This is a genomic window from Neorhizobium sp. R1-B, from assembly GCF_004368875.1.
In the GTDB taxonomy this organism is placed as follows: Bacteria; Pseudomonadota; Alphaproteobacteria; order Rhizobiales; family Rhizobiaceae; genus Neorhizobium; species Neorhizobium huautlense.
On record NZ_SOEM01000014.1, the window covers coordinates 54,387 to 108,926 of the forward strand.

At 61.2% G+C, this 54,540-nt stretch carries 60 protein-coding genes (2 of these 60 running past the window's edge); 31 read left to right on the forward strand and 29 right to left on the reverse strand.

What is annotated here, in order from left to right:
• The 5 genes from EDE05_RS18460 to deoA all read left to right on the forward strand — a co-directional run.
• On the forward strand, positions 1–560 hold the 3' portion of the coding sequence (locus EDE05_RS18460; RefSeq protein ID WP_105373918.1) for an ABC transporter permease. Its footprint begins 412 nt before the window's first position; the window shows 560 of its 972 coding nt (coding positions 413–972); the start codon falls outside the window, past its left edge; its stop codon occupies positions 558–560.
• A 3-nt stretch (positions 561–563) separates the two neighbouring features.
• Entirely contained in the window at positions 564–956 is a 393-nt protein-coding gene (locus tag EDE05_RS18465; RefSeq protein WP_134102289.1) for a cytidine deaminase, read from the forward strand.
• Positions 953–1,741 carry a purine-nucleoside phosphorylase gene (locus tag EDE05_RS18470; RefSeq protein ID WP_105373916.1) on the forward strand — a complete coding sequence of 263 codons (789 nt, stop codon included), beginning with the start codon at positions 953–955 and terminating at the stop codon, positions 1,739–1,741. The genes EDE05_RS18465 and EDE05_RS18470 overlap by 4 nt, the downstream gene beginning before the upstream one ends.
• A gap of 118 nt (positions 1,742–1,859) precedes the next feature.
• Positions 1,860–2,630 (forward strand): deoxyribose-phosphate aldolase, encoded by a 771-nt coding sequence (gene deoC, locus EDE05_RS18475; protein ID WP_134102291.1) that lies wholly within the window; start codon positions 1,860–1,862, stop codon positions 2,628–2,630.
• Positions 2,631–2,634: 4 nt separating this feature from the next.
• The gene (gene deoA / locus EDE05_RS18480; protein WP_134102294.1) at positions 2,635–3,945 is read left to right on the forward strand and encodes a thymidine phosphorylase; all 1,311 of its coding nucleotides are present in this window, start codon (positions 2,635–2,637) and stop codon (positions 3,943–3,945) included.
• On the opposite strand, the gene EDE05_RS18485 is transcribed toward deoA, so the two are convergent.
• The 7 genes from EDE05_RS18485 to EDE05_RS18515 all read right to left on the reverse strand — a co-directional run bounded on the left by EDE05_RS18485 (position 3,946) and on the right by EDE05_RS18515 (position 9,313).
• Positions 3,946–4,458, reverse strand: coding sequence for a TIGR02281 family clan AA aspartic protease (locus tag EDE05_RS18485; protein WP_134102297.1), 513 nt, complete (start codon positions 4,456–4,458; stop codon positions 3,946–3,948).
• A gap of 120 nt (positions 4,459–4,578) precedes the next feature.
• The gene (gene upp, locus EDE05_RS18490; RefSeq protein ID WP_105373912.1) at positions 4,579–5,208 is read right to left on the reverse strand and encodes a uracil phosphoribosyltransferase; all 630 of its coding nucleotides are present in this window, start codon (positions 5,206–5,208) and stop codon (positions 4,579–4,581) included.
• A gap of 99 nt (positions 5,209–5,307) precedes the next feature.
• Positions 5,308–6,291 carry an adenosine deaminase gene (locus EDE05_RS18495; RefSeq protein ID WP_112796378.1) on the reverse strand — a complete coding sequence of 328 codons (984 nt, stop codon included), beginning with the start codon at positions 6,289–6,291 and terminating at the stop codon, positions 5,308–5,310.
• The gene (locus EDE05_RS18500; RefSeq protein WP_134102300.1) at positions 6,288–7,508 is read right to left on the reverse strand and encodes a phosphopentomutase; all 1,221 of its coding nucleotides are present in this window, start codon (positions 7,506–7,508) and stop codon (positions 6,288–6,290) included. The genes EDE05_RS18495 and EDE05_RS18500 overlap by 4 nt, the downstream gene beginning before the upstream one ends.
• Before the next feature lie 109 nt (positions 7,509–7,617).
• Positions 7,618–8,211 (reverse strand): TadE/TadG family type IV pilus assembly protein, encoded by a 594-nt coding sequence (locus EDE05_RS18505; RefSeq protein ID WP_134102303.1) that lies wholly within the window; start codon positions 8,209–8,211, stop codon positions 7,618–7,620.
• Positions 8,211–8,816, reverse strand: coding sequence for a TadE/TadG family type IV pilus assembly protein (locus EDE05_RS18510; RefSeq protein WP_134102306.1), 606 nt, complete (start codon positions 8,814–8,816; stop codon positions 8,211–8,213). Before EDE05_RS18510 ends, EDE05_RS18505 begins: the two co-directional genes overlap by 1 nt.
• 101 nt (positions 8,817–8,917) lie before the next feature.
• The gene (locus EDE05_RS18515; RefSeq protein WP_134102407.1) at positions 8,918–9,313 is read right to left on the reverse strand and encodes a pilus assembly protein N-terminal domain-containing protein; all 396 of its coding nucleotides are present in this window, start codon (positions 9,311–9,313) and stop codon (positions 8,918–8,920) included.
• Between the two features lie 418 nt (positions 9,314–9,731).
• Here EDE05_RS18515 and EDE05_RS18520 point away from each other — a divergent pair, with 418 nt between their 5' ends.
• From EDE05_RS18520 to EDE05_RS18560, 9 genes are all read left to right on the forward strand, one after another.
• On the forward strand, positions 9,732–9,923 hold the full coding sequence (locus EDE05_RS18520; RefSeq protein WP_134102309.1) for a Flp family type IVb pilin: 192 nt from the start codon (positions 9,732–9,734) through the stop codon (positions 9,921–9,923).
• Positions 9,924–10,036: 113 nt separating this feature from the next.
• A complete protein-coding gene (locus EDE05_RS18525) occupies positions 10,037–10,561 on the forward strand; it encodes a prepilin peptidase (protein WP_245519939.1) in 525 nt (174 codons plus the stop codon).
• Positions 10,562–10,668: 107 nt separating this feature from the next.
• Entirely contained in the window at positions 10,669–11,481 is an 813-nt protein-coding gene (cpaB, locus tag EDE05_RS18530; RefSeq protein WP_134102312.1) for a Flp pilus assembly protein CpaB, read from the forward strand.
• A complete protein-coding gene (locus tag EDE05_RS18535; protein ID WP_134102315.1) occupies positions 11,478–13,049 on the forward strand; it encodes a type II and III secretion system protein family protein in 1,572 nt (523 codons plus the stop codon). Before cpaB ends, EDE05_RS18535 begins: the two co-directional genes overlap by 4 nt.
• 50 nt (positions 13,050–13,099) lie before the next feature.
• Entirely contained in the window at positions 13,100–13,768 is a 669-nt protein-coding gene (locus tag EDE05_RS18540) for a CpaD family pilus assembly protein (protein ID WP_134102413.1), read from the forward strand.
• A gap of 27 nt (positions 13,769–13,795) precedes the next feature.
• Positions 13,796–15,088, forward strand: a complete 1,293-nt coding sequence (locus EDE05_RS18545; protein ID WP_134102317.1) for a CpaE family protein — start codon at positions 13,796–13,798, stop codon at positions 15,086–15,088.
• A 16-nt stretch (positions 15,089–15,104) separates the two neighbouring features.
• On the forward strand, positions 15,105–16,577 hold the full coding sequence (locus EDE05_RS18550; RefSeq protein WP_105373902.1) for a CpaF family protein: 1,473 nt from the start codon (positions 15,105–15,107) through the stop codon (positions 16,575–16,577).
• A gap of 13 nt (positions 16,578–16,590) precedes the next feature.
• A complete protein-coding gene (locus EDE05_RS18555) occupies positions 16,591–17,604 on the forward strand; it encodes a type II secretion system F family protein (RefSeq protein WP_134102320.1) in 1,014 nt (337 codons plus the stop codon).
• Between the two features lie 10 nt (positions 17,605–17,614).
• Positions 17,615–18,592 carry a type II secretion system F family protein gene (locus EDE05_RS18560; protein ID WP_134102323.1) on the forward strand — a complete coding sequence of 326 codons (978 nt, stop codon included), beginning with the start codon at positions 17,615–17,617 and terminating at the stop codon, positions 18,590–18,592.
• 276 nt (positions 18,593–18,868) lie between these two features.
• Here the strand turns inward: EDE05_RS18560 and EDE05_RS18565 are convergent, their stop codons facing one another.
• Positions 18,869–19,504: a VOC family protein gene (locus tag EDE05_RS18565; RefSeq protein WP_208325227.1), complete on the reverse strand. Its 636-nt coding sequence runs from the start codon at positions 19,502–19,504 to the stop codon at positions 18,869–18,871.
• A 148-nt stretch (positions 19,505–19,652) separates the two neighbouring features.
• Positions 19,653–20,489 carry a tetratricopeptide repeat protein gene (locus EDE05_RS18570; protein WP_134102329.1) on the reverse strand — a complete coding sequence of 279 codons (837 nt, stop codon included), beginning with the start codon at positions 20,487–20,489 and terminating at the stop codon, positions 19,653–19,655.
• Positions 20,490–20,624: 135 nt separating this feature from the next.
• Here EDE05_RS18570 and EDE05_RS18575 point away from each other — a divergent pair, with 135 nt between their 5' ends.
• The 9 genes from EDE05_RS18575 (at position 20,625) to EDE05_RS18615 (ending at position 30,306) form a co-directional block, all read left to right on the forward strand.
• Positions 20,625–22,019, forward strand: a complete 1,395-nt coding sequence (locus EDE05_RS18575) for a leucyl aminopeptidase family protein (RefSeq protein WP_134102332.1) — start codon at positions 20,625–20,627, stop codon at positions 22,017–22,019.
• 64 nt (positions 22,020–22,083) lie between these two features.
• Positions 22,084–22,434: a MarR family winged helix-turn-helix transcriptional regulator gene (locus EDE05_RS18580; protein ID WP_105373896.1), complete on the forward strand. Its 351-nt coding sequence runs from the start codon at positions 22,084–22,086 to the stop codon at positions 22,432–22,434.
• A gap of 1 nt (position 22,435) precedes the next feature.
• A complete protein-coding gene (locus EDE05_RS18585) occupies positions 22,436–23,293 on the forward strand; it encodes an NlpC/P60 family protein (protein WP_134102335.1) in 858 nt (285 codons plus the stop codon).
• 95 nt (positions 23,294–23,388) lie between these two features.
• Complete coding sequence (locus EDE05_RS18590) at positions 23,389–23,751, forward strand: hypothetical protein (protein ID WP_112823806.1); 363 nt, start codon at positions 23,389–23,391, stop codon at positions 23,749–23,751.
• 144 nt (positions 23,752–23,895) lie between these two features.
• On the forward strand, positions 23,896–25,044 hold the full coding sequence (locus tag EDE05_RS18595) for an isovaleryl-CoA dehydrogenase (RefSeq protein WP_208325228.1): 1,149 nt from the start codon (positions 23,896–23,898) through the stop codon (positions 25,042–25,044).
• Complete coding sequence (locus EDE05_RS18600; RefSeq protein WP_105373892.1) at positions 25,044–26,651, forward strand: carboxyl transferase domain-containing protein; 1,608 nt, start codon at positions 25,044–25,046, stop codon at positions 26,649–26,651. The genes EDE05_RS18595 and EDE05_RS18600 overlap by 1 nt, the downstream gene beginning before the upstream one ends.
• A gap of 7 nt (positions 26,652–26,658) precedes the next feature.
• On the forward strand, positions 26,659–28,653 hold the full coding sequence (locus tag EDE05_RS18605) for an acetyl/propionyl/methylcrotonyl-CoA carboxylase subunit alpha (RefSeq protein WP_134102342.1): 1,995 nt from the start codon (positions 26,659–26,661) through the stop codon (positions 28,651–28,653).
• Positions 28,646–29,503 (forward strand): hydroxymethylglutaryl-CoA lyase, encoded by an 858-nt coding sequence (locus tag EDE05_RS18610; protein WP_134102345.1) that lies wholly within the window; start codon positions 28,646–28,648, stop codon positions 29,501–29,503. The genes EDE05_RS18605 and EDE05_RS18610 overlap by 8 nt, the downstream gene beginning before the upstream one ends.
• Positions 29,503–30,306: a crotonase/enoyl-CoA hydratase family protein gene (locus EDE05_RS18615; RefSeq protein WP_134102348.1), complete on the forward strand. Its 804-nt coding sequence runs from the start codon at positions 29,503–29,505 to the stop codon at positions 30,304–30,306. Before EDE05_RS18610 ends, EDE05_RS18615 begins: the two co-directional genes overlap by 1 nt.
• A 51-nt stretch (positions 30,307–30,357) precedes the next feature.
• On the opposite strand, the gene EDE05_RS18620 is transcribed toward EDE05_RS18615, so the two are convergent.
• From EDE05_RS18620 to EDE05_RS18635, 4 genes are all read right to left on the reverse strand, one after another.
• Entirely contained in the window at positions 30,358–31,377 is a 1,020-nt protein-coding gene (locus tag EDE05_RS18620; protein WP_245519940.1) for a tripartite tricarboxylate transporter substrate-binding protein, read from the reverse strand.
• A gap of 30 nt (positions 31,378–31,407) precedes the next feature.
• Complete coding sequence (locus EDE05_RS18625) at positions 31,408–32,268, reverse strand: amidohydrolase family protein (protein WP_134102351.1); 861 nt, start codon at positions 32,266–32,268, stop codon at positions 31,408–31,410.
• Positions 32,268–32,939, reverse strand: a complete 672-nt coding sequence (locus EDE05_RS18630; protein ID WP_134102354.1) for a TetR/AcrR family transcriptional regulator — start codon at positions 32,937–32,939, stop codon at positions 32,268–32,270. The genes EDE05_RS18625 and EDE05_RS18630 overlap by 1 nt, the downstream gene beginning before the upstream one ends.
• A gap of 76 nt (positions 32,940–33,015) precedes the next feature.
• Positions 33,016–34,935, reverse strand: coding sequence for an FAD-binding monooxygenase (locus tag EDE05_RS18635; RefSeq protein ID WP_134102357.1), 1,920 nt, complete (start codon positions 34,933–34,935; stop codon positions 33,016–33,018).
• 196 nt (positions 34,936–35,131) lie between these two features.
• Here EDE05_RS18635 and EDE05_RS18640 point away from each other — a divergent pair, with 196 nt between their 5' ends.
• Entirely contained in the window at positions 35,132–35,614 is a 483-nt protein-coding gene (locus EDE05_RS18640; RefSeq protein WP_112796427.1) for a MarR family transcriptional regulator, read from the forward strand.
• A 140-nt stretch (positions 35,615–35,754) separates the two neighbouring features.
• Here EDE05_RS18640 and EDE05_RS18645 read toward each other — a convergent pair whose 3' ends face one another.
• Entirely contained in the window at positions 35,755–36,015 is a 261-nt protein-coding gene (locus tag EDE05_RS18645; RefSeq protein WP_112796429.1) for a hypothetical protein, read from the reverse strand.
• Between the two features lie 393 nt (positions 36,016–36,408).
• Between EDE05_RS18645 and EDE05_RS18650 the strand changes: the two genes are divergently transcribed.
• Positions 36,409–36,735: a GYD domain-containing protein gene (locus EDE05_RS18650; RefSeq protein ID WP_162712201.1), complete on the forward strand. Its 327-nt coding sequence runs from the start codon at positions 36,409–36,411 to the stop codon at positions 36,733–36,735.
• A gap of 89 nt (positions 36,736–36,824) precedes the next feature.
• On the opposite strand, the gene EDE05_RS18655 is transcribed toward EDE05_RS18650, so the two are convergent.
• A complete protein-coding gene (locus EDE05_RS18655; protein WP_134102360.1) occupies positions 36,825–37,223 on the reverse strand; it encodes a nuclear transport factor 2 family protein in 399 nt (132 codons plus the stop codon).
• 475 nt (positions 37,224–37,698) lie between these two features.
• Here EDE05_RS18655 and EDE05_RS18660 point away from each other — a divergent pair, with 475 nt between their 5' ends.
• Positions 37,699–38,205, forward strand: coding sequence for a YidB family protein (locus EDE05_RS18660; protein ID WP_105373882.1), 507 nt, complete (start codon positions 37,699–37,701; stop codon positions 38,203–38,205).
• Positions 38,206–38,233: 28 nt separating this feature from the next.
• Here the strand turns inward: EDE05_RS18660 and lepA are convergent, their stop codons facing one another.
• Together lepA and EDE05_RS18670 are read right to left on the reverse strand one after the other, a co-directional pair.
• Entirely contained in the window at positions 38,234–40,060 is a 1,827-nt protein-coding gene (gene lepA / locus EDE05_RS18665) for a translation elongation factor 4 (RefSeq protein ID WP_105373881.1), read from the reverse strand.
• A gap of 82 nt (positions 40,061–40,142) precedes the next feature.
• Positions 40,143–41,396, reverse strand: coding sequence for an MFS transporter (locus tag EDE05_RS18670; protein WP_105373880.1), 1,254 nt, complete (start codon positions 41,394–41,396; stop codon positions 40,143–40,145).
• 179 nt (positions 41,397–41,575) lie between these two features.
• Here EDE05_RS18670 and EDE05_RS18675 point away from each other — a divergent pair, with 179 nt between their 5' ends.
• Positions 41,576–42,151: an XRE family transcriptional regulator gene (locus EDE05_RS18675; RefSeq protein WP_208325226.1), complete on the forward strand. Its 576-nt coding sequence runs from the start codon at positions 41,576–41,578 to the stop codon at positions 42,149–42,151.
• Positions 42,152–42,175: 24 nt separating this feature from the next.
• On the forward strand, positions 42,176–42,694 hold the full coding sequence (locus EDE05_RS18680) for a GNAT family N-acetyltransferase (RefSeq protein ID WP_134102365.1): 519 nt from the start codon (positions 42,176–42,178) through the stop codon (positions 42,692–42,694).
• A 42-nt stretch (positions 42,695–42,736) separates the two neighbouring features.
• Here the strand turns inward: EDE05_RS18680 and EDE05_RS18685 are convergent, their stop codons facing one another.
• The 4 genes from EDE05_RS18685 to EDE05_RS18700 form a co-directional block, all read right to left on the reverse strand.
• Positions 42,737–43,129 (reverse strand): hypothetical protein, encoded by a 393-nt coding sequence (locus EDE05_RS18685; protein WP_105373877.1) that lies wholly within the window; start codon positions 43,127–43,129, stop codon positions 42,737–42,739.
• Positions 43,130–43,244: 115 nt separating this feature from the next.
• On the reverse strand, positions 43,245–44,318 hold the full coding sequence (locus EDE05_RS18690) for a dienelactone hydrolase (protein WP_134102367.1): 1,074 nt from the start codon (positions 44,316–44,318) through the stop codon (positions 43,245–43,247).
• Between the two features lie 114 nt (positions 44,319–44,432).
• Positions 44,433–45,662: an MFS transporter gene (locus EDE05_RS18695; protein WP_134102370.1), complete on the reverse strand. Its 1,230-nt coding sequence runs from the start codon at positions 45,660–45,662 to the stop codon at positions 44,433–44,435.
• 33 nt (positions 45,663–45,695) lie between these two features.
• A complete protein-coding gene (locus EDE05_RS18700) occupies positions 45,696–46,304 on the reverse strand; it encodes a TetR/AcrR family transcriptional regulator (RefSeq protein ID WP_134102419.1) in 609 nt (202 codons plus the stop codon).
• Between the two features lie 175 nt (positions 46,305–46,479).
• Here EDE05_RS18700 and EDE05_RS26930 point away from each other — a divergent pair, with 175 nt between their 5' ends.
• Both EDE05_RS26930 and EDE05_RS18705 read left to right on the forward strand, forming a co-directional pair.
• Complete coding sequence (locus tag EDE05_RS26930; protein ID WP_165924265.1) at positions 46,480–46,650, forward strand: hypothetical protein; 171 nt, start codon at positions 46,480–46,482, stop codon at positions 46,648–46,650.
• 199 nt (positions 46,651–46,849) lie between these two features.
• Positions 46,850–48,058, forward strand: a complete 1,209-nt coding sequence (locus tag EDE05_RS18705) for an MFS transporter (protein WP_112796441.1) — start codon at positions 46,850–46,852, stop codon at positions 48,056–48,058.
• A 56-nt stretch (positions 48,059–48,114) separates the two neighbouring features.
• On the opposite strand, the gene EDE05_RS18710 is transcribed toward EDE05_RS18705, so the two are convergent.
• The 6 genes from EDE05_RS18710 to EDE05_RS18735 form a co-directional block, all read right to left on the reverse strand.
• Positions 48,115–48,336, reverse strand: coding sequence for a hypothetical protein (locus tag EDE05_RS18710; RefSeq protein WP_105373874.1), 222 nt, complete (start codon positions 48,334–48,336; stop codon positions 48,115–48,117).
• 45 nt (positions 48,337–48,381) lie between these two features.
• Positions 48,382–48,621, reverse strand: coding sequence for a 30S ribosomal protein S21 (gene rpsU, locus EDE05_RS18715; RefSeq protein WP_105373873.1), 240 nt, complete (start codon positions 48,619–48,621; stop codon positions 48,382–48,384).
• 53 nt (positions 48,622–48,674) lie between these two features.
• Positions 48,675–48,962 carry a cold-shock protein gene (locus EDE05_RS18720; protein ID WP_134102373.1) on the reverse strand — a complete coding sequence of 96 codons (288 nt, stop codon included), beginning with the start codon at positions 48,960–48,962 and terminating at the stop codon, positions 48,675–48,677.
• Between the two features lie 127 nt (positions 48,963–49,089).
• Positions 49,090–49,299 (reverse strand): cold-shock protein, encoded by a 210-nt coding sequence (locus EDE05_RS18725; protein WP_007770461.1) that lies wholly within the window; start codon positions 49,297–49,299, stop codon positions 49,090–49,092.
• Between the two features lie 328 nt (positions 49,300–49,627).
• Positions 49,628–50,734: a TRAP transporter substrate-binding protein gene (locus EDE05_RS18730; protein ID WP_134102376.1), complete on the reverse strand. Its 1,107-nt coding sequence runs from the start codon at positions 50,732–50,734 to the stop codon at positions 49,628–49,630.
• Positions 50,735–50,882: 148 nt separating this feature from the next.
• Positions 50,883–51,989, reverse strand: a complete 1,107-nt coding sequence (locus EDE05_RS18735) for a TRAP transporter substrate-binding protein (RefSeq protein ID WP_105373955.1) — start codon at positions 51,987–51,989, stop codon at positions 50,883–50,885.
• A 240-nt stretch (positions 51,990–52,229) separates the two neighbouring features.
• Between EDE05_RS18735 and mbfA the strand changes: the two genes are divergently transcribed.
• Positions 52,230–53,213 (forward strand): iron exporter MbfA, encoded by a 984-nt coding sequence (gene mbfA / locus EDE05_RS18740; RefSeq protein WP_134102378.1) that lies wholly within the window; start codon positions 52,230–52,232, stop codon positions 53,211–53,213.
• 172 nt (positions 53,214–53,385) lie between these two features.
• Here mbfA and EDE05_RS18745 read toward each other — a convergent pair whose 3' ends face one another.
• Together EDE05_RS18745 and EDE05_RS18750 are read right to left on the reverse strand one after the other, a co-directional pair.
• A complete protein-coding gene (locus EDE05_RS18745; protein WP_105373869.1) occupies positions 53,386–54,000 on the reverse strand; it encodes a transglutaminase-like cysteine peptidase in 615 nt (204 codons plus the stop codon).
• Between the two features lie 120 nt (positions 54,001–54,120).
• Positions 54,121–54,540 carry the 3' portion of an alpha/beta hydrolase gene (locus EDE05_RS18750; RefSeq protein ID WP_134102381.1) on the reverse strand. 399 nt of this gene lie beyond the right edge of the window, so the window shows 420 of its 819 coding nt (coding positions 400–819); its start codon lies beyond the right edge, outside the window; its stop codon occupies positions 54,121–54,123.

Consider the following 54,540-nt stretch of genomic DNA (forward strand, 5'->3'; position numbering starts at 1 on the left):
ATGCGATACGCGATGTGCCGATCCTCGGGCCTCTTTATGCCAACGTCATTTCCGGCAACAATATCCTCACTTACATCGCGTTCCTGATGGTGCCGATCTCCTGGTGGGTTTTGTACCGGACACGTTTCGGGCTGCGCCTGCGCGCCGTGGGAGAAAATCCAGGCGCCGTGGATACGGCGGGCATTTCGGTGAGCTGGCTGCGGTATCGTGCGCTGATCGTCACCGGCTTCCTGGCGGGATTCGCTGGGACTTACCTGGCGATCGCCCAATCGGCGGCATTCATCAACAACATGTCGGCCGGCAAGGGATATATAGCGCTTGCGGCGCTGATCTTTGCGAAATGGAAGCCGGTGCCGGTGATGCTCGCCTGCCTGCTCTTTGGCTTTCTTGACGCTTTTGCGAACTTCATGCAGGGCAAATCGCTTCCGCTGATCGGGGAGGTGCCTGTGCAAATCTTCCAGGCACTGCCCTATATCCTGACCTGTGTGCTGCTTGCCGGCTTCATAGGCATTGCACGCCCGCCGAAGGCCGGCGGCGTCCCCTACACGAAGGAGCGCTAGGATATGTCTCACGAGCTGTTCGAAGCCGCCCGCGAGGCAATGAAAAAGTCATACGCGCCCTATTCGAAATTTCCCGTGGGCGTCGCGATCCGCGCGGACGACGGGAACGTCTACCTGGGTGCCAATATCGAGAACCTATCCTTCCCGCAGGGTTGGTGCGCGGAGCCGACGGCGATCGGTGCTATGATCATGGGCGGCGCCAGCAAGATCGTAGAACTCGCCGTCATTGCCGAAAAACTGCCGCTCTGCACGCCATGCGGCGGCTGCCGTCAGAAGATTTCGGAATTCGCGTCCGCCGATACGCGCATCTACCTTTGCGACGATGCCGGCGTCCAGAAGACAGTCAGCATGGCGGAGCTGCTGCCCTACGCCTTTGAAACGGATGTGATCGGATGAAGGAAGTTATCGATCTCCTCGTCGATCGCCTCGACGGTCTCGTGCCGCGCCACGCAATCGTGCTCGGCTCCGGCCTCGGCTCGCTGGTGGGGGAGGTGACGGACCAGGTTCGTGTGCCCTATGGCGCCCTGGAAGGATTTCCAGCAAGCGGCGTTACAGGCCACGCGGGCGAGCTGGTCGCCGGCTATCTCGGCGCAGAGCCGGTCATCATGCTGTCGGGTCGTGCGCACTATTACGAGCATGGCGATGCGAAGGCCATGCGCTTTCCGATCGAGGTCATGAAGGGAATCGGCGTTCAATCGCTAATCCTGACGAACTCCGCAGGCTCGCTGCGTGAGGATATGCCGCCGGGATCGGTGATGCAGATCACCGATCATATCAACTATTCCGGCCTGAACCCGCTGATCGGTGAAGAGGGAGACCGTCGTTTCGTCGGCATGACCAGCGCCTATGACGCGTCCCTTTCGCTCGGCATGCGCAACGCCGCAATCCGCTGCGGTATCCCGTTGTTTTCCGGCGTCTACATGTGGTTTTCAGGCCCGAGCTTTGAAACGCCGGCGGAAATTCGCATGGCACGTATCCTGGGCGCCGATGCGGTCGGCATGTCGACTGTGCCGGAGGTCATTCTGGCGCGCTATTTCGGGATGAAGGTAGCAGCCGCGTCGGTCATTACCAATTTCGGCGCGGGCATGACCGGTGCCGAACTCAGCCACGAGGAAACCAAGGACATGGCGCCGGTCGGCGGCCAGCGTCTGGCTACCATTTTAAAAGAAATGTTAGCTTGATACACGATAGATTTCAATTGGATACTTGGCGTGTGACGTTCCGCGCAACCTCGGCGGGTTGCTTCTAATCGTTTGAACGATAATTATACCGGCTCGATCAAGCCCGGGGAGGCACGAAATGGAACTCCTGAGCCCGCGCGAGGCGGCAGCCTTCGCGCTCTCGCTTCTCGACCTGACGAATTTGCGCGACGATTGCGACAATGCCGCGATCGAGAAACTGTGCCTGCGCGCCCAGACGCCCTATGGCCATACGGCGGCAATCTGCATCTGGCCCCGTTTTGTTGCGCATGCGCGAGCCATTCTGGGGCCGGACCATGCGGTCCGGATAGCGACCGTGGTAAACTTCCCCACCGGGGAATTGCCGGTCGCGGCCGTCATCGACGAAACCCGCAAGGCTATCGAGGATGGTGCCGACGAGATCGACATGGTCATCCCCTATCGCAAGCTGCTGGCGGGCGACGAGGCGGCGGTGACTGAATTGATCGAAGCCGTGCGCGCCGCCTGCCCGCAAGCCTGTCTGAAAGTGATCCTGGAGACGGGTGAATTGAAAGACAGCGCGCTCATCCGCCGTGCGTCCGAACTCGCAATCGCTGCAGGTGCCGATTTCATCAAGACCTCGACGGGTAAGGTCGCGGTCAACGCGACGCTGGAGGCTGCCGACATCATGCTGCAGGCGATCCGCGACTCCCGGAAGCGTGTCGGTTTCAAGCCGGCTGGTGGCATCGGCAGCGTAGCGGACGCGGATCTTTATTTCCGCCTTGCCGAAACCATCATGGGTCCGAACTGGATCATGCCCTCGACATTTCGTTTTGGAGCGTCCGGCCTTCTTGACGACATCTTGGGTGTGTTGAGCGGCGGCACCAGCGCCCGCGTGTCGAGCGGCTATTGACAGAATGATCCCACAGGAAATCATTCGTCGCAAACGCGACGGGAAAACACTTGCCGCCGATGAGATTGCTGGCTTCATCGCAGCACTCACCAGAAACGAAATCACAGAAGGGCAGGCCGCCGCTTTCGCCATGGCTGTGTTCTTTCGGGGCATGTCCCGGGATGAGACGGTGGCGTTGACGCTGGCCATGCGCGATTCCGGGACTGTGCTGAAATGGGGCGGCCTTGGCCGGCCCATCGCAGACAAGCATTCGACCGGCGGTGTTGGAGACAATGTTTCCTTGATGCTGGCGCCGATCGTCGCCAGTTGCGGCCTGGCCGTGCCGATGATTTCCGGCCGCGGCCTGGGCCATACCGGCGGGACTCTCGACAAGCTGCAGTCGATCCCAGGCTACAATGTCATGCCGGACGAAGCGCTGCTCCGGAGGGTCGTCGAGAAAGTCGGTTGTGCCATTATCGGACAGACGACAGCTCTTGCGCCCGCGGACCGCCGCCTCTACGCCATCAGGGACGTGACGGCGACCGTGGAATCGGTGCCGCTGATCACCGCCTCCATTCTGTCCAAGAAGCTTGCGGCCGGTCTCGGGAGCCTGGTGCTCGATGTAAAGGTCGGCAACGGCGCCTTCATGGAAAGCATGGAGGAAGCCGAAGTGTTGGCGCGCTCGCTGGTCGAGGTGGCGAACGGCGCAGGCCTGAAAACGGCCGCGCTGCTGACCGATATGAACCAGCCGCTGGCGGATGCTGCCGGCAACGGGCTGGAAATCGTCAACTGCCTCAAATTCCTGTCTGGCTTGAAGGCCGGTTCGCGACTTGAGGCCGTGGTCATGGCCGAAGCGGCCGAAATGCTGGTGCAGGCCGGTCTCTTTCGCGATTTGCGCCACGCCGAGGAAAATGCGCGTCGGGCGCTTTCCTCCGGCGAGGCGAAAGAGCGTTTCGGGCGCATGGTGCACGCGCTTGGCGGACCTGCCGATTTCTGTGAGCGGCCGGACGCCTATCTGGAGCGTGCTCCCGCGAGCCTGCACGTTCCGGCGCCGCGCGACGGCTATCTCGCCTCATACGATACACGTGGGCTCGGTCTTGCCGTGGTGGAACTCGGCGGAGGCCGCAAACGCGCAGCGGACTCCATCGATCACCGAGTGGGTATCAACGGATTTCTGGCACTCGGCACGCAGGTCTCGAAGGGTGAGCCCATTGCCACCGTGCATGCGAAGAACCAGGAGGACGCGGAGCGTATCGCAAGAGATGTCGCGGTGTTTTGCACCATCGCGGATGCACCGCCCGCGGCTTCACCTGTTGTCCTTAAACGGATCGGCTGATCACTGGGTGAGCTTCAGGTTTCGGCCTTGGACCTGGAAGGATTTCAGCTTTTTCAGGAAGCTCATGCCGACGAGCGTTCCGGAAAGCGCCTTGTCGTGCAGCACGAAGGCATCGACGTCTTTCACGCGGACGCCCCCGATCTCGATGCGGCCGAGCACCACACGCGCCGCATCCGTGCCGCCGTTTGCGGTATTGACGGTGTAGCGGAAGTCGAGGCTGTTTGCGCCGAAACCCAGCTTGCGGGCGGTACTTTCGTTGATTGCGACAAGCGAGGCTCCAGTATCGACCAAGCCATCCACGGATTTGCCGTTGATGCGGAACGTCCCGTTGAAATGCCCGCGGCCATCGGCTTCGAGCACCGCACTGCCGGCTGCCGCGGCGACCGATTGTGGTTGTGCCGGTTCAGCCGCCGCCGTCGTGGCCGGCGGTTGATCGGCCAGTTGGATCATCGACGGGATCTGCGTTGCAAGCAAAGCCGCTATGGCCGCGAAGATGACGGTGCGCAGGAGCATGAATGTCCCTCGATCATGGGAACCCGATAGCCTGCCATTAGCGTAAAAACTATAACAAAAAGACCTGCAAAGGTTTTGCAGGCCCTTCAGTTCGAAATTTGGTAAGGAAATCCTGAAGAATTACTTCGTGCCGTACATGCGATCGCCGGCATCTCCAAGACCTGGAACGATATACCCCTTTTCATTGAGGTGGCTGTCGATCGAGGCCGTGTAGATCTTCACGTCCGGGTGCACCGATTGAAAATTCTTGAGGCCTTCCGGCGCGGCGAGCAGGCAGAGGAAGCGGATGTTGTGGGCGCCGCGTTCCTTGAGCTTGTCCACGGCGGCGATCGAGGAATTGCCGGTTGCAAGCATCGGGTCCACCACGATGACAAGCCGCTCCGCGATATCTTCCGGCGCCTTGAAATAGTATTCCACCGGCTGCAGCGTCTCATGATCGCGGTAAACGCCGATATGCGAGACGCGGGCCGACGGCACGAGGTCCAGCATGCCTTCGAGCAAGCCGTTGCCGGCGCGCAGGATGGAGGCGAAGACGAGCTTCTTGCCCTCGAGGATCGGCGCCTGCATCTCGACGAGCGGCGTCTCGATCGTTTCATAGGTGAGTTCGAGGTCGCGGGTCACCTCGTAGCAGAGCAGTGTTGAGATTTCGCGCAGCAGCCGCCGGAAGCCGGCTGTGGAGGTTTCCTTCTTGCGCATGATCGTCAGCTTGTGCTGCACCAGCGGGTGATCGATGACAGTGACGCCGTTCATGAGCTTCCCTCGTTGTTGTCTGTCTCTTCTTTTGAGGAAAAAGCCGCGTTCTGCAACCCGTCAGGCGCGTTTGACGGCCTCATCCCCAATCGCCTCACGTCAAGCCATCCCGGCGTCGAACTGGGAGAGCAGGCGTGACCGCGTCCCTTCATCAACAAAGGCCGCCTCGAGCGCGGTCCGCGTCATGGCGTCGATCTCTGCATCCGCCATTCCCATTTCCTTCGATGCGATTTCGTATTCGCGGGTGAGCGACGTATGGAAAAAGGGTGGGTCGTCGGAATTGAGGCAAACTCGCACGCCGGCGGCCTTGAGCGGTTTCAAAGGATGGCTCTGGAAGTCGGAAAAGACCTTGAGTGCAATATTCGAGCCGGGGCAGACTTCCAGGACGGTGCCGAGTTCGGCGAGGCGCTCCACCAGGGCGGGGTCCTCGATCGCCCGAACACCGTGTCCGATGCGCGACGGTTTCACCAGATCGAGCGCGTCTGAGACGCTGAAAGGCCCGCACACCTCGCCCGCATGGATAGTGAGCCCGAGCCCGGCGTCGCGGGCGATATCGAAGGCGCGGGCGTAGTCGGCGACCCGGCCCATGCGCTCTTCACCCGCCATGTTGAAGCCGGTCACCAGCGGGTTCTTCGCATTCGCGGCATATTGCGCGGCGGAGACGACCCTGTCGGGGCCAAAATGTCGTTCGCCGGTGACGATGATGCGTGCCTCGATGCCTGTCTTTTCGCGCGCCGCATGGATGCCGTCGCAGATGCCCGAAAGGTAGGCATCGGCTCCAAGGCCGATGCGGTCGCCGTGATCGGGAGATACGATGATCTCGCTGTAGATCGTGTTCGCTGCCGCGAGCTCGAGGAGATAGGATTCCGTCAGCAGCGCATAGTCCGCAGCCGTCCTGAAGAGCGCCGCCACCGCGTCGTAACAGACGAGGAATTCGGAGAAATCGGACCACTTATAGGCGCCGTCTCGCAGGATGTGGCTGGTATCGGCGCCGTATTTTCGGGCCTGGGCTTCAGCAAGCGCAGGCGGCGCGGCGCCCTCGATATGGCAGTGGATCTCGGCTTTTAAAAGATGCGCAGTCACAGGAAGCTCCGTCCATGCGGACCCGGTGGAATGGCCAGGTGCTCGGCAATGGTCTCCGCGATATCGGCATAGGTCGACCGCAATCCGATCGAGCGCGACCGGATTCCCGGTCCGAATGCCATGATCGGCACCCTCTCGCGTGTATGGTCGGTGCCGCGCCATGTGGGATCGCAGCCGTGATCGGCGGTAAGGATGACAAGATCGCCCGGTTTCAGCCGCCGATGAATATCTGGCAATGCGAGGTCGAAGGCTTCGAGCGCGGCTGCATAGCCCGGCACGTCGCGGCGATGTCCGTAGAGCATGTCGAAATCCACGAAATTGGTGAAAACCAGATCGCCGACCGCGGCCTCGTCCATTGCAGCAAGCGTTGCCTCCATCAGGGCGGCGTTGCCGTTGGCCTTGATGACCCGGGAAACGCCCTGGTGAGCAAAGATATCACCGATCTTGCCGATTGCATGCACCGACCGCCCGCCTCGGATCAGCCGGTCGAGGAGCGTCGGTTCCGGCGGAGGGACGGAGAAGTCGCGCCGGTTGCCGGTGCGTTCGAACGTCCCCGCCGTTTCGCCGATGAAGGGTCGCGCGATCACCCGACCGATATTCAACGGATCGAGCAATTCGCGGACGGTCTGGCACAGCGAGATGAGCCGATCGAGACCGAAATGATGTTCATGGGCGGCGATCTGAAACACCGAGTCGCTGGATGTGTAGCAGATCGGCTTGCCGGTCCGGATATGCTCTTCCCCAAGCCGTGCGATGATCTCCGTACCCGATGCATGGCAATTGCCAAGGATGCCCGGGATATCGCCCTCCCGACAGATCGCCTCCACCAGTTCGGGGGAGAAGGCGTCGCCCTCGTTGGGGAAATAGCCCCAGTCAAACATTACCGGCGTGCCGGCGATTTCCCAATGTCCGGAAGGGGTGTCTTTTCCGCGGGAAATCTCGTCCGCCGCTCCGAACAGGCCGAAAATCCGCTCCGGCATCGGCATTCCCGCGGGATAGTCGCCTTCGGCAAGCCTGGCGATTTCGAGAAGGCCGAGCGCCGACATGTTCGGCAGATGCAGCGGACCTTGCCGGAGACCCGCGCGGTCGCCGGCCCCGGCGGCGCAGAATTCCGCGATATGGCCGAGCGTGTTGGAGCCAAGGTCGCCATAGGCATCGGCATCCCGCGCGCCGCCAACGCCAAAGGAGTCAAGAACGAACAGAAAGGCACGAGCCATCGGTCACCAGGGATATAAAACGCAGTTCACCCGGCCTTCGGCCGCGTTGAATCGCGATTCATACAGCCGCGCCTGCCGCTTGGCAAAGGGGGATGATGGATGAGGCGCCTCAGCAATCCGAGCAGGAGATGCTGGTTCCGATCCTCTGACGGTAGAAGTAATCCCGGGCGATGGTGATTGTCTTGAGTTCGGACGGCAGGAGGCCCGACATGAACATCAGAAGGTCGTGGGAAACGGAGACCTCCGAATGTATGAGAAAAGAGTTGGGTATGCGCATCTCGGTCGGAACATCGACGGTTGCACCGACGGCATAGGGGCGGGCATCGGTGTCGTCCCAGGACCAGGCCACCTTGGGATTGCCGGCGGCATCCAGCGCCACCCCCGTGACTCGGATGCTCAACGCATTGGGCGTGTATGGCGCAAAGAGGCTGTCCGTAACGTCCTCCATCGTCGTGAGGAGCGCCTTGTTGACGCTTGTCTCGCGCGTCACGAGGTCCGCGATCGTGCCGGCGCTGCGGGTCACCCTTTTGGACACGCTAAGACCCAGGGTAATTTCGAAGGACGTGATGTAGAGACTGAGCAGAAGTGGGGCAATCAGCGCGAATTCAACGGCGCCTGCACCGCCACGGTCGGTGGCCAGCCGCCTGAGCCGAGCCAGGAAGCTGCCGGAATGCCTTTGCTGATGCTGATCTGGCGCTTCCATCACGGGTAATCCTCGTTTCGGAATGTGGCCGTCTCCACGATCAGGAAATAGTTCGGACGGCCGCCGGAGGGCCGAATGTTGGTGATGTAAGGCCGAAGCAGGTCCGTAATGACATCCCAGCGGTAATAGGCGCGCACCATGTTGATCGTCTTCTGGGCGCCCGGGCTATAGTTGTTCACCGAAGCCGTATCGAGATCCTGCGACGTATTGAGCGGCACGTTTCCCGGTATGTCGGCGAAGCTCGGAAAGCTGCGGACATCCAGCCACAGCTTGTCGGGCGTTGCTATCTCTTCCTCGCTGCACTTGATCATGATCGAGACTTCGTCGCAGAACGTTCGCCGGAATGCGGTTCGATCGGTGTTGGCCGCGGTGATACTGCCGGTCCTGAGCTTGCGCGCCACCGTATCGACCGCATTGGCAACGAGCTGTTCGCCGGTATAAGCAACAAAGGTTTCTAGGATTGCAAAGACGATCATGAAATAGGGAAGTGCCAGCAGCGCGAACTCGATGGCGGCCGCCCCGTCTTGCGACCTGAATATCCGGCCGAGCACAGCTCCGCGTCTCGCCGGCGCGACCTTTTCGGTCTCGTCTTGATTCTCGCCCATCGTTTCCCGCCCACAGCCCGGTTTCGAGCCTCGGAATCGTACCGGTTGATTATTGAGATTCCGTTGCCGCAAAGGGCGCGAATTTACCGGTCTGTCCCTGATCAGGGCGTGGCGTCGGTCTTGAACTCGGCATGCTGCTCGCAGTTGGGCGTGCAGGAGAGGATCTTGCGTTCGGTTTGCCGGAAGACGCGGACGGTATTTCCCTCGTCGATGGAAACAAGGACGCGCTCGTCGGCGATCGCGTTTCCTTCCGCATCCAGAAGCACGAGATTGGTCGTCCCGAAGCTGCGGCCCGTGACCACGATGGTGGTGGAATCCGCGACGGTGGCATCAGCCACATTCGAGTTGCCGACGATGACCTTGCTCACCGGCCGGTCCAGCCGCAATACCCGGGCATGGTTCATGAAGACGCGCAGAAGATCGCCTTCCTCCTGAGCCAGCACATTTCCGGGGGCCGCCGCAAAGACGAGGCCGCAGACGGCGGCGAGTCGGACCATGACGCGACGGAACAGCATTATAGGCAGCCTTTGGATGCGGTTGTATCGCTCAAGAATGGATGCGATTGGTGAATGAACGGTTAAATGGCACAGCGGCTGGCCTTTTTATCCGATGTTAACCTCGTTTTGCGGCCGATATTGTTTGGCGCCGGCGGCTCATTCGGGAGGAGAGAGGCTGTTAAAGCCTTGGGTGACAGGGAATATTAGCGCGCTGCGGCACCACCGAATATTGTTCAAATACTATCTTGTTGCTGTCTTCTTTATTTACCATTCCTTCCGGCAATCTTCCGTTAACGACTTGATAACGCTCTTCCTTAAGCGCTTGGCAATCGTCCCCCGGTAGATTGCTGCCATCCGAACAACGGAAAACAGTTGTCGGGAAGTGCTGAACAACCAGTTGTGGAGTAGGAGAGTTCCCATGTCCAAGATTTTCGCTCGTTTTCTGAAGGATGAGTCCGGCGCAACCGCCATCGAGTATGGCCTGATCGCCGCCCTGATTTCCGTTGCTCTGATCGCCGGTGCAACGACGCTCGGTGATTCGCTGAGCACGACTTTCCAAACCATCTCCGACAGGATGAACGATGCCGAGGGTACTGCCGCTACGCGGTAATTCGGCACATCAAGTTCGATGTCTGCGCATGCGAAGCCGCCCTTTGGGCGGCTTCGCCAGTTGACCCCTTGGCTCTAAGCCTTCTCAATCCAGATCACCGCGAAGGCGAATGAATGGTAAGCTTGATGGTTGCAATTTTTGTTCTGTCGGTCCTGCCGCTTGGACTGGCGTTTGCTGCCATTTCCGATCTCGTGACCATGACGATCCCCAACCAAATATCGGCGATCATACTCGCCTCTTTTCTGATTCTTGCGCCGTTTTCAGGTCTAGTATGGCCGGAGATCGGCATGAGCCTGGTTGCCGGTCTTGTAGTCTTCGGCGTATGTTTCCTGCTATTTGCTCTAAACGTGATGGGCGGCGGCGATGCAAAACTCCTGACCGTATCAGCCGTCTGGTATGGTTGGGACGACTCGCTTCTCACTTTCCTCGTTGCGGTCGGCTTCGTCGGCGGTGCGGTGACCCTTGTGATCCTTCTTCTTCGCTCGCAGGCAAACTCTGTCATGGCAATAGGGATCCCGCTGCCCGCCTCGCTGGTCACGGCCAAGAAAATTCCTTACGGTATCGCCATCGCCATCGCTGGTTTCCTAACATTTCACCAGGCGCCCATCTATTCCATGGCAATAAAAGCGTTCTACTGACGCGCAGCCGGAACATATTGTTAACCTAAAATGTAAGCGTCTTATTAACCATAATTACACCATTCGCGGCCATTCTTTGTGGGAAGTAGAGTTCCCAAGGAATGTCCATGAAGCCCACCCGTATCATCATACTCGCGGTTGCCGTGGTGGCCGCAGGTCTGGCAGGCCTGCTGGCCGTGCGGCTGGCGGGTAACAAGGGCCCCGAACTGGTCGAAACGGTGATCAAGCGCGAGCCCACGGTCAAGGTTCTTGTTTCCTCCGAAAACTTGCCGGTAGGCAGCCGCCTGAACGAAAAGTCGATGGAATGGCTCGCCTGGCCGGAAGGTGGAGTGATCGACGGCTTCATTACCGCCGACAAACGGCCCGATGCCATCACAGAACTTCAGGGCGTGGTGGTTCGCATGCCCATGTTCAAGGGTGAACCGTTTCGCGCCGAGAAGGTGGCAGATTCTTCCAGTCGCATCATGTCTTCGCTGCTGCCGGCCGGCAAGCGGGCCGTGGCGACTGAAATCTCGGTTTCCACCGGGGCAGGCGGCTTCGTGCTGCCGAACGACCGTGTCGACATTATCATGGTGCGTGAAAACAAGGATGACGGCCGTTACATCACGGAAAACATCCTGAACAATATCCGTGTCCTCGCAATCGACCAGCAGATTCAGGAGACCGAGGACGGCAAGAAGGCGGTGGTCGGCACGACGGCGACGCTCGAACTGACGCCGGATCAGGCCCAGGTCATCGCCGTTTCCCAGCAGATGGCGGAGCGGCTCACGCTTGCCTTGCGTTCGGTGGCCGATTCCCAGGAGGCGGATACGGTGGCGGCCGACTACCTGCTGCACGGCCGAGACCGGGCGGATATCCAGGTCATCAAATCGGGCTCGATCGTCAAAAGCACGGCCGCGACGCAGGCGCCAGCGCAATGAACGGAGCGGATCAAGTGAACATTCTGAAGCGGAAGATTCGCAGTTCGGTGGCGGCGGGGATGGCCTTCTACGTCGCTTTTGCCGGTGTTCCGGTCAATATCGCCCCCCTTTATTTGGCCCCTGCCCAGGCTCAGGCGACAGATGCCAGCGTGATTCGCATCACCGAAGGCGGGCCGGGTGTCCGCAAGCGGGTGGCGCTCGGCCTCAACAAGGCACTGGTCGTCGACCTGCCGGCGGATGCCCACGATATCCTTGTGGCCAACCCGGAGATGGCCGATGCCGTAACCCGGACATCCCGGCGTATCTATCTTTTCGGCAAGACCGTCGGCCAGACCAATATCTTCGTCTTCGGCTCGCATGGCGAGGAAATCATCAGCCTGGATCTGGAAATTGAGCGCGACATCGCGGGCCTGCAGCAGAATCTGCGGAGATTCCTGCCCGAATCCAACGTCAAGGTTGAGATCATCTCCGACAACGTCGTGCTGTCGGGAACGGTTCGGACCCCGCAGGACTCCGCGCAGGCGGAAAAGCTGACCAGGGCTTTCCTGAAAGGCGGCGAAGCGACGACGAGAAACTTGACAGCTCAAGGCAATAACGGCGACGCTGACATTTTTGCAGAAGCGCGGCAGCTGTCGCAGATCGTCAATCTGTTGACGATCGAGGGCGAAGATCAGGTGACGTTGAAGGTGACCGTTGCTGAAGTCAGCCGCCAGGTGCTGAAGCAGCTCGGCTTCAACGGGTCCGTCTCGGGGCCTGACGGCTCGATCGGTTTTTCCAATCCCTCCAATCTTGGCAACGCGATCAACACCTTCGGCATGGGAACGCTGACAGGGTCGATCGGCAATGTCGGGCTGGCGACCTACATGAACGCCATGGAGCAGGCTGGCGTCATGCGGACACTCGCTGAGCCCAGCCTGACGGCGATCTCGGGCCAGCAGGCGAAGTTTTATGTCGGCGGCGAGTTCCGGCTACCTGCGGAGCAGGAAGTTGGCGTTGACGAAGATACCGGCGTGCCGACCGTCACCCGGACCGTCAATTCGGTCGATTACGGGATAGAGTTGAACTTCAAGCCGGTCGTCCTGTCTCCCGGACGGATCAGCCTGAATATCGAGACCAATGTCTCCGAACCCACTTATGAAGGGTCCGTCGCCACAGGCAACGGAAGTTCGCCGCGTATTCAGGGCAACACTTACATGTCGATTCGCAAACGTGAGGCGTCCACCACGGTCGAATTGCCTTCCGGCGGCTCCATCGTTATCGCTGGACTGGTCCAGGACAATATCAGGCAGGCCATGTCGGGTCTCCCCGGCATTTCCAAGGTGCCGGTGTTGGGCACTCTCTTCCGCAGCAAGGATTTTGTCCGCAATGAGACCGAACTGGTCATCATCGCGACGCCCTATCTCGTCCGGCCGGTGGCTCGTAGCGAGATCGCGCGTCCGGATGACAATTTCAATCCGGAAAACGACGCCGCCACCTTCTTCCTGAACCGCGTGAACAAGATCTACGGCCGCAAGGAACCGGTCGCGACCGGCCAGTACCACGGCGCGGTCGGCTTCATCTACAAGTGACCCAGGCCATGGAAACGCAAGCAAACACCGCCGCCGAAGGACAGAATGCCATGAAGGGCGCAGTCAAGTTTCCCCGACACAAGATCGCCGCAGCCGTGATGCTTGCGGCATCGGCAGTTCTGTTGGCCGGGTGCGGCAACAGCCAGCTTACCACCGGCTCCATTCCCGACGACTACCGGACCCGCCATCCCATCGTGCTGGCGGAAGGCGAACATGCGCTCGATATCCCGGTCGCCTCTGGCGATGTTCGGCTGTCCATCGGCATGAAGGACACGGTGAAGGGTTTCGCACAGAATTTCGCCTCATCGCCAGCGGGCGTCGTTCAGATCCAGGTCCCCCATGGTTCCTATAATTCCGCCGCCGCCCAGCGCCTGGCGGGAGATATCCGCCGAACCTTGACGACCAGCGGCATCAGGCCGGACCGGATATTGATGAGCAGCTATGGGGCGTCTCCAAGCGGCGATGCTGCGCCAATCCGGCTTTCTTACGTGACGACCAAAGCGATGACGAGCCCGTGCGGAGAATGGCCCGCCGATCTCTCCGACAACACGTTCGGCAATAGGAACTGGTATAATTTCGGTTGCGCAAGCCAGAACAATCTCGCTGCCCAGATCGCCAACCCGACGGATCTTATCGCTCCCCGTGGGACCACGCCGATCGACGCCACGCAGCGGGCAAAGGTCATCAGCGACTACCGCGGCGAGAGAAGCAGTAACTGAGCGGATGGCAGGGAAGCGGAGAAAAAGATGAGCCCGATCAGCTACGAGATTCGCGCCTCCGAGGAAGACGAACATTTCGATGACGCGGAGCGCCCGGCGGATATGGACGCACTGCGTCCGCTACCGCGCATCTCGATTCATGCTTTCTGCGAGAGCGAGGCCATGCAGCGGATGATGGACCGCATGGGGCGTGATCGCCGCATGTCCAAGGTCAATCTTCGCGTGACCGTCGGCAGCACCGGCGCTGCCGCGAACATGTTTGCTTCGGCTCCGACGCCAAACCTGATCATCCTGGAGACGGAGGCGGAACCGAAGAACCTGCTCGAAGAGCTGGCGCCGCTTGCGGAAGTCTGCGATCCCTCCACCAAGGTCATCATCGTCGGTCGCTACAACGATATCTCCCTTTATCGGGAGCTGATCCGCAACGGAATTTCCGAATATCTGGTCGCGCCGGTGCAGATGCCCGATATGCTGGCCTCGGTTTCGACGATCTTCGTCGACCCGGATGCTGAGCCGCTCGGGAAATCCATAGCGTTCATCGGCGCGAAGGGAGGGGTGGGCTCGTCCACCATCGCGCACAACTGTGCCTTCGGCATTTCCAGCCTGTTTTCGACCGAGACTATTCTTGCCGATCTCGACCTTCCCTTCGGCACGGCCAATATCGATTTCGATCAGGATCCCGCTCAAGGTATTGCAGAAGCGGTCTTTGCGCCGGAACGGCTGGACGAGGTATTCCTCGACCGTCTGCTGACCAAGTGCTCGGAGCACCTGTCGCTTCTTGCTGCTCCGTCGCTGCTCGACAGGGCGTATGATTTCGAACGCGGAGCCTTTACGCCCATCATCGAGCTCCTGCAGCGCAGCGCGCCGGTTGCAGTCTTGGACCTTCCGCATGCTTGGACGGAATGGACCCGTGCGGTGCTTTGCGAGGTGGACGAGGTGGTGATCTGCGCCGTTCCCGATCTTGCGAACCTGCGCAACAGCAAGAATATGATCGACGCGCTGAAGAAGCTTCGGCCGAATGACCGCCCGCCGCATATCATCCTCAACCAGGTGGGCATGCCGAAGCGTCCGGAAATCGCACCCGCCGACTTCATCGAGCCGCTGGAGATCGAGCCGATCGCCATCCTGCCCTTCGATGTCCAGCTCTTCGGCAACGCGGCCAACAGCGGCCGTATGATTTCTGAGATCGATGCGAAGTCGCCTGCTGCGGAAACATTCTCGCAGATTGCCCATATCGTCACCGGCCGCGTCGCGGTGAAGAAGGCGAAAAAGGGTGGTCTGGGGAAGGTGCTCGACATGCTTGGGCGCAAAAAGGCTTAGACGTTAGGAAACCGGAATGTTTGGCAAGCGCGGAAACGAGGGATCTGGGAAGAGCGTGGGGCTTGCGCCGCCGCCGGCCGCGTCCGCTGGTTCGCTGGCGGCAAGGCCGCCGGCCCCGGAAATCCTGGCCGAGCCCGCGCGCGAGCGTCAGCCGGTTCCGCCGCCGCAGCTTGCGCCGCAGCCTGTCCGCAAGCGCCAGGCCCGCACCGAACTGTATTACGATACAAAGAGCCAGGTCTTCTCCGCGCTCATCGATACGATCGACCTTTCCCAGCTCGCCAAGCTCGATGCCGAAAGTGCGCGTGAGGAAATCCGCGACATCGTCAACGATATCATCACCATCAAGAATTTCGCGATGTCGATCTCCGAGCAGGAGGAACTGCTCGAGGACATCTGCAACGACGTCTTGGGTTATGGCCCGCTTGAGCCGCTGCTGGCGCGCGACGACATCGCCGACATCATGGTTAATGGCGCCGGCCAGACCTTCATCGAAGTCGGCGGCAAGACGATCGAGTCTGAGATCCGCTTCCGCGACAATGGTCAGTTGCTCTCGATCTGCCAGCGCATCGTCAGCCAGGTCGGACGGCGTGTGGACGAATCTTCGCCCATCTGCGACGCGCGCCTGCCGGACGGCTCGCGCGTCAACGTCATCGCGCCGCCGCTCGCCATCGACGGCCCGGCGCTGACGATCCGCAAGTTCAAAAAGGACAAGCTCAATCTCGACCAGCTGGTGAAATTCGGGGCCATTACCCCGGAGGGCGCAGTTCTCCTGCAGATCATCGGCCGCGTCCGCTGCAACGTCGTCATTTCCGGCGGTACCGGCTCGGGCAAGACGACGCTGCTCAACTGCCTGACGCGTTACATCGACGCCGACGAGCGGGTGATCACCTGCGAAGACACCGCCGAACTGCAACTGCAGCAGCCGCATGTCGTGCGCCTGGAAACGCGTCCGCCGAATATCGAGGGCGAGGGCGAGATCACCATGCGCGATCTCGTCAAGAACTGCCTGCGCATGCGTCCGGAACGCATCATCGTCGGCGAAGTGCGCGGCCCGGAAGTCTTCGACCTGTTGCAGGCGATGAACACCGGCCACGACGGCTCGATGGGCACCATCCATGCCAATACCCCGCGTGAATGCCTGAGCCGTATGGAATCGATGATCGCCATGGGCGGTTATTCGCTGCCGGCCAAGACGGTGCGCGAGATCATCACCGGTTCGATCGACGTCATCGTTCAGGCGGCGCGTCTGCGCGACGGCTCCCGCCGCATCACGCAGATCACCGAAGTGGTCGGCATGGAAGGCGACGTGATCGTCACCCAGGATCTGATGCGCTACGAAATCGACGGCGAGGATGCCAACGGCCGGCTGATCGGTCGGCATATGTCGACCGGCATCGTGAAGCCGCATTTCTGGGATCGCGCCCGATATTATAACGAAGACAAGCGCCTTTCCGCGGCTCTCGATGCCATGGAACGGGTGAAGGACTGAGGAGAATACGTCCATGTTCGGGCTGGATATCACGGTCGTAGCGATCATCGCGCTGGCGGCAGTCGCCGCGGCGGCGGTATGCTACGCACTGCTGTTCTCCCGCATGGAGGTGGAAAAGAAGGCGGACACGCGGCTTAACCGCGTGAAATCCGCCGAAACGGATCTCGTGCGGGCGAAGGCAGCAAGGGACCGGGTGCAGGAACTCTCCAAGCGTCGCAAATCGATGCAGGATTCGCTGAAGGATCTGGAGAAGAAACAGGCAGAGAAAAGCCGGAAGATGGGCGACGGAAGCCTGAAGTCCAGGCTTTCCCAGACTGGTCTTTCGCTGACGATGGGCCGCTTCTACCTGTTCAGCGCGTTGTTCGGCATCTTCATCTTTCTGGCCGCCTTGATCGCCGGACTGCCGTTGCTCGCAGTTGTCGGCGCAGCATTCGTCGGCGGCATCGGCCTGCCGCGCTGGGTGATCGGTTTCCTGGTGAAGCGCCGGCAGAAGAAGTTTCTGGAAGAATTTCCGAATGCGCTCGACGTCATGGTGCGCTCGATCAAGTCCGGCCTGCCTCTCAACGATTCCCTGCGCCTGATCGCCTCGGACGGACAGGAGCCGGTGAAAACGGAGTTTCGCCGCGTCGTGGAATCGCAGCAGGTGGGCCTGAGCGTTCCGGAAGCCTGTGCCCGGATGATGTTGACCATGCCTCTGCCGGAGGTGAATTTCTTTTCGATCGTCATCACCATCCAGGGTCAGGCAGGCGGCAATCTGTCTGAAGCGCTCGGCAACCTCTCGAGGGTATTGCGCGACCGCAAGAAGATGAAGGCGAAAGTGAGCGCGCTGTCCATGGAAGCGAAGGCCTCCGCTGCCATCATCGGAGCCTTGCCTTTTATCGTGACGCTCCTCGTCTATCTCACCTCGCCCGATTACATCGCGATCATCTTCACTGATCCGCGTGGCCACCTGATCCTTTTGGTCTCCGGTGTGTGGATGTCGATCGGCATCTTCGTCATGCGCAACATGATCAATTTCGATATTTGAGGAGGGTGAGGTGAAAGAACTTGCGACGACGTTCACCGACCCAGCCACCCTCCTGGCGCTCCTGGTTGCCGTAGCGGTCTTCGCAACGCTTTACACGTTGGCGGCGCCTTTTCTCGAAAAGGGCGACCTCGACAAGCGTATGAAGGCGGTCTCCACCGAGCGTGATCAGATCAGGGCGCGTGAACGCGCCCGCGTAAGCGCGGTAAATTCCAAGACGTCCCTGCGTGCGCAGAACAACCAGTCCGTCCGCCAGATCGTCGAACGTTTCAACCTCCGCAAGGCGCTAGTCGACGACAACACGGTCAACAAGCTTCGTGCTGCGGGCCTTCGCTCGCAAAACGCCCTCAACATGTTTCTGGTGGCGCGGTTCCTGTTGCCATTCGCGTTTCTGGCGGCCGCTGTCGTGTGGATCTTCGTGCTCGGCAACCTTGCGTCCCGGCCGCTCCCGATCCGCATGCTGGCGGCAATCGTCGTCGCCTATATCGGCTTTTATGCGCCTAATATCTACGTCACCAATCTGGTGAATAAGCGTCAGGCATCGATCAAGCGAGCCTGGCCGGATGCGCTCGACCTGATGCTGATCTGCGTCGAATCGGGGATTTCGATGGAGGCCGCGATGCGCCGCGTCGCAGAGGAAATGGCGCAGCAGTCGCCACCTTTGGCGGAGGAGATGGTGCTGACGACAGCCGAGCTGTCCTTCCTGCAGGACCGCCGCACCGCGCTGGAAAACCTCGGCATTCGCACCCAGCTCGACGGCGTGAAGGCCGTGACCCAGGCGCTGATCCAGGCGGAACGTTACGGGACGCCGATTGCCCAGGCGCTACGGGTGCTTGCCCAGGAAGGCCGTGACGAGCGCATGAACGAAGCGGAAAAAAAAGCGGCCGCCCTGCCGCCGAAGCTTACCGTGCCGATGATCCTGTTCTTCCTGCCGGTCCTCATCGCGGTCATTCTGGGTCCTGCCGGCATTCAGGTCGCCGACAAATTCTGATGCCTTGCGCGGGTCAGCTCGATACCGCCCTCCTGAACGTTTCCTGAACTGAGACTTCAGCACGCATTCAGCGCAGTTGCATTATCCTTTCCATGTAATCGATGCACCCGGCAGTCCGCTTCAAACCGCGCCGGCTGCGATTGGCAAATTGGAGGATATGACAATGCTGGCAAGACTTTGCATCAATCTCGTGCTGATCGGCGGTATAATTACTGTGGTCTCGCGTTTTGTTTAACGCGGCGGCACCCGTGGAAAGAAATGAACTTTGCTTTCGGGTCACGTTAATTCTCTCAATCCACTCGGTGTCTCGATAAGTGCCCGATAGCGGACTTTGGACGCCTGGACGACCATTGGTGAATGCTCGATGGCAAGTTCGCGATAAAGCGTCTCGATGGCGGCAGAATCTGGATGTTCGAGGATAAGCGAACGAAGGCGCGCACCCAGGTCAGGAATTGAGGTCATTGAGGTGGGGTCCCCGCAGTGGTCGATGATCGAGGGGGCCACGCCGTCTAGGGGAAGCGATCCATCCTCCGGGATGGTGAAAGCGAAAGTCGGATTGGTTGTCGGAAGGCGAACCTTGCTGCCGAAGATCGCTCGGTGGGTCAAAACAATGGAATCAATCGCATCCGTGTTCGCCACCCACCCTCGCAGGCGACGACCTTCTTTCCAATCCGATCTGACCCTTTCCTGGTTGTCGAGACCGAACCAGCGCGGCCTACCGGGGTCCACTCCTTCCGGGTCCAGCGCTACGATCTCTAGATAGACAGAATTTCCGAGCTGAAGTCGGTGGTTGTATGTGCCCATATAGTCGTGATGAGTGCCGAAAGGCACGTCGAGTTCAAGGCAATTTCGAACATGCAGTACCCCTTCGATCAGCGTTGGGGCTATCACGGTGAGGTGGTCGAGCTTCATCACGTGCGGAGATCTCCGGGACTGTCCAGAAGCCCATACGATCCAACCTACGGCGAAAAGCAAGCAGCTATGGCTTAGACTTCCGCAAGACTCTTTATCAAAGAGGCTTTTGAGATGACGGGGGTCTCGTTTTCTCTTTAGCGACCGCTCAATTCGTGTTGTTCGGCTTACCTTTGCCGTCCTTGTCGGCAAGCTTGCTCCACGAGTTCTGCTGCGACAGCATCGAGCGCAGGTAGGTGACGTTGGCATCCGCCTGCTGCTGCGAGAGTTCCTTGCGGGCGATCTCTTCCGCTTCCGCAAAGCGGCCTTGCAAACCGACGACGAGTGCCAGGTTCTGCCTCACCCGGCTGTCGGAACTGGGCTGGGCTGCGGCGTTACGCATATAGGTTTCGGCCGTGCGAAGATCCCCTGAAAGGACATAGGACATGCCGAGATTGGAGATAACGCTCGGCTCGTTTGGCTGCGCATCGAGCGCCATGCGATATTTCTTCCGCGCCTCGTCCGAGCGGCCCATCTGGTCCAGGACGGCGCCTTCGGCCGAATAAAGCCGCCAATCGGGATGATCCGGGGTCTGGGCACGGTTGATCGTTGCCAGCGCCTGTTCGAGCTGCCCGGCGGCGGCCTGCGCCTTGCCATAGGCTGCAAGAACCTCGCGGTCGGCAGGGTGGGCAATCGCCACTTGCTGCATCACGGCAAGCGCCTGCGCGGACTTGCCTGTCATGCCGAGTACGGTCGCATATCTCAGGCCGATATCCCTGTTTTTCGGATCGCGTACATAGGCAGCCCCGATCGACCGCTCGGTGGCCGAAAGCGCGGCCGTGTCCATGCCCTGAAGCGAAGCCGTGGAGACCTTGGGGATCGAGCCGGTTGTCTCCGGATCCCTTTTGGTGCCGGCGCAACCGGCGAGGGAGACCGTCAGGAGGGCGATCGCGACCGTCTGGGCGAGGCGGTTCTTGCGAAGCATCAGGGCGGCAGAAGCGATCATAGGTGTCTCGTCAGTCCTTGCCGCGGCGACCTTTTCCTGGGCGGCGGCATGTGGCGCATTTCCTCTCCAGCAATAAACTGTTAACCCTAACAGACCGTTAAGATGAATGATTCCAGCCCTTTGCAAAGGCCCCCCATGACGCCGTTTCAATTTATCGAGCGCCCCGCCGTCTTCACTGCGAAGACCGCGGCTGCCAAACCCGTCTACGCCGTGACTCCGTCCGGCCTAGAAGAAGGAAAGTTCGAGCCGCCGGTGCTCGCCTGGGCAAAAGCCGCGGGCTTCAAGGCCGAAGCCGGTGCTCTTCTGCTCGTCCCGGCTGGCGGGGAGGTGGGAAGCGCCTTCTTCGGCCTCGGCAACGACCCGGCGGAGGCTCCTTTCATCACTGGTCGGCTCTCCAAGCTGTTGCCGGCAGGAGACTGGCACATCGAAACCGCGGCATCCTTGCCACCGGAGCAGCTTGCACTGGGTTACGGCCTCGGCACCTACGCCTTCAGCCGATATAAGGCCGAAAAGCAGAAAGACGTCCGGCTCGCGGTTCCCGAGTCCGTCGATGTTGCTGATATCGAACGCCAGCTTGCCGCCGTTTTCCTAGCGCGCGACCTCGTCAATATTCCGACCAACGAGATGGGGCCAATCGAACTGGAGGGCGCCTTCCGCGCCCTTGGCGAACACTACGGCGCGACCGTTACTTCGATCGTGGACGAAGATTTGCTGAAAGAAAATTTCCCGCTGATCCACACCGTCGGCCGTGCCAGCGCCTCTGCACCGCGTCTGCTTGAATTGCACTGGGGCGAGAAGGGGCATCCGCGCGTGACGCTTGTCGGCAAGGGCGTCTGCTTCGATACCGGTGGTCTCGATATCAAGGGCGCCGCCAACATGGCGCTGATGAAGAAGGACATGGGCGGTGCGGCAAATGTCATGGGCCTTGCCCTGATGATCATGGATGCCGGGTTGAAGGTGGATCTCCAGGTCCTGGTGCCGGCCGTCGAAAACTCCATTTCGGGCAATGCCTTCCGCCCCGGCGATATCTACCGGAGCCGCAAGGGCATCACCGTGCAGATCGACAATACCGATGCCGAAGGCCGTCTCGTCCTCGCCGATGCGCTCGCCTACGCGGATGAAAACCCGCCGGACCTGATGATCGACATGTCGACCCTCACCGGCGCGGCGCGTGTCGCTCTCGGCACGGAACTGGCACCTTATTTTACGGACGACGAGACGCTGTCCGCGAGACTGATGGAAGCCGCAAAGGCTAAGGCCGATCCCTTGTGGCGGCTGCCGCTCTGGATGGGTTATGACAAGGATATCCGCGCCCGCGCCGCCGATATCACCAATTCGCCATCGGGCGGCATGGCGGGTGCCATTACCGCGGCTCTCTTCCTGAAGCGCTTCGTCACGGCCACCAGAAGCTGGGCACATTTCGACATCTACGCCTGGGTGCTGGCCGATAAACCGCATGCGCCGGTCGGCGGCGAGGCCTTTGCAATCCGGGCCCTCTACCGGGTGATCCGCGATATGGCGGCGAAGTGAGTGCCGAAACAAACCGGTAAGACCTTCGGCCTAAAATCTGCAGGATTTTGAGCCGAGGGTCATCATGACGCTGGAACTGACGGCCACGCAGGCATTAGGTTTGTGGCACCGGGTCTCGCTGGAGCAGGTGCGGCATGACGGGCGGGATCTGACATTGCGCCAGATATCGATCCTGCTGCATATTTATCTGGTGCCGCCGCCCCACACGGTAAGGGGCTTGGCGGCAACGCTGGGCGTATCCAAGCCGGTGATTACCCGCGCACTGGACTCGATGGGCGGCATGGGCCTGGTGGATCGCGAACGGGACGAACGCGACCGCCGCAACGTGATCATCAAGCGCACGGTCGCGGGCGCCTTGTTTCTTGAAAAAATGGGCGACCTGATCATCCAGGAAGCCCGCCGGCCGGGAATATGAAATGACGAAGATGCTCGACAGACGCCTGCATGCCTTCCGGCCCGACCTCGCCGACGAATTGCTGAAGGGCAGCGTCGACGCGGAAAATTTCGTGCGTGGCGAACCCGCTCGGGTCGTCGTGCCGATAGCCCAGGTGCGGCCGTCGCCCGACCTTGCTCTCGGCATCGATACGGAACTTCTTTTTGGGGAGACCGTCCGGGTCTTCGATCGCGCCGGTGGCTTCGCCTGGGTCCAGGCGGATCAGGATGGTTATGTCGGTTATCTGCCGGAGACGATGTTGGGCGAACCGGAAGAACCGACACATCGTATCGCGGTTCAACGCACCTTCGTTTACCCGGAGCCAGAGCTTCGCAAGCCTCCGACGACGGCTCTCTCCCTGGGCAGCCGCATCGTGGTGGTCGGCGAAGCGGAAACCCGCGGCACGCGTTATTGTCTCTTGTCCGGCCGCGGTGCGGTGATCGCCAGCCATTGCCTTCCCATTGCCGAGACCATGGGTGACGACTACGTCGCGGTCGCGGAGAAGTTTATCGAGACGCCCTATCTCTGGGGCGGCCGTTCCGGCTTCGGGCTGGATTGCTCCGCATTGGTTCAGCTCGCACTGATGATGGTCGGCAAGGCCGCACCTCGCGATTCCGACATGCAGGCCGCGATCGGCGTCTCCATCTCACGTGAGGAACTTTGTCGCGGCGATCTCGTTTTCTGGAAAGGCCATGTCGGCATCATGGAAAACGAGGAAACGCTTCTCCATGCCAATGGCCACACGATGAGCGTCGCGCGTGAAAACTTTGAAGCGGCAGTCAAGCGCATCGGCTGGCTCTATCAGCAGCCTACGGACTATCGCCGCTTGGAAATCGGTTGATGATCACGCAAATGTGGACCCCGGTCCATGGAACGGGCGCTCTGTCATCCATATCTTGGAAACACCCGCGGGATTTGCGGGTGAGGAGTGGAATGATGTTCAAGGGTGCATGGATCTTGCCCGTCGTAATGCTTGTGGCGCTCATCATCGCCGCGTTTGCGCCCGTTGACGTGTTCGCGGCCGAGCGCAAGAGCTTGGATTTCTCGCCTGGCACCTATTTTCGGGATCTGCCCGGTGTGGTGCCGGAAGAGGAGCGTGTGCAGAAGCAGGCCTATACCTGCACCACGGATATCGAAGAGGTCTACCGGCCGCGCGGCCGTTTCGACATTCTCTATGGCGACCGCATGCCGACCCGCGTCTATCGCTGTGAAACCGAAAGCGGCATCACCTATACCGGCACGCGAATGCCGAATACCCAATGGGTACCGGGATTGAACCCGCATCATCTGCCAAAATAAAGGCAATCTTTTTTCAAAGCCCTTTCCTGAAACGACCGGATATTGCGATCTCCCTCTGGGTCATTGACGATCGTTCGCGGCTGCCCCACAACCTTCTGATAAAATCTTGGCACACCGGGAGGAGACAAGGTGTTCCACTCAAGTATGGATTTCGCTCTCGGCGAGGATGTCGAGGCGGTTCGCGAAACCGTTCATCGTTTCGCGCAGGAAAAGCTTGCGCCCCGCGCCGATGAAATCGATCGAAGCAACGAATTTGCCCGCGATCTGTGGCCTGAATTGGGGACGCTCGGTCTGCTCGGCATCACCGCCGATCCGGATTTTGGCGGTTCAGGACTTGGCTATCTCGCCCATGTCGTCGCCGTCGAGGAACTGGCGCGGGCCTCCGCCTCGACGTCGCTCAGCTATGGGGCCCATTCCAATCTCTGCGTCAACCAGATCAACCGCAACGGCAATGCCGAGCAGAAGGCGCGGTACCTGCCCAAACTCTGCTCAGGGGAGCACGTCGGGGCGCTTGCGATGTCGGAACCAGGGGCTGGCTCCGACGTGGTCTCGATGAAGCTTCGGGCTGAAAAGCGGGGCGACGTCTATGTTCTGAACGGCAGCAAGATGTGGATCACCAACGGTCCGGATGCGAATGTGCTGGTGGTCTATGCGAAGACCGATCCGGCCGCCGGCCCGAAAGGCATTACCGCCTTCCTGATCGAGAAAGGCTTCGCAGGCTTTTCCACCGCTCAAAAGCTCGATAAGCTCGGCATGCGCGGCTCCAACACCTGCGAACTGGTGTTTGAGGATTGCGAAGTGCCGGCTGAAAACGTCATGGGCATCGAGGGCGGCGGCGTGCGCGTGCTGATGTCCGGGCTCGATTACGAGCGTGTCGTTCTCGCCGGCATCGGCATCGGCATCATGCATGCCTGCCTCGACGTTGTGATGCCCTATATTCATGAGCGCAAGCAGTTCGGTCAGCCGATCGGCGAATTCCAGCTGATCCAGGCCAAGGTGGCCGACATGTACACCGCCATGAATTCCGCCCGGGCCTATGTCTACGCGGTCGCAACCGCCTGCGATCGCGGCGCGGTGACGCGGCAGGATGCCGCCGCCTGCTGCCTTTACGCATCCGAACAGGCGACCCAGCAGGCGCTGCAGGCGATCCAGGTGCTCGGCGGCAACGGCTATATCAACGACAACCCGACTGGCCGGTTGCTGCGCGACGCCAAGCTGATGGAGATCGGCGCCGGAACCTCCGAAATCCGCCGCATGCTGATCGGCCGCGAACTCTTCAAGGAAACCGCCTGATGGCTGTCATCCGGTCGCAGGTCAATTTGAGGAGCGAGACGGCCGAGGCTAACCGCGCGGCCATGCAGGCAAAGCTTGCTGAGGTCCAGGCCGCAGCGGCTCATGCGGAAGCCGGCGGCGGTGAGGAGGCGCGGGCGCGGCATGTGAAGCGCGGCAAGCTGCTGCCGCGCGATCGCATCGCCCGATTGCTGGATCACGGCTCACCCTTTCTGGAAATTGGAGCGACGGCCGCGCACGGGCTTTATGGTGGCGCCAGTCCGTCTGCCGGCATCGTCACCGGCATCGGCCGTGTGGAAGGCCGGGAGGTCATGGTGGTCGCCAACGATGCCACCGTAAAGGGCGGCACCTATTACCCAATGACGGTGAAGAAGCATCTCCGCGCCCAGGAGATCGCCGAGGAAAATCGTCTGCCTTGCATCTATCTCGTCGACTCTGGCGGCGCCAACCTGCCGAACCAGGACGAGGTATTCCCTGATCGGGATCATTTCGGCCGCATCTTCTACAATCAGGCCCGCATGTCTGCGAAGGGCATTGCCCAGATCGCAGCCGTCATGGGTTCCTGTACCGCGGGTGGCGCCTATGTGCCGGCGATGTCCGACGAGGCGATCATCGTCAGGGATCAGGGAACCATCTTCCTCGCAGGTCCGCCCCTCGTAAGGGCCGCCACGGGCGAGGAGGTGAGTGCCGAGGATTTGGGAGGCGGCGACGTCCACACAAGGTTGTCCGGTGTGGCTGACCATCTCGCTCGCGACGATACCCACGCATTGGCGCTGGTGCGCCGCGCCGTCGCCGGCCTCAACACCTGCAAGCCCGACACAGTTGTGCTCGAAAAACCGGAAGACCCGCTCTACGATCCGGAAGAAATCGCCGCGATCGTGCCGGCGTCGCTCGCCACGCCGTATGACATCCGCGAGGTGATTGCCCGCCTGGTCGACGGTTCGCGCTTCGACGAGTTCAAGGCGCGGTTCGGCACGACGCTGGTCTGCGGTTTTGCGCATGTCTTCGGCATCCCGGTCGGCATCATCGCAAACAATGGGGTGCTGTTTTCCGAAAGCGCCCAGAAGGGCACGCATTTCATCGAGCTCTGCTCGCAGCGGAAAATCCCGCTCGTCTTCCTGCAGAACATCACCGGCTTCATGGTCGGAAAGCGCTATGAGGCGGAAGGCATCGCCAAGCACGGCGCCAAACTGGTCACAGCGGTCGCCACGACATCGGTGCCCAAGGTGACGATCCTCGTCGGCGGGTCCTTCGGCGCCGGCAATTACGGCATGGCCGGCCGCGCCTATTCTCCCCGTTTCCTCTGGACCTGGCCGAACAGCCGCATTTCCGTCATGGGCGGTCTTCAGGCGGCCGGTGTTCTGGCGTCCGTACGGCGCGAGGCAATCCATCGCAGCGGTAAGGTATGGGAAGCCGAAGAGGAAAAGGCTTTCAGGCGACCGATCCTCGATCAGTTCGAGGAACAGAGCCATCCGCTTTATGCCTCTGCGCGGCTTTGGGACGACGGCATCATCCATCCCCCCAAGACCCGCCAGGTTTTGGCGCTCAGTCTCTCCGCCGCGCTCAACGCGCCGATCGAGGAAACGCGCTTCGGCGTGTTCCGCATGTGAGGGCGTCATGATCAGGAAAGTCCTCATAGCCAATCGCGGCGAGATTGCCTGCCGCATCATCCGCTCCTGTCACAGGCTGGGCATCGCAACTGTTGCCGTCTATTCCAATGCGGATCGCGATGCCTTGCATGTCTCGCTTGCCGGGGAGGCAGTGCACCTCGGTCCGTCTCCGGCGTCAGAGAGCTATCTGCGCGGCGACCTGATCATCGCAGCAGCCCTCCGCACCGGCTCCGATGGCATCCATCCGGGTTATGGGTTCCTGTCGGAGAACCCTGATTTCGCCGATTCGGTGACATCGGCCGGCATTCGTTTTATCGGGCCGTCGCCGGATGCCATCCGTGCCATGGGCCTGAAGGACGCCGCCAAGGGGCTGATGGAAAGAGCCGGTGTGCCGGTCGTGCCGGGTTATCATGGAGCCGAACAGGAACCTGATTTCCTCTTGCGGGAAGCGGAGCGCATCGGCTTCCCGGTTCTCATCAAGGCCCGCGCCGGCGGAGGCGGCAAGGGCATGCGCCGTGTCGAAAACGCCGCCTCCTTCAAAGAAGCGCTTGCATCGGCCCAGCGTGAGGGGCTGGCTGCTTTCGGCGACGCCTCCTGCCTCATCGAAAAATACATTACCCACCCGCGCCATATCGAAATCCAGGTTTTTGGCGACGACCACGGCAATGTCGTGCATCTGTTCGAGCGCGACTGCTCGCTTCAGCGCCGCCACCAGAAGGTCATCGAGGAAGCGCCCGCACCCGGCATGCCGGACGAGATGCGTCGCGCCATGGGCGAGGCGGCGGTGAAGGCGGCTGAGGCGATCGGCTATTCCGGCGCCGGCACCATCGAGTTCATCGCGGACGCTTCCGAAGGGCTGAAGGCCGACCGGTTCTGGTTCATGGAAATGAACACCCGCCTGCAGGTCGAGCATCCGGTGACTGAAGCGATCACCGGCGTCGATCTGGTCGAATGGCAGTTGCGTGTCGCATCGGGCGAAGCGCTGCCGAAACGACAGGACGAGCTTTCCATCAACGGCTGGGCCTTTGAGGCCCGGCTTTATGCCGAGGATGCCGAGCGGGGTTTCCTGCCTGCAACGGGCAACCTAACCCATCTCGATCTGCCCGAGCATCTCGCCCGCGTCGACAGCGGCGTGCGCGCCGGCGACCGTATCTCCCCCTATTACGATCCGATGATTGCCAAGATCGTTACCCATGGGGCTGACAGGGCTGCAGCGCTGTCGGCGCTCTCGACGGCTCTCGCGCAAGTCCGTGCCACAGGCGTCACGACCAATGCCACCTTCCTTCGCCGGCTAACGGCGCAGCCTGATTTCACCGAGGGCCGTCCGGATACGGGCTTGATCGATCGTCATCTTGCCGAGTTGACGATGATGCATCCGGCGCCGCACGATGTTGTCGCGCTGGCGGCCCTCATCCTGGCCGGTGCGCTTGATCAGAAAAAATCGAATGACCCCTGGGATGCTCTTTCAGGGTTTCGGCTGTGGTCGAAAGCCGAGGATTTCGTGTCGCTCGAGCATCGGGGCCATCGCCTGCCGGTTTCCTTTGCCGCAAGGCCGGAGGGCGGATACGAGGTGACGGCCGAGGGCAAGGCCTTCGACCTTCGCGTTTCATACGCCGGCGACGCCTATATCGTCGAGGGCGACGGCCGAAGCCACACGCTCCATGCAATTCGCGGCCTCAGGGATGTGACGATCTTCCGGGATGGCGAAAACTGGCATTTCGTCCTGATGGACGTCCTGGCGGGCGAAGATGAAGCGGTCGCCGGCGGTGACCGCATTGTCGCGCCCATGCCGGGTCAGGTGAAGCTGATGCGGGCGAGACCCGGCGCCACTGTCGTCAAAGGTGAGACGCTGGCGGTGATGGAAGCGATGAAGATGGAGCTGACGCTGCCGGCCTCCCGCGACGGCACCATAGCCGATGTAATGGTGTCGGAAGGCGAGCAGGTTCTGGAAGGGGCCGTGCTTCTGACGCTGGAGCCGCTCGATGAGGCTGAACATGGCTGAGTTCGTGCGCATCCATGAAGTCGGTCCCCGCGATGGCCTGCAGAACGAGAAGCGCATCATTCCGGCCATCGACAAGATCAAACTGGTCGACATGCTCTCCGCCTGCGGTTTTGAGAAGATCGAGGTGACGAGCTTTGTCCGCGCTGATTGGGTGCCCCAGATGGCCGACGGGGCGGAGGTCATGGCCGGCATCACCCGTAAGCCCGGCACTCTCTACACCGTGCTGACGCCGAACCTGCGCGGTTACCAGGCTGCATGCGCGGCAAGGGCGGACGAGGTCGCTGTCTTCGCTTCCGCTTCCGAAGGCTTCAGCCGGCACAATATCAATTGCAGCATCGCCGAAAGTCTGGAGCGGTTCGTCCCGCTGGTTGAACAGGCCCGGCGGGATGGTGTGCCGGTGCGCGGCTACATTTCCTGTGTCGTCGATTGCCCTTATGACGGACCGACATGTCCCGCCGGGGTGGCGGACGTGGCGGAGAAACTCCTGAACCTCGGCTGTTACGAGATCTCGCTCGGAGATACGATCGGTACCGGCACGCCGGAGCGGATCAAGGCCATGCTGGATGCGGTTCTGGAGCGTGTGCCGGTTGCGTCCCTCGCGGGCCATTTCCACGACACCAACGGTCGCGCCGTCGACAACGTCACCGTATCGCTGGAAAAGGGGCTGCGTGTCTTCGACGCGGCGGCAGGCGGACTGGGCGGCTGCCCCTACGCGCCAGGCGCGGAAGGCAATGTCGCAACCGGCAGAACTGTCGACCATCTCCATGCACTCGGTTTCGAAAGCCGCATCGACCGCAGCCTGTTGGCGGAGGCGGAGGCCTTCGCTCGTAGTTTGAGAGGTCCACGCTGATGAGCGGCTACCAGACGCTGACCATCGGGCAGGATGTCCGGGGGATCGCCGAACTGACGCTGAACCGGCCGGAAAAACACAACGCCATGAACGCCATGATGATTGCCGAATTGGCCGATGCGGCGGCGAGGCTTGCATCCGATGACACGGTTCGGGTCGTGGTTCTGGCCGCTTCGGGTCCGACCTTCTGCGCCGGCGGCGATCTTCAGTGGATGCGGGATCAGGCGGGCAAGGACCGCAACGGCAAAATCGAAGGCGCGACCGAACTTGCGATGATGCTGAAGTCGCTGGACGACCTGCCGAAGCCGCTGGTCGGCAAAGTACAGGGCAATTCCTTTGGCGGCGGCATCGGCCTGATGTCCGTCTGCGATATCGTGGTCGCCGCGAAGAAGGCAGAGTTCGCGCTCACCGAAACCCGACTTGGCCTGATCCCGGCGACCATCGGTCCTTATGTCGTCCGACGCATCGGTGAGGGCCATGCCCGCCGCCTGTTTTTGAATGCCCGCCGTTTTGATGCCGAGACGGCGCGAGAAATCGGGCTTGTGTCGGCTGTTTGCTCACAGGACGAGCTCGACGGTGCGGTCGCGGCAGAGGTCACGGCTTTCCTTGATTGTGCCCCGGGAGCGGTGGCCAGCGCCAAGAGCCTTGTTCAGAACCTCGCCCGTGAAGCGACTGATGATCCGATTGCCTACAGCATCGGCCTGCTTGCCGACCGGTGGGAAAGCGATGAAGGACGCGCCGGGATCGATGCCTTTCTCCAGCGGCAGCCCATGCCCTGGATTTCGAAGAAGGAAGAGCCTTGAGCAAACCGGGCCGTTCCTGACGGCCCGGTGGAGAGACGTGCCCGCACCGCGCTACTGTTGCGGTATGCCGGCCTTTTTTATGACCTCACCCCACTTGGCGATATCAGACTTCAGGCGATCGCCGATCTCTTGAGGCGTGCTGGAGCGGGCTTCGACTCCCAGATCAGCAAACCGTTTCTGAATGGCAGGATCGGCCAGAACGTCGACAAGCGCGGCGTTGAGCTTCTTCACCACCTCTTCCGGCGTACCAGTTGGCGCAAAAACGCCGTTCCAGGACGTCACGTCGAAGCCGGCAACACCCTGTTCCTGAGCGGTCGGCACGTCCGGCAGCAGTTTGGAGCGTGTCGGCCCGGAGGAGGCGACTGCAGTGGCCTGCCCCTGTGTCAGGGCGGCCTTCAACGCGGTCTGGCTGTCGACGATCACGTCCAGCTCGTCGCCGAGCAGCGCGACCAGCAGGTCCGGCGTCGCCTTGTAGGGCACGATGGTAAAGTCGATGCCGGAGGTCGATTTGAAAAGCTCGGCGGCAAGGTTCTGGCTGCTGCCGACATTGATGGTTCCGACGTTCAGGCCGCCCGGATCGGCCTTTGCCGCGTCCAGAACATCCTTGAGCGTCTTGAACTTGCCGCCTGCCTTGGTCACGAAGACGAAGTCGAAATAGGCAAGGCTCGATACGGGGGTGAAATCCTTGACCGGATCGAATTGCAGGTTCTTGAAGAGCGGCACGCTGATTGCGGTCCCGTTCGAAAGCAGGGCGAGCGTGTAGCCATCGGCCTCGGCATTGAGGGCCGCCCGCGCGGCGGTGGCGCCGCCTGCACCCGGTTGATTGAGGATGACGATCTGCCGGCCGAGCTTCTTGCCGAGAGCATCCGCTACGACCCGCGAAGTGATGTCGGCAATCCCGCCCGGGCCGAAGGGCAGAACGAGAGTGATGTCACGCGAGGGGTAATCCGCCTGCGCCTGAACGCCGACGGGAGCCGCGACCGCCAGTGCAATTGCCGGTAGCAGCCATGTCATCACCCGAGCAGTCCGCCGGAGGATCCCCTCCGGTTTCCGCACCATATCAAAATGCATCTTCTCCTCCTCCTCTTTTTGAAAGTCCGCTCAGGCGGCAAAACCGTAAAGCCGCGCGGGATTATCGACGAGCAGCCGCTGCTGTTCCTCCGCGGTGATCGCGAACCGGGGAACGAGGTCGACGAGGTCAACCTCGTCGACGGGTTCCTTTAGATTGGGATGCGGAAAATCCGTGCCCCAAAGCGTCCGCTCGGGGCTCGTTTCCACGAGCGCCCGAGCGAACGGCACCGCCGCATCGAACGGAAAACGCGCAATCCGCTCGGAGCCGCTGACCTTGATCCAGCAGTTCTCCCGCCGGGCAAGTTCCAGCAGCGCCCGGAATGCCGGCTGATCAATGCCGAGCGTCGTGTCGACGCGGCCCATGTGGTCGACCACGAAGGGCACCGGCAGGCTGCGGATCATGTCGGAAAGCGGCAGAATATCGGCCGCATCCAGATGCAGGACGACGTGCCAGCCGCGGCCCTTGATCCGGTCGATCACCCCGTTGAACACATCCATGTCGGGCGCGCCACCGAGATGGCGGACGAAATTGAAGCGGACTCCGCGCACGCCGCCATCGTCCAGCAGCTGATAGGCCTTGTCGTCGAAACTGCCGTCGACGATGGCCACGCCGCGATAGCGGTCAGGGCGCCAGGCGATCGCATCAAGCATGGCGCGGTTGTCGGTGCCGTGGCAGCTGGCCTGCACGATCACGGCGCAGTCGATGCCGAGCGTTTCGTGAAGCGCTGCAAGCGCCTCTTTCGGTGCATCGGCGGGTGTATAGCTGCGATCGGGCGCGTAGGGAAAAACATCGCCAGGCCCGAAGACGTGGCAATGAGCATCGCAACTGCCGGCTGGGAGAACGAAAACAGGCTTGTGCCGCGTTTTGCTCGCTTGGGAGGCAGTGGGCATCAATTTCTACCTTTCGTGATCCGTGGCGCAGGCGCGGCGAGTTCCGTGGAGAGGCTGCGGAAGCTGGCATAGCTTGCCTCCACGATCTGGTTGACGGCGGCTTCCCGGTCTTCCCCATCCACGGTCCCTCCGGAAAGGCGCGTCACGCGCTCCGGATTGACGAGGGTGTAATAAAGGGCGCCGAGCAGGAACTGGCTGCGCCAGATGAGCCCTTCCGGCGATGCGCCGGGCACGCATTCGGAAAGAGCATCGATGAAGACGCGGCTCGTCTCGTCGAAAGCGTCGGCGATGATTTTGCGGGCATCGGGATTGCCTTCAGCGGAAAGGACTGCCCGCATCCGCGTAAATTCCGCACCACCGCCGTCGCCTTCTGTCGAAGAGATAAAGGCTGGAACGACATAGGCCCTGAGAACGGCCATCAGCCGTTCGTCGGGATTGCTGATCCGCCGCGCCTCGCCGAGCAGCTCGAGGCGGCGGGCATTCATCGGCCTCGTGTGAAGTTCGTAGATCTCCCGCAGCAGATTGGCCTTCGAGCCGAAGTGATAGGTCAGGCTGCCGACATTGGCGCCGGCCGCCTTGGCGATGTCGCGCAGCGAAACCGCATTGTAGCCGCTCTGCGAAAACAGCGTCACGGCGTGTCGAAGAAGCGTTTCTTTCAAGCTCTGGCGCATCGGATTCTTTGTCGATTGACCTTACAATTTGTACAGTTGTATAAATTGAATCAGATGTCAACGCGCATTCAGACGACTATCCTTCCGAGGCCATAAAACCGTCGATGAAGGCCGCCAGATCGGCATGACCGTCGAGCGGAAGAACATGCGCCACATACTGGTCGGGCCGGACGACCACCAGGCAGCCCCGTTGCCGATCGATGCCGCGCAAGTCGAAGATGTCCTGACCGTGCTTGAGGTCGGGGCAGAAGATCTTTTCGTAGTCGCAAAGCCCGTAGCGGCCTTTCCGGGGAAGCAGGAAGGTCGGCATCCTCTCCACCGCAAGGTCGCGATGTCCCTGTTGAAAGACAGCGCGAACATCGATCACCGAGTCGATGTCCTGGCCCGCGGGAGTGTATTTCCGGATGGGTGATGCGGAGGAGTTGCACAGAAACGCGCATAGGGCCTGAATGCCGGAGGCGGGGTCGGCCGGGTCTTCGGCGCCGGCAAAGGCAAGGATACGCCAGCGGCCGTCCGCCTTGACCACGTGCCCCAGATGAACAGGCTTGGCGTCCGCCAGGCGGATGACCGGCGCGGAATGGAACCGCATGCCGATCGGAAACCCTTCCGCAAGATGTTGGTGGGTCGCATCCCCCGTAAGGATCGAAGGCTGGTAGCGGACCGCCGTGCCGGCGGTATAGCGCCCGTGGCGGACGAAATAGTCCTGGGTCTCAGCCGGATCGACCTGTCTGCCCTCCGTGGAGGATGCGCTGAGCATCTTTGCCCATTCGCGGTCGAAATCGATCAGCTCGCTCGCGATCGCCTGGCGTTCGGCGGAATAGCTGTGCAGCAGATGCGGAAGGCTTTGACCGCGCAGGACCGCAGCGAGCTTCCAGCCCAGATTGAAGGCGTCCTGCATCGAAACGTTCATGCCCTGGCCGGCCTTCGGGCTGTGGGTATGGCAGGCATCGCCGGCGATGAAGACGCGGGGCAGGCGGCCGGCGCCCGCTTCCTCCGGCACGTCGTCGAACCTGTCGCAAAGCCGCTGGCCGATCTCGTAGACCGACCACCAGGCGATCTCCTTCACGTCCAGCGTATAGGGTTTCAGGATCCGCTGGGTTGCGGCAATGAGATAATCGGAGGTGATGCTGCGGTTCGATACCCGCTCGCCGGCATCGAGCTTGTCCAGTTCGACATAGATGCGGACGAGGTAGCCCCCTTCGCGAGGGATGAGCACGATGCTTCCTTCGCCCGGGGACTGGATCAGCGCCTTCAGCCGGATGTCGGGAAAATCGGTGACGGCGAGCACGTCCATGACACCCCAGGCATGGTTGGCGGAATCGCCGGTGAGGACGCGGCCGATGGACTTTCGCACCGTGCTGCGCGCGCCGTCGCAACCGACCGCGTAGCGGGCCTTGATCGTTTCGACCTGCCCTTCATGCTCCGGGTCGAGCCGCTCGAACCTTGCGGTGACCGGGTGGGAGGATGACGCCTCGTCCACCGAAAGATCGATCAGGCGCCGGCCGTAATGCGGCTCGAGCCTGGCAGGTGATTTTCGCATGACGTCGAGGAAGAAATCGTGCACACGCGCCTGGTTGAGGATGACATGCGGGAATTCCGAAAGCCCGTCTTCGGTGTCCTGGATCCGGCCGCTTCGAACGATCCGGCCATCACCATCCTCCGCGGCCTTCCAGAAACTCGTCTCGTTGACCCAATAGGCCTCCTTCAGGACCCGTTCGGCAAAGCCGAAGGCTTCGAACATCTCCATGGTGCGGCAGGCGATGCCATCTGCCTGACCGCGAAGCAGCGGGCCGGTTTTCTGGTCGACGATGCAGGTCCTGATATCCGAGAAGGCGGAAAGCTGGGCTGCCAAGGTGAGGCCGGCCGGGCCGCAGCCGACAATGAGTACGTCGACCTCCTCCGGCAGCGGACCGGAGGCGCCGGACGCCGCGACACGTTCGGCAGGATCGGAAATCTCCGGATCGCCGGGATGGTAGCCGTTCAAATGAAATTGCATCAAGCTTCTCCTCCGCTTGGGTCTTTGAGGCTTTCGCGCGGGAACGGTCGGCCGGTTCGGTCGCGATGTCGACTGCCGGATCGTCCCGTGATTTAGTCTGTGCCGGCCTGCCGCCGTGAATGCGGCAAGTGAATAATTGATCAGCATACTGATCATCAGTATGCTGTCAAGAAGATGATACGCAGCGGAGACGTCGGTGAAGGACAACAATGATATGCCGGGGCATCTCGCCCGCCGGTTTCAGCAGATCGCGGTGGCGGTCTTTCACGCGGAGGTGGAGGGGGCGGGTTTCGATCTGACGCCGGTGCAATATGCAGCGCTTGCTGCGGTCAGCACCAATCCGGGAATCGACCAGATCACGCTGGCCGGGCTGATCGCCTATGATCGGACGACCATCACGGGGGTTGTAGACCGCCTGGCGCAGAAGGGCTTGCTGGAGCGCCGCGCCAGCAGCCGGGATCGGCGCTCCCGCGAGCTGCAGATCACCACGGAAGGGCAAAAGACGCTTGAAGCGGTCAGCCCGGCGGTGGAGACAGCGCAGGAACTGCTGGTCCGCGGCCTGACCGGTGAAGAGCAGCAGGAACTGATGCGGCTCCTGCGCAAGGCAATCGCCGCCGGCAACGAACTGAGCCGCGCGCCGCTGCGGGAAATTTCGACAGAGGGTTCCAGGAATGGGTAAAGCAGGTATGCGTCGGGCTTGCCGTGATCTGAGCACCAGACGGAGCTTTCGAAAGCTGCCATAACTGCTATCAACTGTCGTTCCCCGCGTTGGCCGCCAAGTTGCAAGTCTCGACGGCCAATGTTTTTCGCCGAGAGATATTAATCGGAAAGCGGCATGCCATCATTGAAGGCCGGCCAAGTGTTGTCGCGGCCACTTCTGATCCGGAGCCGATAGAGTGGATCGCGCACCTCGGCGGAATTCCTGACGCTGGATGTCGTCATAGAGTCCGGGGCAAGAGCAGAATAGCCCCGCTGGGGAATGCCATCGTAATAATCTCCCTCTTCCGCAGTTGCTACGCCGCAGATCAGTAATGGGAACCCGATCAAAAGCGTCAGGATCGGTAGGCACAACTTATTCATCTCGGTATCTCCTATCTGGACACCGACGTCACCTGGTATGGACTAGCCGACGCCCGTGTCTTGACTCAGTCAACTTGGGCTGTGCGGTTGCGTCCGAGATCGCCGCCGTTGCCGACGACCAATCATCGATTCCCGCGGCCGCCTTCTTCTCTCTGGCCGCTGACGGATCGCTATAGGTGCAAATGGTTCGGGTTCCCAACAGTAGAGCACTGTCCCGACGCCGGCTGAGGATACGCTCATGATCCCGAGAAGCAATTCATCCGTCCTCCATACAGCGGTCTAGTCCCGGCAATCCTCCCCCTGGCTATTCTCGCAGGCAATCCTCCGTTGGATTGACTCGCGTTCCTGCAAACTTGGGCGTTAACTGAACTGGCCTGATGGAGGAGGCAAGCCATGGCCATGTATCTCACGCGTTTTAGCTACACGCCCGAGACCTGGGCGCGGATGATCGAAAACCCCGAGGATCGGCGGGAGGCGGCCCGTACCTACATCGAATCCGTCGGCGGAAAGCTCCATGGATTCTGGTACGCCTTCGGCGAGCATGACGGCTGGAATCTGTGGGAAGCCCCCGACAATGTCTCGATGGCTGCCGTCTCGCTGGCCATCGGCGCCGGTGGCGCGGTGCGCTCTCTCGAGACCACCGTCCTTCTTAGCGTCGACGAGGCGATGCAGGCCATGGGGAAGGCGAAATCGGTTCGATATCGGCCGCCGGCAGCATAAGGCGCAAATCGAACGTTCAGGACGAAGGGGACGGGTTCGCCGCGGCCGCCCGATCTCCCCCCTTCGGCCTCGCGGCAAAAAGGGTGGCCCTACTGGATCGCCGTTGCCTGCGACCAGACGACCAGCCAGCGTCCGTCCCGATGCTCGTAGGTATCCGTATGCCAGTAATCGCTGAGCGGCACCCTGTGGCCGTTGAAGATGACTTCGAGCGCGGCACGATAGCGGATAAGCGCCACGTCCTCATGCAGCCGAACCACGATCTCCTGAGGCTGCCATGTCAGATATTTGATAGCGCCTTGCGAAACCGCACCGAGATACTGCTCCCGCGACAGCGGCATGCCGATTGGTGTTATCAATTGAAAATCGGGGGCATGCAGAGACATGGCAGTCTCCATGTCGCCCTCGACCAGCGCCCGCAGCCGCCTATGCTCCACTGCGCGTATGCGGTCCATTTCCGCCAGGTCGGATGATGTCGAGGTCGCGTCCATTCTGATTCCTTCTCTCGAATGAGGATGGTTACAGTGTCCTGCCGGGGAGGTCGAGGGGATAGGCCCTTGCCGAAGTGAGGCTTACCGCAATCGCGGTTATTGGATGCGGCGCGATATCCGCCGACGAGAGGCGATTCCTCCTCCGTCATCCCGGCCTCGAGCCGGAATCCAGCCGCCGCGCGTCTGTCAGGCGAGAGACTCTGGCTTATTGCAAGTTTAAGAGCCTTTCGCGCCGCCGACGCGGCGCTGCTGGATTCCTGTGACGGATCCCCGGATCAAGTCCGGGGACAGGAATGACGGGGAGGGGAGTATTATTCCGGTCTGTTCTCGCAAGATAAGCAAGCCGTGGCCTCTTGAGAACTGCCGCTTCCGCGAACGACCGTACGGGCTTCCTGTATTGCCGTTTGCCCCGCGAATCCTAAGTGATTGAAAACTGCTGTGTCGAAGCCAAACAAGGCAGCAAGGGAGGCAAATCATGCAACGCGGCCCATTGAAGGCCCTTCTCGCGGTGCTGGCCGTTGCCGGCTACCAGAACAGGGATAAAATTGCCGAAATTTTGAAAAACATTACCGAAGGGCGGCAGGGGACGCCCCCGAGTGGAACTGAAGGAACGACCGCCTCGCAGCCCTCGGGAGGACTGAACGATGTTCTCGGCAGGCTCAGCAGCGGGGGCCTCGGCAGCATTCTCGCAGGTGGCGGGGTCGGTTCGCTCCTCAACGGGGGGCTGAACGACCTGCTCGATCAATTCCGTCAGGCCGGACAGGGAAATAAAGCCGAGAGCTGGGTAAGGACCGGCGCCAACGAGCCGATCAACGACACGGAGCTTCAAGAGGCCCTTGGGCCGGACGTCGTGCGTGATGTAGCAGCCAAGACCGGTCTTTCCGAAGAGGAAGTGCTGAGGAGATTATCCAGGGAGCTTCCTGATGCCGTGGACGGTCTGACGCCCGACGGCAAGGTTCCGCCCGCACAAGGCACGGCATGAAGATCAGAGCTGACGGCGACCTGCGGCCTCAATCGTCCTTCATCTTCAGCGCAGCGATGAACGCTTCCTGGGGGATGTCGACTTTGCCGAACTGGCGCATGCGCTTTTTGCCTTCCTTCTGTTTTTCCAGAAGTTTGCGCTTGCGGGTGGCGTCGCCGCCATAGCACTTGGCGGTCACGTCCTTGCGCATGGCCGAGATGGTTTCGCGGGCGATCACGTTGCCGCCGATGGCGGCCTGGATCGGGATTTTGAACATGTGCCTGGGTATCAGGTCCTTCAGCTTTTCACACATGTCGCGGCCGCGCTTTTCGGCCGCCGAGCGGTGAACGAGCATGGAAAGCGCGTCGACCGGCTCGCCGTTGACCATGATCGACATCTTCACGAGATTGCCCTCGCGATAGCCGTGCAGATGGTAGTCGAACGAGGCGTAGCCCTTGGAGATCGACTTCAGGCGGTCGTAGAAATCGAACACCACTTCGTTGAGCGGCAGCTCGTAGGAAAGCATGGCGCGCTTGCCGACATAGGTGAGTTCGGTCTGGATGCCGCGCCGGTCCTGGCAGAGCTTCAGGATGCCGCCGAGATAATCGTCCGGGGTCAGGATCGTCGCCTTGATCCACGGCTCTTCGATGGAGGCGATCTTGACGACGTCAGGCATGTCGGCCGGGTTGTGCAGCTCGCGGGTCGAACCGTCGGTCATGGCCAGGTGATAGACGACCGAGGGAGCGGTGGCGATGAGGTCGAGGTCGAATTCGCGCTCCAGGCGCTCCTGGATGATTTCGAGATGCAGGAGGCCGAGGAAACCGCAGCGGAAGCCGAAGCCGAGCGCCGCGGAACTTTCCATCTCAAAGGAGAAGGAGGCGTCGTTAAGGCGCAGCTTGCCCATCGCGGCGCGCAGATCCTCGAAATCGGCCGCATCGACCGGGAAGAGGCCGCAGAACACCACCGGCTGGGCCGGCTTGAAGCCGGGAAGCGCCTGCGCTGTCGGCCGCTTGTCCTCGGTGATCGTATCGCCGACGCGGGTATCGGCCACTTCCTTGATCGAGGCGGTGATAAAGCCGATCTCGCCGGGACCGAGTGAATCCACATTGACCATTTTCGGGGTCAGCACGCCGACGCGCTCGACCGTGTATTTGGCGTCCGTGCCCATCATGCGGATGGTCTGGCCCTTGGTGAGCACGCCGTCGATGATGCGCACCAGAACCATGACGCCGAGATAGGTGTCGTACCAGCTGTCGACGAGCAGCGCCTTCAGCGGTCCCTTGTCGCCAAGCTCGCTCTTCGGTGGCGGCAGCTTGTGGACGATCGCTTCCAGCACGTCCGGAATGCCGAGTCCGGTCTTCGCGGAGATGAGAACGGCGTCGGAGGCGTCGATGCCGATCACTTCCTCGATCTGTTCCTTGATCCGATCAGGCTCGGCGGCCGGCAGGTCGATCTTGTTGAGGACGGTGACGAGCTCGTGGTTGTTGTCGATCGCCTGATAGACATTGGCGAGCGTCTGGGCCTCGACGCCCTGGCTGGCGTCGACAACCAGCAGCGAACCTTCGCAGGCAGACAGCGAACGCGACACCTCATAGGCGAAGTCGACGTGGCCGGGGGTGTCGATCAGGTTCAGGATATAGGTCTCGCCGTTGTTCGCCTTGTAGTGCAGGCGCACCGTCTGGGCCTTGATGGTGATGCCGCGCTCGCGCTCGATATCCATCGAGTCCAGCACCTGTTCCGACATCTCGCGCTCGGCCAGGCCGCCGGTCGTCTGGATCAGCCGGTCGGCGAGCGTCGACTTGCCGTGGTCGATATGGGCCACGATCGAGAAGTTGCGGATATGGTCGAGGGGCGTGCGGGCGGAATTGGTGCTCATGGCCCGCGCATATAGCAGTGCAGGTCCTTGCCGCAAAGCGGAAAGATAACCACTCGTTGAGGATAAAACCCGGTTCTGCGGCCTATTGCGCGGGTTTGCCGGTCTCCGGATCGGTAAGGACCGAAGCGTTCGGAACCTGGGCGCTGCGGATGCCTATGTTTTCGCGCTCGTCGGCCGGCACCGCCTTGCGCTCCTTGAGGCGCCAGATCACGTAAGTCCCATAGGCGATCGCCACCAGGATGATCGCGTAGATGAAGGTGTGCTGGCCGAAGACGGGCGTCAGAAGCGTGACGCCGAGCGGCACGATGGTGGCGGCCGTCGACCAGGCGACGAGCAGCGTCGAGGAGAGCGGCACGAAGTCGCCGGGATCGGCGCGGTCGTTGGCATGCGCATTGGCGACCGAATAGACGGTCTCGATCGCCCCGCCGAAGACCAGGAAGACGATCATCAGGAGGAGGATCGTTGCGAAGGAGACGAAGAGTGCTGCGATGCCCGCCGCGACGATGAGGCCGCAGGTGATGACGAGCACGGCGCGCCGGTCGATGCGGTCGGATAGCACGCCGAGCGGATACTGGATGAAGAGGAGGCCGGTCTGCATGACGAACATCAGGAGCGCCACGTCTTTTTGCGAGACCTGGTTGGTGGCGGCATAGATCGGGGTGAAACCCTGCACGACCATGGAAAGCCCCCCGGACGCCAGCACGCCGACAAGCCCGACCGGCGAGATGCGCCAGGCCATCTTGACGTTGACGCTGACGCTTGCCGGCGGCGGCGGGTTCGGCAGGCGGGTAAGGCCGATCGGCAGGATGGCAAGCGCGGTGAAGAAGACGACCGCGAGCGGCGCGAGATTGCCGTCGGTCGGGATCTGCCCAAAGATCCAGGCGCCGCAGCCGAGGCCGAGCACATAGGCCATGTAGAAGAAGGACATGGCCTTGCCGCGCCACTCGTTCGATGCCGCATGGTTCAGCCAGCTCTGGGCGATGATGAAATTGACGTTGGCGGCCGCGCCGTAGAGGCCGCGGGCAAGGATCCAGTAGAGAGGCGGCAGATCGGCGGCGATTAGCACGGCGGCAATGATCACCATCGCCATGGAGCAGGCAAAAAGCCGCGCATGTCCGACGCGCTTGATCAGCGGCCCGCCGATCACGCAGCCGACAAGCCCGCCGAAGGCGACGGCGGTGACCGCCGCACCCGCTGCCCAAGGCGCGGCGGAATGGGTGAGCATGAAGGGCACATAGGCGAACATCACGCCGCTGCCGATCGCCGCGATCGTCATGGAGACGACGATGCTGGCGATCGAAAAGGGCGAGGCCGCTTCCAATGTCTGGCCGTTCATCTCGTCTCTCCGGCAATGGCAGCGGATTGCTGCCGGCCGGGCCGGTGCAAATCCCGATCCTGCTCCCATAGCCGATCGGCGGCGGCCGAAGCTATCGCGGAAACGGCATCGCCCCGCAAATTTCATGCGCCTGACACAAGACGCTTGATTCCATCATAAGAGAATGCAATTCTCAGATTATGGACGGACCGGATTCACAAATAGAGAACGCGATCAGCGAACGGCTGAAGAGCCTGCGCGCCCGGGCGGGATTGACGCTGGACGAGCTGGCGAACCGTTCCGGCGTCAGCCGGGCAATGATTTCGCGGATCGAACGGGCGGAAGCGAGCCCGACGGCGGCGCTGCTGGCGAGGCTTTCGGAGGCGCTCGGCCTGTCGCTTTCGGCTTTCTTCGCGGATGACGGACCCACAACCTCGCCGGTCAGCCGCCACGCCGATCAGAAGCTCTGGCGCGATCCGCATACGGGATATGTGAGGCGCTCGGTATCTCCGCCCGGCATGCCGAGCCGGGTCGATATCGTTGAGGTGGATTTTCCGCCGCATGCCCGCGTCAGCTTTCCGCCGCGCGAGGAGAGCCGGATAATGACCCAGCACGTCTGGCTGTTCCAGGGGGTGCTGGAAATGGTCATCGGCGAGACTATCCACACGCTGCATCCCGGCGACTGCCTCTTTATGGATATCGGCGACGCCTTCGACTTCCACAATCCATCCGACAAGCCGGCCCGCTACGCGGTCATTCTCGACCGTGGCCGGTAAATTCCTGACCCGAAAGAACAAGACATGACCACCATCCGAATCGTCGATGCCGAAGAAGCCCGCGCCGTCCTTCCCGATCTTTCCGAAATCCTCTCCGACTGCATCAATGGCGGCGCCTCGGTGGGCTTCATGCTGCCTTTCGAGCCAAGCGACGCAACCGGCTACTGGCAGGAGATCGCCGATGCAGTGGAAAAAGGCAGCATCATTCTTGCGGTAGCGGAGGTGGAAGGCAGGGTGGTCGGCACGGTGCAGGTGGGGCTGGCGTCGAAACCGAACCAGCCGCATCGCGGCGACCTGATGAAGCTTCTCGTGCACCGCTCGGCGCGCGGCCTCGGCCTGTCGCGCAAGCTGATGGACGTCGTGGAGGCCGAGGCCGCCCGGCGCGGCCGCACGCTTCTGGTGCTGGACACGGCAACCGGCAGCGAGGCGGAAAGCATTTACCCGCGCTTCGGATGGGAACGCGTCGGGGTCATTCCCGATTATGCCATGTGGCCGCAAGGCGGCTTCTGCGGCACGACGCTGTTCTACAAGCGGGTAGCCTGATCGCCACGGCTTCCGGGAACGTGATCAAGCTGGCTCGGAGGTTCAGATGAGTTCCAGGTTTTGTATCCGGTAAACGAAAAGAGACCAGAGCCATCCCGGTGCCTGGTCGACGGCGCCAGTGAAGCCTTCCCAGAGCGGGTCGAACGAGAAAAGCACAGCCAGCCCGACCGCTATCGTCTGTGTGCAGCATATGCGTAGATTCTTCAGGCTGAAGAACTCGTAAAATCCGTCTTCGTCATATTCCGTGCCGGCGACCATGTCCCAGAAGCTGTAGTTGGTACTCAACGCATCATTGATCATGTGCTCGCGAAAAAACCGGCCACTGCCGGAAACGAATATGTCGGGCATGAAGTTGAAAGACGATCGAAATATGTGGACCGCGGCGCCAAGCAACGTGAGTGTCAGGATCGCCACAACCACATGCCAGACAATCATGGCGCACCTAAAGATGACGAGGAGTTGCCTTCAGGTTGCGTTGCGGGTTCCTAAAAAACCATGAACATCGCCAGCCGGCGAAAACGCCGGCTCCGCATCCTTGCGCGTCCAGCGGTCAGTGGCCGGATTTGAGCGTGCGCTCGAAGGCCTGTCTGATGAGGCCGGCAAGTTCCACGTGAATATCCGCCCGCGATCTTTCGGCAAGTTCTTCGCAGATCGGGTCGATCTCTCCGACCGATCGAAGAAAATCCGTCGCACCCGGCTTGCAGCCCGGCAGGAAGCTGAAATGGTCGGCATTGTCGACCTGCCGGTAGCTGGCGCCGGCTATTTGCGTCGCCAGTCGATCCGACAGCACGGCAAATGGGATTTGTCCCGGGCTTCCAAGATTTAGGAGCGTCACTGGCGCGGCGATTGACTTGAGGCTTTCCGGCTTCATCACCGTGGCAAGGCCCGGATCGACGGCGACCACGGCGGTGATGCGGGGATCACGGTTGGACTGTTCGAACCGCGCCTTGTCGACGCTGGCGAGGTCGAAAGGCTGCACGGCGACCTGCTCCCCGCCGGCATAGCCGCGGCCGCCTGCAAACCATCGGCAGTCCATCATGTCCGGATGTTCCTTGCAGTAGCGGATATAGCCGGAAAGATCGGCGCGGGCGCCGGCGAGTTCCAGCACCGTCGTGCCGCCAAGCGAGAAGCCGAGTGCGCCGATACGGGTCGGGTCGATCGAGGCTTTCCATTGGGGATCGGCAGAGAGCGCGGTGATGACGGCGGAAATATCCCCTGTGCGCTCCCAGATCTTGGGTGTTGCGGCCGGGGCGGAATCGCCGCTCGTGGTGCCGGGATGATTGGGGCCGGCGACGACAAAGCCGGCCTCGGCGAGCTCGGCCGCGATCCAGCCCATACCCTCGGCCCGTGAGCCGGAGCCGTGCGAAAGGAGGATGAGCGGGAAGCGGCCTCTCCGTATTTCCACATCCTGCGAGGCGGAGGGAACTTCGAAAATGCGATCCTGACCGGTCGCGCTTGGCGCTCCTGCCACCGCTGCCGGATACCAGACCGTCACGGCGAGCGGGCGGGGATAGTCCTGCGAGACGACGCTCATCTTGCGCACGCCGACAGGATCGGCGGCAAGAAGCGGCGTGGCGGTGGTGCAAAGGGAAAGGGCGAGAAGAAGACGTCTGGTCAGTCGCATGGCAGCCTCCGGGTTTGAACGCGATGGCTGACCTTCGGCAACGGGAGCGGATTCATCGACCTCGATCATGTTCGAGAACGTGCTCGAACATGATCAGGGCCTTCAGAATGGCCCTTAGGCGGACTCGGCTTGCCTGTCAGTCCGCTTTTCGGTGAGCGAATAGGCAAGCGCAAGGACCGGAAGCGTAAGGCCCAGCATCGAGGCAAGCAGCCAGCCGCCTTCCGCAAACGCCCAGGCGCCGACGGCCGAGCCAACCGCGCCGCCCATGAAGAAGGCCGCCATGAAGAGGCCGTTCAAACGGCTGCGCAGATCGGCGCCAAGCCCGTAGATCGCCCGCTGGCCGATAACGAGCGTCATCGTCACGCCGAAGTCGAGAAGGATCGCGGCAAATGTCAGGAGTGCAAGCGCAATGGCGGAACCCTCCGGCGCAAGGTGGGTGATCAGGAAGGCGATCGCCACGGAGAGGATGCCGAAGATCGTCGCTGGGCGGCCGAGATCGCGGTCCGCGAGGCGTCCTGCGATCGGCGAGGCGATGGCGCCCGCGACGCCGGCAAGGGCGAAGAGCGCGATGCCTGCCTGGCTCAGCTGGAAAGCGGGACCGGCCAGAACAAGCGGGGTGACAGTCCAGAACAGGCTGAAGGCGGCGAACTGGCAGGCCTGGTAGAAGGCGCGGCGTCGCAGCACCGGCTGTGTGGCATAGAGGCGCCCCATCGATGCGATCAGCGCGAAATAGGAGAGCTTTGTCTGCGGCACCCGTTTCGGAAGGCGGGTGGCGAGCGCGAAGCCGAGCAGGACCATGACCGCAGCGGAGACAAAAAAGACGAGGTGCCAGGAGGAGAAGCGGGCAATGAAGCTGGAGACTGGCCGGGCCATCATGATGCCGACCATCAGTCCGCTCATGACATTGCCGACCACCCGGCCCCGATGGGCGTCGGGGGCTAGATTGGCCGCGAAGGGCACGATCATCTGCACGGCAGTGGAGGCAAGGCCGATCGCCAGCGAAGCGGCGAGGAAGGGAAGGACGGCAGTCGAAAGACCGGCGGCGACGAGCGCGATCGCGGCAGCGCCAATCATCGTCACGATCAGCCGGCGGTTTTCGAGAAGGTCGCCGAGCGGCACGATGAGCAGCAGGCCAAGGCCATAACCGATCTGTGTCAGCGTCACGATGAGGCCCGTCGCATGGGCCGGCAGGCCGATGGATGCGGCGATCGGCCCGGCAAGCGGCTGGGAGTAATAGAGATTGGCGGCGATCAGGCCGCAAGCCGCGGCCATGATGAAGGTCATGCCAGCCGACATGGCGGAAGGAGCGGCCGGCGCCGAAAGTGTTGCACTATTGCTGGTCATCAAAAACTCCTTGGGAGGAAGGATCGAATAAAATCAGTCGAGCAGCTTCATCGCCGCGTCGATCACGGAAAAGGCCTGATCGCGGTCGGGACCGGTCTTGCCGAGGACCCTGAGGCCCTGGGTGACGGACAGCAGGAGACGGGCGGTGGCATCCGGGTCGATCCTCTTCGAGATCGAGCCGTCGGCCTGCCCTTCGTGAATGAGGCGGTTGAACAGAGCTTCGCTCCGTGCCATCGAATGGCCGACGCGCTCGGCCGCCTCCGCATCGTAGACCGCAAGCTCTATCGCCGTTCCAACCACCAGGCAGCCCTGCCGCCCGCTTTCGCCATGCGACGCCTCCGCATAGAAGCGCAGCATGCGGAAAACCCTGTCGCGGCCATCGGTGCCGGCGCCGATTTCCTGGTCGAGAAGGGCGTTGCGAACCTGCTTGTAGCGGTCGAAAGCGGCCAGAAAGATTGCCTTCTTGTCCTTGAACGCCTTGTAGAGGCTACCGGCCGTCAGCCCCATTGCCTCCTTGAGTTCCGAGATGGAGGCGGCATGATAACCACGCTCGGAAAAAACGACGATCGCCTTGTCGAGGGCATCCTCTATCGCGAATTCTCTGGGGCGGCCCGGTGGGCGTGTGGCAGCGTCTGCGTTCATCATGGAAGGATACAGTTGGAGAACGATCGTTTCCAAATAGGACCAAAGTTATCATTCGTCAAGAGGTTCCGGGATTTCCGCTGTCGCGGCCGGCCTTACTGATCGAGATGCCAGGGAACACCTCGCCATCGAGGCGGTTAGCTCACTGTCACCAACCCCAAGCTGGAGGACAGACATGAGTAAAAGTGACGTGAAAGAAGCGGTGAAGCGCGCCGAACGGCAGGTCGAGAATACCAGCGGCGGCGGCCACCTCGGCGGCACCTATTACGGCCAGGAGCCGGACGGCAAGACCGCATCGACCAACAGCAATGTCGGCAAGGCCCGCCCGAATACCGGTGGCGACTGATACCGACGCAACCGACGTCACGACGATATGAGTTCTGGAAGCCCCGCCGCGTGCGGGGCTTTTGCGTTGGGATCGAGCTGGCGCTAAAAAAAGAGGTGAGGTCTGTCGGGAGAGGCCGGGCTCGGACGTCATAGATTCGAGGACCCGTTGCGGTGAGGCCCAACGGGTGATGTTTCGAACCTGTGGAAAGGGGAGTGGCATGAGCAATAATTATCGATGGGCAATCGTCTTTGCGGGGGCGCTGATGGGCTGCGTCGCCGTCGGCACGATGTTTTCGCTCGCAATCTTTATCGAGCCGATCGCCACGACGACCGGGTGGTCGCGCGCCGGCATATCGAGCGCCATGACGTTGAACTTTATCGTCATGGGGCTTGGCGGCTTCATGTGGGGCGCGGCCAGCGACCGTTACGGCGCACGCGTGGTCGTACTGATCGGCGCCCTGTTGCTGGGATTGGCGCTGGTGCTCGCAAGTCAGGTGGAGAGCCTGCTGGCGTTCCAGCTCGTCTACGGCTGCCTGGTGGGCTTGTCGGCAAGTGCCTTTTTCGCACCGATGATCGCGGTGACCATGGCCTGGTTCGACAAACACCGCAGTCTCGCGGTCTCGCTGGTGTCGGCCGGCATGGGCATGGCGCCGATGACGATCTCGCCCTTGGCGCGATGGCTGATCTCGGCCTATGACGACTGGCGCATGGCCATGTTCCTGATCGGCGTCGGCGCGTGGATCCTGCTGCTGCCGACGGTGTTTCTGGTCCGCAATCCGCCGGCTGCGGCGGCTTCCGGCGCAGCCCCCGCGCCGGGTGGGGAACGTGCGGACACTCCGCTCTCGCACGTGTTCCGCTCGCCGCAGTTCCTGGTGCTTGCCTTCACCTTTTTCGCCTGCTGCGCAGCCCATTCCGGGCCGATCTTCCACATGGTGAGCTATGCCATGTTCTGCGGCATCGGACCAATGGCGGCTGTCAGCATCTATAGCGTCGAAGGTGCCGCGGGTCTCGGAGGCCGGATCCTTTTCGGCGTCCTGGCCGACAGGCTGGGCGTCAAGCCGGTATTGATCGGCGGGCTATTGATCCAGGCGGCAGTGATCGCCGCCTACACGATGGCAAGCGATCTCACCCAGTTCTACGCGCTGGCGGTGATCTTCGGCGGCACCTATGGCGGAGTAATGCCGCTCTATGCCGTCCTGGCGGGAGAATATTTTGCAGCCAAGATACTGGGTACGGTTCTCGGCGCCGCGACCATGCTGTCCGCAATCGGCATGGCCTTTGGGCCGCTCGCCGGCGGCTGGGCCTTCGATCAGTTCAACAACTACAACTGGCTGTTCATCGGCTCTGCGCTGGTGGGCCTTGGAGCTGTTCTCATTGCCCTCGCGTTCCCGCCGCTGCCGCGCCGGCTGAAGCTTCAGACGGCGTAGTCGGCCCAACTGCTTCCGCTAAAGAAAAAGCCCGGGAATCCCGGGCTTTTTGAACATCAGTGGTCTGTCAGACTCTTGCGGCTCTTCGATCGAGCTGGCGCCGGCGAAGGTTCGGCGGCTTCCTTTTCGAGGCGAAGCAGCCTCAGTTTCTCGGTTTTCTTTTCCCGCTGATTGGCTTCCGCGGCAATGATGGCGCGGGCTGTCTGGTCGGTAGCGGCGGCCTTGTCACGCGCGGAAAGCTTGGTGGGATTGAAGAATTCGTCCTTGGTTGCAGTCATGGGGATCTCCTCCTTCCTGATGGGATGTCCGGGCGGTGACAGATATCAGCGGGCCGGGCGGGCGACTTTTTTCGGCGCCGGCAGCAGGCCTTCGCGCTGCATCTTCTTGCGGGCGAGCTTGCGGTAACGCCGCACGGCCTCCGCCTTCTCGCGAACGCGCTTTTCGGAAGGCTTTTCGTAAGCGCTCCGAGCCTTCATTTCGCGGAAGACGCCTTCGCGCTGCATCTTCTTCTTCAGCACCCGGAGTGCCTGGTCAACGTTGTTGTCTCTGACAAGAACCTGCAAACTATTTCCTTTCCATCGCGGGCAAAACCCCGCCTTCTATCAATGGGTTGAAATTACTTGCCGATGCGCATGCGCGACGGCTTGAGCCACGATCCGCCGGGAGTTTCCCGGGAAGCCTCGCTTTTGACGGCGGAGGTTGCGGTCGCAGACGCGTCGATATCGCTTGCGACGATACGACGTTCGAAGTTTTCGTTATCGAAGCGAACCCGATACTGATGCTCGCCCCGATCCGCCGCCGGAAGCAGTCCGACGACGCGGCATGTCCGGTCGCCGGTGGCCGTGCGGGTCAGGCCGGCTTTGAGGACGATGACATCGTCGACGGCATAGACGTTCGGGCTCATCATCTTCTCCTTCAGGCTCGGCCGAAGCCGGGCAAAAACAAAAAGGCCGGGCGTTACCCCGACCTCTTCCCGTCATTCAAGCGCGCGCTGCCAGTACATCCGTGGTCAGCCGAGGCGAATGACATCCTTATGCGGCCCGCAGATTGTCGGCCGAGCTCTTACCGGACTTGCGGTCGCGAACGATCTCGTAAGAGATCTTCTGACCTTCCGTCAGGGAGGACATGCCGGCACGTTCGACAGCGGAAACATGAACGAAAACGTCAGTTGCGCCATCATCGGGCTGAATGAAGCCAAAACCCTTGGTGCTATTGAACCACTTTACGGTACCAGTATTCATAACGATTTCCTTTCAATCGCTAGTGTTGTCGGACAGTATTTCGTCCGCTTTGATCGATATTTGAGAGGAAATCTGACGGAGCGCGAGGCTCTTTGACAAAGGTCGCAAGCAATTTTCGATGACAGCAATATATGCCTTATCCTCGGATAATCAATGCTCGGCGCCCAATTTAATTTTTCGCAGCCCTGTCAGGAGAGGAGATTTTCTGCGGCAACTGCCTGATTTGAAAACGTATTATTGGCAAGCGAAATTCTCGCAAGCAGGATTGCCGATCGGCGGCTGCCAACGGAGCCCGGACAGGACACCAGGCTCCATTACCTGTGATGGGTCAGAGCGCCCCGTTGCGCTGCTGCGTCATCATATAGGTGTCGTAGCTGTATTCGGCGACCTGAGCCCAGAGATAGGCATCCTTCTTGAAGGCCTGCTGGCTGTCATAGAGCTTCTTGAAGGCCGGACTCTTGGCGGAAAGATCCGCGTAGAGTTCCATCGCGGCCTTGAAGCAGACATCCATGATTTCCCGGCCGAACGGCTTGAGGATGGCGCCTTCCGCCACGAGCTGCTTCAACGCCGTTGCGTTGCGGGCATCGTAATTGGCCAGCATGTTGTTGTTGGCCGAAGCGCAGGCATTCGTCAGGATCTGCTGATAACTCTTCGGCAGGCTCTTGAACTTCTCCAGATTGAAGAAGGCGTGCATGGCCGGGCCGCCCTCCCACCAGGCCGGATAATAATAGTACTTGGCCACCTTCACGAAACCGAGCTTCTGGTCGTCGTAGGGGCCAACGAATTCGGTGGCGTCGATCGCTCCTTTTTCGAGCGCCGGATAGACGTCGCCGCCGGCGATCTGTTGGGGCGTGACGCCAACCTTCTGCATGACCTGGCCCGCAAGGCCCGCGATCCGCATCTTCAGTCCCTTGAGATCGTCGATGGTATTGATCTCCTTGCGGAACCAGCCGCCCATCTGGGTACCGCTGTTGCCGGCCGGCAGTGCATAAAGATTGCGGGGCGCCAGGAACTCGTTGATCAGATCGTTGCCGCCCCCTGCCGTGAACCAGGCGTTGGTCATGCGGGCGTTGAGCCCGAAGGGAATGGCGGTACCGATCGCGAAGGCCGGATCCTGTCCGATATAGTAATAGGAACAGGTGTGGGCCATCTCGACCGTGCCGTTTGCGACCGCGTCGGCTGCCTGCAGGCCGGGCACGATCTCGCCGGCGGCGAAGATCTGGATGTTGAACTTGCCGTCGGTGGCGTTCTTGACGCTCGCGGCGATTTCGTTGGCGGCGCCGAAGATGATGTCGAGGCTTTTCGGGAAAGAGGAGGTGAGGCGCCAGGTAATAGCCGGATTTTCCTGGGCGATCGCCGGCGCTGCGAGCGCTGCCGCCGCTGCCGCACCCGTTCCCGCCATTGCGGCCTGCCGTAAGAAATGTCTGCGATTCATGGAATTCCTCCTGCTTGGCCTTGGAGATTGAAGCTGAAGCCCGTGTGTCCTACCGCTCTTAGTCCCGTCGTTCTGTAGACGGCAAGCGAAATGTAATAAGCCCGGAGGGCTGCTCCGGGCTTCCTGCAATTCGGCGCGAGCCTGACGGCTACAGCGTGCCCTTGCGCTGCTGCACCATCATATAGGTGTCGTAGGTGTATTCGGCGATCTGGTTCCAGAGATAGCCGTCCTTCTTGAAGGCCTGCTGGCTGTCGTAGATCTTCTTGAATGCCGGGTTCTTGGCGTTCAGTTCCGCATAGACTTCCTGGGCAGCCTTGTAGCTGGCGTCGAGGATTTCCTGGCTGAATGGCTTCAGGACGGCGCCTTCCGCGACCAGTTGCTTCAGCGCCTTGGCGTTATGCGCGTCGTAGCGGGCAAGCATGTTCTGGTTGGCATTGGCGCAGGCGTCCTTCAGCATTCGCTGATAGCTTTTCGGCAGGGCGTTGAACTTCTCGCGGTTGAAGAAGGCATGGACCGCAGGGCCGCCTTCCCACCAGGCCGGATAGTAGTAGTATTTCGCAACCTTGACGAAGCCGAGCTTCTGGTCGTCATAGGGGCCGACAAATTCGGTTGCGTCGATTGTGCCCTTTTCGAGCGCCGCATACACGTCGCCGCCGGCAATCTGCTGCGGCGTCACGCCGAGCTTCTGCATAACCTGGCCGGCAAGCCCCGCAATGCGCATCTTCAGGCCGTTGAGATCGCTTACGGTATTGATTTCCTTGCGATACCAGCCGCCCATCTGGACACCCGTATTGCCGGCCGGCAGCGCATAAAGATTGTAGCCGGCGAGGAACTCGTTGATCAGCTCGTTGCCGCCGCCGACCGAGAACCAGGAATTGGTCTGGCGGGCATTCAGACCGAAAGGCACGGCCGTACCGAGCGCGAAGGCCGGATCCTTGCCGATATAATAGTAGCAGCATGTATGCGCCATCTCGACGGTGCCGTTCGAAACGGCATCCGCGGCCTGAAGTCCCGGCACGATCTCAGCTGCTGCGAAGGGGCTGATCGTGAAATTGCCGTCCGAGGCCTCCTTCACGCTTTCCACGATGTCCGTACCGGCGGACCACAGGATGTCGGTGTTCTTGGTGAACGAGGACGTCATCCTCCAGCTGATCTTCGGATTTTCCTGGGCAATAGCAGGTGCTGCAAGCGCTGTCGCGGCAGCCGCCCCCACGCCGGCGGTCGCGGCCTGCCGGAAGAAATGTCTGCGATTCATCGGAATAATGCCTTCTAACATTTTGGGAGGTACGTGGGTCTTTGCCCGCGCGGGCCGCTCTTAATCCTTTCATTTCGGGAACAGCAAGCGGAAAATCCGGAAAATTGCGACAGGACGCTGCCTTTCTTTCCAGATATTGCGTGGGTTTTCGCTGGGCTCCTGCCGCTCGCTGCCCGTAAAAACCGCTTGAACTTTTTTATCCACGACATAACTTAGAATTATTCTAAGTAAAGGATTCCCATGTTCGGCCGCCTGCTGCCTGCCTCTAAGCGTTCATTTGATTCGCTGAGCGAGGAGGAAATTCTCGCCCTTGCAATCGCCTCGGAGGAGGAGGATGCCCGTATCTATCTATCCTATGCGGACAGCCTCAGAGAGCAGTATCCCGCCTCGGCCAAGATTTTCGAAGATATGGCGGAGGTCGAACAAACCCACAAAAATTCCCTGATCGAGATATTCCGCTCCCGTTTCGGCGAAAGGATTCCGCTGATCCGACGGGAGCACGTGCGCGGCTTCTATGATCGTAAGCCGGATTGGCTGCGCAAGAACCTGCCGCTCGACACGGTCAGGATGCAGTCTGAAGCTATGGAGAGCCAGGCAGCGCGGTTTTATACGGAAGCAGCCAAGCGGGTTTCCGACGCGTCGACGCGAAAACTTCTCGGTGATCTGGCGCTCGCGGAGCAGGGGCACGAGGATATTGCCCGGATGCTCGACGAGAAGCACACACCCGGCGACGTGAAGTCGGAGGAGGATGCGACCGCTCACCGGCAGTTCATTCTCACTTACGTGCAGCCGGGGCTGGCGGGCCTGATGGACGGTTCCGTATCCACCCTGGCGCCGATCTTCGCCGCCGCTTTTGCGACCGGCGACACCTGGTCGACCTTCCTCATAGGGCTTTCGGCTTCGGTCGGCGCCGGTATTTCCATGGGGTTCACCGAGGCCGCTCACGACGACGGCAAGATTTCCGGACGAGGTTCGCCTATCAAGCGAGGACTGGCGTCCGGGATCATGACGGCGGTCGGCGGGCTTGGCCACGCCCTGCCATACCTTATTCCGCATTTCTGGACCGCAACGGCGATCGCTGCACTGGTAGTGTTCGTGGAATTGTGGGCGATCGCCTTCATCCAGAACCGCTACATGGAGACGCCCTTCATGCGGGCCGTTTTCCAAGTCGTGTTCGGCGGCTCGCTGGTGCTCGCTGCCGGCATCCTGATCGGGAATGGGTAAAACTGCTACGGCGCGGGCGGCAAAATGCCCATCGAAGCGCTTTGAGCAGCGAAGGCTCTGAGCCCAAAGTGAAGGGCCGGGACGTCAAACACTTCGATCCACAAAACAAGACCGCCTGCTATCGGACGATAGCAGGCGGTCCCGAGTCCCCCGTGATGACTCTTTGATCAGATCAGCGCAATGCGCCGACAAGCAGATCCTTGCCGTTTTCTATGCTGACCCAGCGGCCGGTGTTGAAAGACGCCTGGCGCTTCAGGAATGTGTACGGTGTCTGGTACCACGGCTTGACCTGATCATCGAGGTTGTCGAGGACAAAGTCGCCGTCGGAGGTACGAAGGGTCAGCACCGCATGGCCTTCGCCGTCGGGCTTGCGGACCACCGTCATCAGCAGATCCGAAAGCGCAAATCCGCGAGCCGCCAGTTCCCGACGCTTTTCGAGAGCGAAGTCCTCGCAATCGGCGAAGTTGGTCGGATAGCTCCAGACTTCCTCGCGGCCATAGGCCTGTTTGTCGGTCTTTGCGATGTAGCGGCCATTCACTGCCTGGTTGATCTGTCGGACGAGCGCCCAGCCCTTGGCGCTGACTTTGGGAGCCGGAGCGGAGCGGCTCTTGACCGAACATTCCGCCTGATACTTCTGGCAGAACTCAAAATGCCCGATCGGTTGGGAGGTAATCGCTCCGGTCACCATGGAAGCTATTGGTCGCGGAGCCGGCACTGCTGCACTTACTGGTACAAGTACGCTAACTAGGATCACGGCAAGTCGCCGCGCCTGCAAGGCTTTCATCATGGACCCGTCCCTTCAAATCCTAACGAAAAGTTAAGGTCTGAACGGTGGCTGAGTCAATCATTCAGCCTTTGTTAATCTTCACGGGTCTCTTCTTATGGTTAAGGCTGCAACATTTTTGTCTCAGCCCAAAATTTGATCATTCATTATTAAGTTGCGCGCTGCGGCCTTTAATTTCTCGATATCCTGGGGGCGGGAAAGCCGGTGATCGCCGTCGCGGATCAGGGTTACCACGACATCGTCGGCGGGCAGGAATTCCAGGAGCTTCAAGGCGTGCTGGTAGGGAACGTCCGGATCCTTCATGCCCTGCAGGATATGGACGGGGCAACCGGTTTCGATAATGCCCGTCATCACCAGGTTCCGTCGGCCATCCTCGATAAGATCGCGGGTATAGATGTTTGGCTCAGGACTGTATTCCGATGCTTCCTCGAAATAGCCGCGTTCGGAAAGGGAATGCCGTTGCGCCTCGGTGAGATGGGGTTCGATGAGTTCGGCGGTGAAATCCGGCGCTGGCGCGACCAGCACGATTCCGTCGACCTTCGG

Bases quoted from the DNA above. Each gene is read 5' to 3' on its own strand.
- EDE05_RS18465 (WP_134102289.1), top strand. From the start codon at position 564: ATGTCTCACGAGCTGTTCGAAGCCGCCCGCGAGGCAATGAAAAAGTCA.
- EDE05_RS18470 (WP_105373916.1), top strand. From the start codon at position 953: ATGAAGGAAGTTATCGATCTCCTCGTCGATCGCCTCGACGGTCTCGTG.
- deoC (WP_134102291.1), top strand. From the start codon at position 1,860: ATGGAACTCCTGAGCCCGCGCGAGGCGGCAGCCTTCGCGCTCTCGCTT.
- deoA (WP_134102294.1), top strand. From the start codon at position 2,635: ATGATCCCACAGGAAATCATTCGTCGCAAACGCGACGGGAAAACACTT.
- EDE05_RS18485 (WP_134102297.1), bottom strand. From the start codon at position 4,458: ATGCTCCTGCGCACCGTCATCTTCGCGGCCATAGCGGCTTTGCTTGCA.
- upp (WP_105373912.1), bottom strand. From the start codon at position 5,208: ATGAACGGCGTCACTGTCATCGATCACCCGCTGGTGCAGCACAAGCTG.
- EDE05_RS18500 (WP_134102300.1), bottom strand. From the start codon at position 7,508: ATGGCTCGTGCCTTTCTGTTCGTTCTTGACTCCTTTGGCGTTGGCGGC.
- EDE05_RS18505 (WP_134102303.1), bottom strand. From the start codon at position 8,211: ATGGAAGCGCCAGATCAGCATCAGCAAAGGCATTCCGGCAGCTTCCTG.
- EDE05_RS18510 (WP_134102306.1), bottom strand. From the start codon at position 8,816: ATGGGCGAGAATCAAGACGAGACCGAAAAGGTCGCGCCGGCGAGACGC.
- EDE05_RS18515 (WP_134102407.1), bottom strand. From the start codon at position 9,313: ATGGTCCGACTCGCCGCCGTCTGCGGCCTCGTCTTTGCGGCGGCCCCC.
- EDE05_RS18520 (WP_134102309.1), top strand. From the start codon at position 9,732: ATGTCCAAGATTTTCGCTCGTTTTCTGAAGGATGAGTCCGGCGCAACC.
- EDE05_RS18525 (WP_245519939.1), top strand. From the start codon at position 10,037: ATGGTAAGCTTGATGGTTGCAATTTTTGTTCTGTCGGTCCTGCCGCTT.
- cpaB (WP_134102312.1), top strand. From the start codon at position 10,669: ATGAAGCCCACCCGTATCATCATACTCGCGGTTGCCGTGGTGGCCGCA.
- EDE05_RS18535 (WP_134102315.1), top strand. From the start codon at position 11,478: ATGAACGGAGCGGATCAAGTGAACATTCTGAAGCGGAAGATTCGCAGT.
- EDE05_RS18540 (WP_134102413.1), top strand. From the start codon at position 13,100: ATGAAGGGCGCAGTCAAGTTTCCCCGACACAAGATCGCCGCAGCCGTG.
- EDE05_RS18545 (WP_134102317.1), top strand. From the start codon at position 13,796: ATGAGCCCGATCAGCTACGAGATTCGCGCCTCCGAGGAAGACGAACAT.
- EDE05_RS18550 (WP_105373902.1), top strand. From the start codon at position 15,105: ATGTTTGGCAAGCGCGGAAACGAGGGATCTGGGAAGAGCGTGGGGCTT.
- EDE05_RS18555 (WP_134102320.1), top strand. From the start codon at position 16,591: ATGTTCGGGCTGGATATCACGGTCGTAGCGATCATCGCGCTGGCGGCA.
- EDE05_RS18565 (WP_208325227.1), bottom strand. From the start codon at position 19,504: ATGAAGCTCGACCACCTCACCGTGATAGCCCCAACGCTGATCGAAGGG.
- EDE05_RS18570 (WP_134102329.1), bottom strand. From the start codon at position 20,489: ATGATCGCTTCTGCCGCCCTGATGCTTCGCAAGAACCGCCTCGCCCAG.
- EDE05_RS18575 (WP_134102332.1), top strand. From the start codon at position 20,625: ATGACGCCGTTTCAATTTATCGAGCGCCCCGCCGTCTTCACTGCGAAG.
- EDE05_RS18580 (WP_105373896.1), top strand. From the start codon at position 22,084: ATGACGCTGGAACTGACGGCCACGCAGGCATTAGGTTTGTGGCACCGG.
- EDE05_RS18585 (WP_134102335.1), top strand. From the start codon at position 22,436: ATGACGAAGATGCTCGACAGACGCCTGCATGCCTTCCGGCCCGACCTC.
- EDE05_RS18590 (WP_112823806.1), top strand. From the start codon at position 23,389: ATGTTCAAGGGTGCATGGATCTTGCCCGTCGTAATGCTTGTGGCGCTC.
- EDE05_RS18595 (WP_208325228.1), top strand. From the start codon at position 23,896: ATGGATTTCGCTCTCGGCGAGGATGTCGAGGCGGTTCGCGAAACCGTT.
- EDE05_RS18600 (WP_105373892.1), top strand. From the start codon at position 25,044: ATGGCTGTCATCCGGTCGCAGGTCAATTTGAGGAGCGAGACGGCCGAG.
- EDE05_RS18605 (WP_134102342.1), top strand. From the start codon at position 26,659: ATGATCAGGAAAGTCCTCATAGCCAATCGCGGCGAGATTGCCTGCCGC.
- EDE05_RS18610 (WP_134102345.1), top strand. From the start codon at position 28,646: ATGGCTGAGTTCGTGCGCATCCATGAAGTCGGTCCCCGCGATGGCCTG.
- EDE05_RS18615 (WP_134102348.1), top strand. From the start codon at position 29,503: ATGAGCGGCTACCAGACGCTGACCATCGGGCAGGATGTCCGGGGGATC.
- EDE05_RS18620 (WP_245519940.1), bottom strand. From the start codon at position 31,377: ATGCATTTTGATATGGTGCGGAAACCGGAGGGGATCCTCCGGCGGACT.
- EDE05_RS18625 (WP_134102351.1), bottom strand. From the start codon at position 32,268: ATGCCCACTGCCTCCCAAGCGAGCAAAACGCGGCACAAGCCTGTTTTC.
- EDE05_RS18630 (WP_134102354.1), bottom strand. From the start codon at position 32,939: ATGCGCCAGAGCTTGAAAGAAACGCTTCTTCGACACGCCGTGACGCTG.
- EDE05_RS18635 (WP_134102357.1), bottom strand. From the start codon at position 34,935: ATGCAATTTCATTTGAACGGCTACCATCCCGGCGATCCGGAGATTTCC.
- EDE05_RS18645 (WP_112796429.1), bottom strand. From the start codon at position 36,015: ATGAATAAGTTGTGCCTACCGATCCTGACGCTTTTGATCGGGTTCCCA.
- EDE05_RS18650 (WP_162712201.1), top strand. From the start codon at position 36,409: ATGGCCATGTATCTCACGCGTTTTAGCTACACGCCCGAGACCTGGGCG.
- EDE05_RS18655 (WP_134102360.1), bottom strand. From the start codon at position 37,223: ATGGACGCGACCTCGACATCATCCGACCTGGCGGAAATGGACCGCATA.
- EDE05_RS18660 (WP_105373882.1), top strand. From the start codon at position 37,699: ATGCAACGCGGCCCATTGAAGGCCCTTCTCGCGGTGCTGGCCGTTGCC.
- lepA (WP_105373881.1), bottom strand. From the start codon at position 40,060: ATGAGCACCAATTCCGCCCGCACGCCCCTCGACCATATCCGCAACTTC.
- EDE05_RS18670 (WP_105373880.1), bottom strand. From the start codon at position 41,396: ATGAACGGCCAGACATTGGAAGCGGCCTCGCCCTTTTCGATCGCCAGC.
- EDE05_RS18675 (WP_208325226.1), top strand. From the start codon at position 41,576: ATGGACGGACCGGATTCACAAATAGAGAACGCGATCAGCGAACGGCTG.
- EDE05_RS18680 (WP_134102365.1), top strand. From the start codon at position 42,176: ATGACCACCATCCGAATCGTCGATGCCGAAGAAGCCCGCGCCGTCCTT.
- EDE05_RS18685 (WP_105373877.1), bottom strand. From the start codon at position 43,129: ATGATTGTCTGGCATGTGGTTGTGGCGATCCTGACACTCACGTTGCTT.
- EDE05_RS18690 (WP_134102367.1), bottom strand. From the start codon at position 44,318: ATGCGACTGACCAGACGTCTTCTTCTCGCCCTTTCCCTTTGCACCACC.
- EDE05_RS18695 (WP_134102370.1), bottom strand. From the start codon at position 45,662: ATGACCAGCAATAGTGCAACACTTTCGGCGCCGGCCGCTCCTTCCGCC.
- EDE05_RS18700 (WP_134102419.1), bottom strand. From the start codon at position 46,304: ATGAACGCAGACGCTGCCACACGCCCACCGGGCCGCCCCAGAGAATTC.
- EDE05_RS26930 (WP_165924265.1), top strand. From the start codon at position 46,480: ATGAGTAAAAGTGACGTGAAAGAAGCGGTGAAGCGCGCCGAACGGCAG.
- EDE05_RS18705 (WP_112796441.1), top strand. From the start codon at position 46,850: ATGAGCAATAATTATCGATGGGCAATCGTCTTTGCGGGGGCGCTGATG.
- EDE05_RS18710 (WP_105373874.1), bottom strand. From the start codon at position 48,336: ATGACTGCAACCAAGGACGAATTCTTCAATCCCACCAAGCTTTCCGCG.
- EDE05_RS18720 (WP_134102373.1), bottom strand. From the start codon at position 48,962: ATGAGCCCGAACGTCTATGCCGTCGACGATGTCATCGTCCTCAAAGCC.
- EDE05_RS18725 (WP_007770461.1), bottom strand. From the start codon at position 49,299: ATGAATACTGGTACCGTAAAGTGGTTCAATAGCACCAAGGGTTTTGGC.
- EDE05_RS18730 (WP_134102376.1), bottom strand. From the start codon at position 50,734: ATGAATCGCAGACATTTCTTACGGCAGGCCGCAATGGCGGGAACGGGT.
- EDE05_RS18735 (WP_105373955.1), bottom strand. From the start codon at position 51,989: ATGAATCGCAGACATTTCTTCCGGCAGGCCGCGACCGCCGGCGTGGGG.
- mbfA (WP_134102378.1), top strand. From the start codon at position 52,230: ATGTTCGGCCGCCTGCTGCCTGCCTCTAAGCGTTCATTTGATTCGCTG.
- EDE05_RS18745 (WP_105373869.1), bottom strand. From the start codon at position 54,000: ATGATGAAAGCCTTGCAGGCGCGGCGACTTGCCGTGATCCTAGTTAGC.